The sequence below is a fragment of the Nostoc sp. JL34 genome (assembly GCF_017114945.1).
GTDB lineage: Bacteria > Cyanobacteriota > Cyanobacteriia > Cyanobacteriales > Nostocaceae > Nostoc.
This window is the reverse complement of record NZ_JABXKQ010000136.1, coordinates 1-57,671: the sequence shown is the minus strand read 5'-3', so window position 1 is coordinate 57,671 and position 57,671 is coordinate 1. Positions and strand designations below refer to the sequence as shown.

General features: G+C 42.8%; 49 protein-coding genes and 2 pseudogenes (1 of these 51 running past the window's edge). 26 read left to right on the top strand and 25 right to left on the bottom strand.

Features of this window, described 5'->3' with window-relative positions; translation table 11 throughout:
- The 3 genes from HWQ44_RS24865 to HWQ44_RS24855 form a co-directional block, all read right to left on the bottom strand.
- Positions 1-211: the beginning of a polysaccharide deacetylase family protein gene (locus tag HWQ44_RS24865; RefSeq protein WP_292724336.1), read on the bottom strand. Its footprint begins 773 nt before the window's first position; the window shows 211 of its 984 coding nt (coding positions 1-211); the start codon lies at positions 209-211; its stop codon lies beyond the left edge, outside the window.
- 510 nt (positions 212-721) lie between these two features.
- The gene (locus tag HWQ44_RS24860) at positions 722-1,606 is read right to left on the bottom strand and encodes an aspartoacylase (RefSeq protein ID WP_292724334.1); all 885 of its coding nucleotides are present in this window, start codon (positions 1,604-1,606) and stop codon (positions 722-724) included.
- A 52-nt stretch (positions 1,607-1,658) separates the two neighbouring features.
- Positions 1,659-2,714 carry a glutathione S-transferase family protein gene (locus tag HWQ44_RS24855; RefSeq protein ID WP_292724332.1) on the bottom strand — a complete coding sequence of 352 codons (1,056 nt, stop codon included), beginning with the start codon at positions 2,712-2,714 and terminating at the stop codon, positions 1,659-1,661.
- A 768-nt stretch (positions 2,715-3,482) separates the two neighbouring features.
- Here HWQ44_RS24855 and HWQ44_RS24850 point away from each other — a divergent pair.
- Positions 3,483-3,920 (top strand): NUDIX hydrolase, encoded by a 438-nt coding sequence (locus HWQ44_RS24850; protein WP_292724331.1) that lies wholly within the window; start codon positions 3,483-3,485, stop codon positions 3,918-3,920.
- A gap of 185 nt (positions 3,921-4,105) precedes the next feature.
- Here the strand turns inward: HWQ44_RS24850 and HWQ44_RS24845 are convergent, their stop codons facing one another.
- The 3 genes from HWQ44_RS24845 to HWQ44_RS24835 form a co-directional block, all read right to left on the bottom strand.
- Positions 4,106-4,897: a GH25 family lysozyme gene (locus HWQ44_RS24845; protein WP_292724330.1), complete on the bottom strand. Its 792-nt coding sequence runs from the start codon at positions 4,895-4,897 to the stop codon at positions 4,106-4,108.
- A gap of 101 nt (positions 4,898-4,998) precedes the next feature.
- A complete protein-coding gene (locus HWQ44_RS24840; protein WP_292724328.1) occupies positions 4,999-5,640 on the bottom strand; it encodes a DUF4232 domain-containing protein in 642 nt (213 codons plus the stop codon).
- Positions 5,641-5,921: 281 nt separating this feature from the next.
- Positions 5,922-6,854 (bottom strand): SDR family NAD(P)-dependent oxidoreductase, encoded by a 933-nt coding sequence (locus HWQ44_RS24835; protein ID WP_292724327.1) that lies wholly within the window; start codon positions 6,852-6,854, stop codon positions 5,922-5,924.
- A 55-nt stretch (positions 6,855-6,909) separates the two neighbouring features.
- On the opposite strand from HWQ44_RS24835, the gene HWQ44_RS24830 reads away from it, so the two are divergent.
- Positions 6,910-7,296 (top strand): MerR family transcriptional regulator, encoded by a 387-nt coding sequence (locus tag HWQ44_RS24830; RefSeq protein WP_292724325.1) that lies wholly within the window; start codon positions 6,910-6,912, stop codon positions 7,294-7,296.
- 313 nt (positions 7,297-7,609) lie between these two features.
- Here HWQ44_RS24830 and HWQ44_RS24825 read toward each other — a convergent pair whose 3' ends face one another.
- Both HWQ44_RS24825 and pip read right to left on the bottom strand, forming a co-directional pair.
- Positions 7,610-8,425 carry a bifunctional 2-polyprenyl-6-hydroxyphenol methylase/3-demethylubiquinol 3-O-methyltransferase UbiG gene (locus HWQ44_RS24825; RefSeq protein ID WP_292724323.1) on the bottom strand — a complete coding sequence of 272 codons (816 nt, stop codon included), beginning with the start codon at positions 8,423-8,425 and terminating at the stop codon, positions 7,610-7,612.
- Between the two features lie 49 nt (positions 8,426-8,474).
- Positions 8,475-9,413 (bottom strand): prolyl aminopeptidase, encoded by a 939-nt coding sequence (pip, locus tag HWQ44_RS24820; RefSeq protein WP_292724321.1) that lies wholly within the window; start codon positions 9,411-9,413, stop codon positions 8,475-8,477.
- 135 nt (positions 9,414-9,548) lie between these two features.
- On the opposite strand from pip, the gene HWQ44_RS24815 reads away from it, so the two are divergent.
- The 4 genes from HWQ44_RS24815 to HWQ44_RS24800 all read left to right on the top strand — a co-directional run bounded on the left by HWQ44_RS24815 (position 9,549) and on the right by HWQ44_RS24800 (position 15,912).
- Positions 9,549-11,744, top strand: a complete 2,196-nt coding sequence (locus HWQ44_RS24815) for a GUN4 domain-containing protein (protein ID WP_292724319.1) — start codon at positions 9,549-9,551, stop codon at positions 11,742-11,744.
- A gap of 11 nt (positions 11,745-11,755) precedes the next feature.
- Positions 11,756-12,880, top strand: coding sequence for an aromatic acid exporter family protein (locus tag HWQ44_RS24810; RefSeq protein WP_292724318.1), 1,125 nt, complete (start codon positions 11,756-11,758; stop codon positions 12,878-12,880).
- Between the two features lie 480 nt (positions 12,881-13,360).
- Positions 13,361-14,899, top strand: coding sequence for a DUF1565 domain-containing protein (locus HWQ44_RS24805; protein ID WP_292724351.1), 1,539 nt, complete (start codon positions 13,361-13,363; stop codon positions 14,897-14,899).
- Between the two features lie 251 nt (positions 14,900-15,150).
- Complete coding sequence (locus tag HWQ44_RS24800) at positions 15,151-15,912, top strand: hypothetical protein (RefSeq protein WP_292724316.1); 762 nt, start codon at positions 15,151-15,153, stop codon at positions 15,910-15,912.
- Between the two features lie 17 nt (positions 15,913-15,929).
- Here HWQ44_RS24800 and HWQ44_RS24795 read toward each other — a convergent pair whose 3' ends face one another.
- On the bottom strand, positions 15,930-17,999 hold the full coding sequence (locus HWQ44_RS24795) for a tetratricopeptide repeat protein (RefSeq protein ID WP_292724314.1): 2,070 nt from the start codon (positions 17,997-17,999) through the stop codon (positions 15,930-15,932).
- Positions 18,000-18,562: 563 nt separating this feature from the next.
- Here HWQ44_RS24795 and HWQ44_RS24790 point away from each other — a divergent pair.
- The 3 genes from HWQ44_RS24790 (at position 18,563) to HWQ44_RS24780 (ending at position 20,226) form a co-directional block, all read left to right on the top strand.
- A complete protein-coding gene (locus HWQ44_RS24790) occupies positions 18,563-18,823 on the top strand; it encodes a hypothetical protein (protein ID WP_292724313.1) in 261 nt (86 codons plus the stop codon).
- Between the two features lie 132 nt (positions 18,824-18,955).
- Positions 18,956-19,348 (top strand): VanZ family protein, encoded by a 393-nt coding sequence (locus HWQ44_RS24785; RefSeq protein WP_292724312.1) that lies wholly within the window; start codon positions 18,956-18,958, stop codon positions 19,346-19,348.
- 197 nt (positions 19,349-19,545) lie between these two features.
- The gene (locus HWQ44_RS24780) at positions 19,546-20,226 is read left to right on the top strand and encodes a class I SAM-dependent methyltransferase (RefSeq protein ID WP_292724311.1); all 681 of its coding nucleotides are present in this window, start codon (positions 19,546-19,548) and stop codon (positions 20,224-20,226) included.
- A 78-nt stretch (positions 20,227-20,304) separates the two neighbouring features.
- On the opposite strand, the gene HWQ44_RS24775 is transcribed toward HWQ44_RS24780, so the two are convergent.
- Positions 20,305-21,276 carry an aldo/keto reductase gene (locus tag HWQ44_RS24775; RefSeq protein ID WP_292724310.1) on the bottom strand — a complete coding sequence of 324 codons (972 nt, stop codon included), beginning with the start codon at positions 21,274-21,276 and terminating at the stop codon, positions 20,305-20,307.
- A gap of 179 nt (positions 21,277-21,455) precedes the next feature.
- Between HWQ44_RS24775 and HWQ44_RS24770 the strand changes: the two genes are divergently transcribed.
- The gene (locus HWQ44_RS24770) at positions 21,456-22,217 is read left to right on the top strand and encodes an SDR family oxidoreductase (RefSeq protein WP_292724309.1); all 762 of its coding nucleotides are present in this window, start codon (positions 21,456-21,458) and stop codon (positions 22,215-22,217) included.
- A gap of 155 nt (positions 22,218-22,372) precedes the next feature.
- Here HWQ44_RS24770 and HWQ44_RS24765 read toward each other — a convergent pair whose 3' ends face one another.
- From HWQ44_RS24765 to HWQ44_RS24755, 3 genes are all read right to left on the bottom strand, one after another.
- Complete coding sequence (locus HWQ44_RS24765) at positions 22,373-23,416, bottom strand: Type 1 glutamine amidotransferase-like domain-containing protein (RefSeq protein ID WP_292724308.1); 1,044 nt, start codon at positions 23,414-23,416, stop codon at positions 22,373-22,375.
- A 727-nt stretch (positions 23,417-24,143) separates the two neighbouring features.
- Positions 24,144-24,425 carry a hypothetical protein gene (locus tag HWQ44_RS24760; protein WP_292724349.1) on the bottom strand — a complete coding sequence of 94 codons (282 nt, stop codon included), beginning with the start codon at positions 24,423-24,425 and terminating at the stop codon, positions 24,144-24,146.
- A 42-nt stretch (positions 24,426-24,467) separates the two neighbouring features.
- Positions 24,468-24,935 (bottom strand): VOC family protein, encoded by a 468-nt coding sequence (locus HWQ44_RS24755; RefSeq protein ID WP_292724347.1) that lies wholly within the window; start codon positions 24,933-24,935, stop codon positions 24,468-24,470.
- Between the two features lie 77 nt (positions 24,936-25,012).
- On the opposite strand from HWQ44_RS24755, the gene HWQ44_RS24750 reads away from it, so the two are divergent.
- A complete protein-coding gene (locus tag HWQ44_RS24750; protein ID WP_292724306.1) occupies positions 25,013-25,486 on the top strand; it encodes a DUF4385 domain-containing protein in 474 nt (157 codons plus the stop codon).
- Positions 25,487-25,819: 333 nt separating this feature from the next.
- Entirely contained in the window at positions 25,820-27,532 is a 1,713-nt protein-coding gene (locus tag HWQ44_RS24745; protein WP_292724304.1) for a bifunctional diguanylate cyclase/phosphodiesterase, read from the top strand.
- Positions 27,533-27,652: 120 nt separating this feature from the next.
- Here the strand turns inward: HWQ44_RS24745 and HWQ44_RS24740 are convergent, their stop codons facing one another.
- Complete coding sequence (locus tag HWQ44_RS24740; RefSeq protein ID WP_292724302.1) at positions 27,653-28,315, bottom strand: LuxR C-terminal-related transcriptional regulator; 663 nt, start codon at positions 28,313-28,315, stop codon at positions 27,653-27,655.
- A 111-nt stretch (positions 28,316-28,426) separates the two neighbouring features.
- On the opposite strand from HWQ44_RS24740, the gene HWQ44_RS24735 reads away from it, so the two are divergent.
- The 3 genes from HWQ44_RS24735 (at position 28,427) to HWQ44_RS24725 (ending at position 31,012) form a co-directional block, all read left to right on the top strand.
- Positions 28,427-28,843 (top strand): DUF6220 domain-containing protein, encoded by a 417-nt coding sequence (locus tag HWQ44_RS24735; RefSeq protein WP_292724300.1) that lies wholly within the window; start codon positions 28,427-28,429, stop codon positions 28,841-28,843.
- 56 nt (positions 28,844-28,899) lie between these two features.
- Positions 28,900-29,733: a sulfurtransferase gene (locus HWQ44_RS24730; RefSeq protein ID WP_292724298.1), complete on the top strand. Its 834-nt coding sequence runs from the start codon at positions 28,900-28,902 to the stop codon at positions 29,731-29,733.
- Between the two features lie 154 nt (positions 29,734-29,887).
- On the top strand, positions 29,888-31,012 hold the full coding sequence (locus HWQ44_RS24725) for a site-2 protease family protein (protein WP_292724297.1): 1,125 nt from the start codon (positions 29,888-29,890) through the stop codon (positions 31,010-31,012).
- A 101-nt stretch (positions 31,013-31,113) separates the two neighbouring features.
- Here the strand turns inward: HWQ44_RS24725 and HWQ44_RS24720 are convergent, their stop codons facing one another.
- The 5 genes from HWQ44_RS24720 to HWQ44_RS24700 form a co-directional block, all read right to left on the bottom strand.
- Positions 31,114-33,327 (bottom strand): tetratricopeptide repeat protein, encoded by a 2,214-nt coding sequence (locus HWQ44_RS24720; RefSeq protein WP_292724295.1) that lies wholly within the window; start codon positions 33,325-33,327, stop codon positions 31,114-31,116.
- A gap of 275 nt (positions 33,328-33,602) precedes the next feature.
- Complete coding sequence (locus HWQ44_RS24715; RefSeq protein ID WP_292724293.1) at positions 33,603-33,782, bottom strand: ssl1498 family light-harvesting-like protein; 180 nt, start codon at positions 33,780-33,782, stop codon at positions 33,603-33,605.
- 264 nt (positions 33,783-34,046) lie between these two features.
- Complete coding sequence (thiO, locus tag HWQ44_RS24710) at positions 34,047-36,080, bottom strand: glycine oxidase ThiO (protein ID WP_292724291.1); 2,034 nt, start codon at positions 36,078-36,080, stop codon at positions 34,047-34,049.
- Between the two features lie 119 nt (positions 36,081-36,199).
- A complete protein-coding gene (locus tag HWQ44_RS24705) occupies positions 36,200-36,601 on the bottom strand; it encodes a hypothetical protein (RefSeq protein WP_292724289.1) in 402 nt (133 codons plus the stop codon).
- Between the two features lie 16 nt (positions 36,602-36,617).
- Positions 36,618-36,956, bottom strand: a complete 339-nt coding sequence (locus tag HWQ44_RS24700) for a 2Fe-2S iron-sulfur cluster-binding protein (RefSeq protein ID WP_292724287.1) — start codon at positions 36,954-36,956, stop codon at positions 36,618-36,620.
- 75 nt (positions 36,957-37,031) lie between these two features.
- On the opposite strand from HWQ44_RS24700, the gene cimA reads away from it, so the two are divergent.
- Positions 37,032-38,753 (top strand): citramalate synthase, encoded by a 1,722-nt coding sequence (gene cimA / locus HWQ44_RS24695; protein ID WP_292724285.1) that lies wholly within the window; start codon positions 37,032-37,034, stop codon positions 38,751-38,753.
- Positions 38,754-39,091: 338 nt separating this feature from the next.
- Here cimA and HWQ44_RS24690 read toward each other — a convergent pair whose 3' ends face one another.
- Positions 39,092-40,648, bottom strand: a complete 1,557-nt coding sequence (locus HWQ44_RS24690; protein WP_292724283.1) for a TonB family protein — start codon at positions 40,646-40,648, stop codon at positions 39,092-39,094.
- Positions 40,649-40,989: 341 nt separating this feature from the next.
- Here HWQ44_RS24690 and HWQ44_RS24685 point away from each other — a divergent pair, with 341 nt between their 5' ends.
- The 4 genes from HWQ44_RS24685 to HWQ44_RS24670 all read left to right on the top strand — a co-directional run bounded on the left by HWQ44_RS24685 (position 40,990) and on the right by HWQ44_RS24670 (position 43,369).
- Positions 40,990-41,658, top strand: a complete 669-nt coding sequence (locus HWQ44_RS24685; protein ID WP_292724281.1) for a MotA/TolQ/ExbB proton channel family protein — start codon at positions 40,990-40,992, stop codon at positions 41,656-41,658.
- Positions 41,645-42,049 (top strand): biopolymer transporter ExbD, encoded by a 405-nt coding sequence (locus tag HWQ44_RS24680; protein WP_292724279.1) that lies wholly within the window; start codon positions 41,645-41,647, stop codon positions 42,047-42,049. Before HWQ44_RS24685 ends, HWQ44_RS24680 begins: the two co-directional genes overlap by 14 nt.
- Positions 42,050-42,333: 284 nt before the next feature.
- The gene (locus HWQ44_RS24675) at positions 42,334-42,984 is read left to right on the top strand and encodes a MotA/TolQ/ExbB proton channel family protein (protein ID WP_292724277.1); all 651 of its coding nucleotides are present in this window, start codon (positions 42,334-42,336) and stop codon (positions 42,982-42,984) included.
- Entirely contained in the window at positions 42,968-43,369 is a 402-nt protein-coding gene (locus HWQ44_RS24670; RefSeq protein WP_292724276.1) for a biopolymer transporter ExbD, read from the top strand. Before HWQ44_RS24675 ends, HWQ44_RS24670 begins: the two co-directional genes overlap by 17 nt.
- A gap of 85 nt (positions 43,370-43,454) precedes the next feature.
- Here HWQ44_RS24670 and HWQ44_RS24665 read toward each other — a convergent pair whose 3' ends face one another.
- Positions 43,455-44,210, bottom strand: a complete 756-nt coding sequence (locus HWQ44_RS24665; protein ID WP_292724274.1) for a thioesterase II family protein — start codon at positions 44,208-44,210, stop codon at positions 43,455-43,457.
- A gap of 318 nt (positions 44,211-44,528) precedes the next feature.
- On the opposite strand from HWQ44_RS24665, the gene HWQ44_RS24660 reads away from it, so the two are divergent.
- From HWQ44_RS24660 to HWQ44_RS24650, 3 genes are all read left to right on the top strand, one after another.
- A complete protein-coding gene (locus tag HWQ44_RS24660) occupies positions 44,529-46,229 on the top strand; it encodes an ATP-binding protein (RefSeq protein WP_292724273.1) in 1,701 nt (566 codons plus the stop codon).
- Between the two features lie 140 nt (positions 46,230-46,369).
- On the top strand, positions 46,370-46,894 hold the full coding sequence (locus HWQ44_RS24655; protein WP_292724271.1) for a DUF937 domain-containing protein: 525 nt from the start codon (positions 46,370-46,372) through the stop codon (positions 46,892-46,894).
- 116 nt (positions 46,895-47,010) lie between these two features.
- Complete coding sequence (locus tag HWQ44_RS24650; protein ID WP_292724269.1) at positions 47,011-47,565, top strand: pyridoxamine 5'-phosphate oxidase family protein; 555 nt, start codon at positions 47,011-47,013, stop codon at positions 47,563-47,565.
- Positions 47,566-47,647: 82 nt separating this feature from the next.
- Here HWQ44_RS24650 and HWQ44_RS24645 read toward each other — a convergent pair whose 3' ends face one another.
- Together HWQ44_RS24645 and HWQ44_RS24640 are read right to left on the bottom strand one after the other, a co-directional pair.
- A complete protein-coding gene (locus tag HWQ44_RS24645; RefSeq protein WP_292724267.1) occupies positions 47,648-48,304 on the bottom strand; it encodes a glutathione S-transferase family protein in 657 nt (218 codons plus the stop codon).
- Between the two features lie 218 nt (positions 48,305-48,522).
- A complete protein-coding gene (locus HWQ44_RS24640) occupies positions 48,523-49,164 on the bottom strand; it encodes a transaldolase family protein (protein ID WP_292724265.1) in 642 nt (213 codons plus the stop codon).
- A 188-nt stretch (positions 49,165-49,352) separates the two neighbouring features.
- Between HWQ44_RS24640 and HWQ44_RS24635 the strand changes: the two genes are divergently transcribed.
- Both HWQ44_RS24635 and HWQ44_RS24630 read left to right on the top strand, forming a co-directional pair.
- On the top strand, positions 49,353-51,878 hold the full coding sequence (locus tag HWQ44_RS24635; RefSeq protein WP_292724263.1) for a sigma 54-interacting transcriptional regulator: 2,526 nt from the start codon (positions 49,353-49,355) through the stop codon (positions 51,876-51,878).
- A 141-nt stretch (positions 51,879-52,019) separates the two neighbouring features.
- Complete coding sequence (locus HWQ44_RS24630) at positions 52,020-52,358, top strand: hypothetical protein (RefSeq protein WP_292724261.1); 339 nt, start codon at positions 52,020-52,022, stop codon at positions 52,356-52,358.
- A 165-nt stretch (positions 52,359-52,523) separates the two neighbouring features.
- On the opposite strand, the pseudogene HWQ44_RS24625 reads toward HWQ44_RS24630, so the two are convergent.
- Both HWQ44_RS24625 and HWQ44_RS24620 read right to left on the bottom strand, forming a co-directional pair.
- A pseudogene (locus HWQ44_RS24625) lies at positions 52,524-52,829 on the bottom strand (DUF4351 domain-containing protein); the annotation flags it as partial.
- A gap of 39 nt (positions 52,830-52,868) precedes the next feature.
- Positions 52,869-53,720 (bottom strand): annotated as a pseudogene (locus HWQ44_RS24620) (Rpn family recombination-promoting nuclease/putative transposase).
- 365 nt (positions 53,721-54,085) lie between these two features.
- Here HWQ44_RS24620 and HWQ44_RS24615 point away from each other — a divergent pair.
- Positions 54,086-57,457: a HEAT repeat domain-containing protein gene (locus HWQ44_RS24615; RefSeq protein ID WP_292724260.1), complete on the top strand. Its 3,372-nt coding sequence runs from the start codon at positions 54,086-54,088 to the stop codon at positions 57,455-57,457.
- The last annotated feature ends 214 nt before the right edge of the window (positions 57,458-57,671 follow it).

Here is a 57,671-nt window from a genome sequence, read left to right as displayed (position 1 = left end):
TTTCCAGCGCTGCATCCTGACCCACAATAAATACTGTGATTGTCAAATCCCATTGCTGAAGAATATCTAAGAAACGAGGGACTGCGATATCCAAGTAAGAAGGGAAAGTCTCCCAACCCGGAGCGCCCTGATTTTTTAGATAAGACCAAATATTATCCAAGTCTAAAGAAAGACTGGCTATTGGTCTGTTTTCTTGTCGCTTGGTTTTCATTATGAGTTCAAGTATTTGGACAATTTTAAGCGTAAATTATAATGTTAGGTTTGGGCTTGATCGCTCAAGGTTCGTAGTTCGACTCAGGCAGGTTTTAGGGGAAAACTCAAGCCAGAAGGTTTGCGGATCTTCTTTTTCAAAATAAAGAGTGACTTTAAAAGCAGCATTGAGCAAGCGTAGCCCTTCATAGACATCGCCCAAATTAGTCTCCCATATTTATAAACAAATTCTGCTTCTCTAAAAATATTCTCGATGAATTTAGATAATGGGTTTTTAGCGCTCCTTTGATCTCGACTTTATCGGCATTTGAACAACTTTTTACCCTGATACTTAATTCTTGGTCATCAATATATCATAACCAAAACGCATTTAAATGTGTATAGGTAAGTCTTAGCGATTCGCACCAACTACAGAAATATAAATTAGGATTCAGCATATTTTATAGATGATGATCATCAATTTCTCTCATCATCTACCATAAAAAGGGATCATATAAAAAAATTTCCAATCCTATATATTGATTTCTTGCCTCTGAGTCAAACACATGGCAATTCCCTTTTCGTAGTAAGCTGCCTCATTAATAAAAATCGGCCAAACGGTAGATGCACCTTTATAAATAATTGTTTTATTATCTAAGGCTATAAAAATTGGATCTCCTGGATTTAAGGCTTGATAATCCTTGTTTTGAAGCTCTGGATGAATCATGCCAAAGATTGTTCCATCCGGTTTTTTTGGATAGTCCACAACTGATAAGTGGTGGTAGACAATCAACGTTTTGTTAGTTGATGGAATTTTACCCTGGTTAAACTGTTCCAGATAGTCGAGAACCGCGTGAACAAGTTCCTCTGTTTGTTGGAACAGCGTTGCTTGTAAGACACCTTGAGCAATAGGGCCAACTTCGATCGCAAAGCCTAATTCGCACAGAGAATTTACAAATGGGTTTTCTTCACTTGATTTAAAAGAGCAGCAATAAACCCTAACTAAAGGATTAATCTGGCTCAGATAAGCAGCTAATTTCAAGTTTAAGGGATGACTGTTTACCAAAATAATTGTCAGACCCATATTAGCTGTACTGCTATGCAAGTCTAAGATAAAATCTGCTTGTTTATAGCCCTTTGATGCTAGGGTACTCTGGATTGATTTAGCTTGCAATTCTTCGTAACTGTTGAGAGTTGGATCTTGTAAGTCTTGCTTGAGAAAACAGCGATTTAAATCCTTCTCTACATATCGTCTCCCTGCTGCAAAAGCATTAGGATTTGCTAACAGGGTGACTGTCTCAAAACTTGGTCTAGTAACTAAATCGGGAAACTGGGCAAATTTTCGGATCAGGTAGGCTCCTGTAAACTCATTGCCATGAGTTCCACCGACAATTGCAACTCGATTAATCTGGTTCACGATTACACCAACTCTAGAATGCAGTCATCGAGGTATTATTTCTCAATGTACCTTATGAAGCATTCACTTTGCCGATGCGATCGCGATCGTGTGGTTGATTGAGATATGACATTTCCGGACCATCGGGAATAATCCCGCCCGGATTGAGTGGAAACAGGTTACCGTAATAATCCCGCTTCACACTCTCTATGTCGCAAGTATCAGCAACACCTGGAAGCTGATATAAATCACGTAAGTAAGCTCCTAAGTTCTGATAGTCTCGAATTCGCCGCCGATTGCATTTAAATAAGCCGTAGTAGGCACTATCAAAACGAAATAAGGTCGTGAATAAACGAATATCTGCTAGTGTAAGACGATCGCCGCACAGATATCGATTAGTCTGCAATGCCATGTCAATCTCATCAAGAGTTACAAACAGTTCATTACAGGCTTGATTGTATGCTTCTTGAGTTTGGGCAAAACCGCAACGATACACGCCATTATTTACGGCATGATAAATTTTTTCATTCCACCAGTCAATCTTTTCTTTGAGTTCTCCTGGATAAAGATCCAGAGTGGGATTGTTGGCGAACTCGTTTAACTGAGAGTTGAGAATGACGATAATCTCTGCACTCTCATTGTTGACGATGGTTTTTGTTTGGTTGTCCCATAGGACTGGAACTGTAGAGCGTCCACTGTAGCCGGGTTCTGCCAGTTGATACAATTGGGCTAGTGTGCGACAACCTTGTTCTTCTTCGTTGAATATCCAACCGCCTTCAATGGGAGAAGGAGAGACAATACATACTGATATTACCGCTTCGAGTTTTTTGAGCGATCGCACAACCAAGGTTCGGTGCGCCCAAGGACAGCCCAGCCCAACATAGAGTTTGTAGCGCCCAACTGCTGGTGGGTGTGGATTCCCTGACTCTGTGCCGATGAACTTCCGAAACTGGCTATTAGGACGAATATATGCTCCTGACTGATTGGTAGGAGCAAGCTTGGACATCATTATTTGCCACATAGTCGTCCAGACAAATTTTCCCAGCCAGATAATCAGCTTTGGAGGGAGTGTCCTGCCCTTCTTCTTTGGGAGATTTTTATCGTCATCGATTGGAGTTGAGTTGGTCATGGCGACAATCTTGCTTTGGGAGCGATCGACCTTACCACTGTATGTACTGTTAAATTTATCGTGGCTAGGTTTTCCTACTTATATACACCTTGAGATTTATTACTTTACTCTACTACGCTTTGCTTGAACTATTGGATACTATAAGACAATTCATCAATCCCTATAGTAGATCATAGGCGCTTACCAACCGATCATCCTATTTATCCTAACGTGAATTTGACGCCTCAGTTGTCCGTCTAATTAGCCCAATTAAAAGACTTGTAATATCAAGTCCAGTTAATTACTTATGATTGCCGCATCCATGCAAAAGTCAGGAAAACCTCTTTCTCCCTGCTCCCTGCCCCCTGCACCCCTGCGGTCTAAATGATAAGTCTTTACCCGAACATGATATCAGAGGTTTGTTTTACTCAAATTATCTTAAATTGCATTTGTCAATCAACCATCAGGAATACAAATTTTACAGCAGTTAATTTTATATTTGTAAGATTACAAACCTAGTAATTATCATACCCTGCGAGTTTACAGATGTTCTCGTAGAGTACCCTTGACTTAACACTACGCATCTCATTGCAACACACGGTAGAGGCGCACAGATGTGCGCCCCCACTTTAACAATCAAAAACTTTGAATAATTAACTCTTAAGGTTAAAAACTATTTTTTTAACCTTTTCATAACCTAACGTTAACTAAAATTTATCCGGTATCAGCTCTCGACTTTCTGAAATAAACATTGTACAAAAAAGCTAGGCCCTACAGGATGCAAATTACATGAGTCGAAAAGTCAGCAAAGTGTTTAAACAGTCTGGGGTGATTCCTTATAGAGTGAACAATGGCAAAATTGAAATCTTGCTAATCACAACCCGTAACTTTCAACACTGGGTGATTCCGAAAGGAGATATTCCTAATGGCATGAGTCCGCCCGCTTCAGCAGCTAAAGAGGCGTGGGAAGAAGCAGGGGTGATTGGGCAAGTAGACGTTAATGAACTGGGCACTTACAAGTACCGTAAACGAGGCAAAATTTACCAAGTCAAGATGTATTTGTTACCAGTGGAGATGCTGAGTGAAGATTATCCAGAAGCAAGTAAAAGAAAACGACAGTGGGTAGAAGTGAATAAAGCTATCAGGCGGGTTAAGTTTAATTCACTCAAACGAATTCTTAAAGGTTTTTTCTATGTCAAATCTCACTTATGTGCATTTCGATGTTAGTCAGATATAGCAATACACATTTATTGCAAAGCCCTCGGAGCAAAGTGAGGGCTTTTTAGAAGTGGCTATCCTTAAAACAACTGCGATCGCTAATTAAAAAAAGTAAACTTAGAAGTGAAGGATCACCCAAATTTAGATTCCTTTGATGGTGAATATAGGTCTATTTATTGAGTGTACAATTCATTCTAAATCCACAATAAAGCTACCCAAGTTTTTATGCCAACAATTCCATCAGCTTGCAATTTTTTAGATGTTTGAAAACTAACAATTGCATTCTTAACTGACTCAGAAAAATGCCCATCGATAGCATCAGTATATAATCCAATATCTTTTAATTGCTGTTGTAATTGTTTTACTCTTAACCCAGAATCTCCTAGCTGCAATCCATTGAATCTATTCAAATCGGCTCGACCACTAACACCAGTTACACCCGATATATCACCTTCATATTGATGGATTAAGTATTGTCCCTGCCAAGCACCGGGAATAGTTGGGTTCCTAGTTCCGTAGTGGGCAATCCATAACGGATAACTAGCAAAATCAGATGGATTACCAAGTTCCGTCCAGAAACTGGGGAAGGTATAAATAATTGGTTTAATAGGTTTTTTTGTTTGTTGCAAAAGAGCTTGTTCCACCTCTGCCAACCACTGCTTTGCTGCATTAATTACTGCTTGGCTATTTACTTTGTCAGTTACCTCTATATCTATGACTGGTGGCAAGTCTCCCGGTTCTAATTTACCCAAAGTTTTTAAGAATTCCTTCGCTTGCTGAACCGGGTCAGATGTATGGGGGTGAAAGAAATGATAAGCACCCCGAATAATCCCAACAGCTTTCATGGTTTGCCAGTGATGAGCAAAGGCAGAATCTTTGATGCTTACTCCTTCTGTGGCTTTGACAAACGCAAAAGTTTTACCAGAGTTTTTTACTGCCGTCCAATCTACTCTGCCATCTTGATCGGCAACATCAATTCCTTCCATAAAATTTTTTAACCTTTTTGATTAGTACAATCCTGAACTTATCAGAGGCTTTGATTAAATTTATGCTTTTTCTGGGTCTTGGAGTAAATTACAGAAATTTACTAAGGTTGAGTGTTAACGGCTCGGACTGGAGTCACTCTAACTTTGCCTGTACAAGGCTTGATTTGTTCTGTAAGGGTAAAGTGCTCGTAAGCATTTGGAGGTGTGATTTGAATTTTACTAGACATTGGGCAGTTTTGATCTGGGGAACTAATGTGGTTATATGCTATCTGAAATGAGGCTTGTTTTCCAGGAGCTAGAGTTACTTGTTGTCGAGGTTGCTGACTCGAAAAGTAAGTATCCTTGGAGCGAATAACTTTAATTCCTTGCAAAGGTTGATCTTTTGCATCCAGTAGTGCCAATCCTGGATAACCGTAGAGGTTACAAAGAGATGAGGCGTTATTGGTGAAGGCGTAGGTAAGTGCAACATTCCCAACGCCAGCATCTTCGGAGACTCGACGCACTGACAATTGACTAGTTTCACAGCGCGGCGGATTCGTGGCAATAGTGGCTTCAGGGGTAGAATGCTCTATAGATTTTGCAGTTGGTGTAGGTGTTGAACTCAACACAGCTTCTTTCGTCGGTTGCTCAGTGCTTGCTGGCAAGGCTTGCGGCTGTTTTATAACAGAGGAAGAACCGACACAGCCAGTTGTCATTGCAGTTAGGAGCAACAACAGGCTGCCTTCCACAATTAGAATTCGCATATCATCTTTTTTTGTAGTGAACTACTTACACTGATGCTTTACATACAGTGTAAGTTTCCAAATTCACAAGGGTTAGCGTTGCTGTGTATATACCATCTTTAGTGTAGGTGTGAGTAGAGTTAAACACAAAGACAAACTAGAGCCGCCTTATCATCATCTAAATCTACAATTAAAAATCAGCTTGGTAAATCTATAAACAATCCAACGATGCGATGGGTATTTCAATGTTTTAAATCTATACATTCTCTCTTTTTTCGTTGATGTACCTTTTGTGTATCTTGTCAATGCGTAAGTCCTACACTCGTTTCCCACAGTTCGACTGCTTTGTGCTCATCGTAGGATTCATCAGACGATCGAATTTCCTTCAGTCCATCAAAATATCGACCTGTCACCTGATCTAGTGCGGGATCGAGAATGAGCCGAGCCAGCGCACTGCCCATCACTTGAGAGTCTCTTGATTGCCCTAGAGTCGATGCTGACAGAGTTGCTCTGAGCGCGGAGCGTTCTGATTCGCTATAGTCTCGACTCAACTTTGTATCGAGCATCAAGCCCGGATTAAACGCATTCACTGTCATCTTCGACTGCTGCTTTTGCAAACGGCGCGAAAGCTCATAAGTACAGAGCAGGTTGCAGAGTTTGGAAGTGGTATAGCGCACCCGCCCAACCGTTCTAATGTCCATCTGATTATCATCACCCGTCGGAAATGCTAGGGCGTTTGCATCCTGGTAGTTTGGGTGAGGCATTCCAGTATTTGTTTCTGGATTGTGGGTATCACTACTGACAAATACAATGCGGGAGCGATCGCTTAATTGTGGCAGCAGCAAATTGACAAGTAGAAAGTGTCCTAAATGGTTTACGCCAAAGGTCATCTCGAATCCATTTTCTGTGTAGCGTGTGCCTGAAACGATTTGAACTCCTGCATTACACACGATCGCATGTAAAGGGGCATGTTCTCTGGTCTGGAAATCTTGCACGAACTGACGCACAGATGCTAGAGATGCCAAATCAAGGGTCATCCCTTCAATAAAAGAATAGTTCGTTTCAGCAGTCAATTGTTGAACCGCTTCTTCAACTCTGGGCAGATTTCGACTGGCGATGATAATGTGCCAGTCTTGTTTAGATTGTGCGAGCGCTTGGGCGCAATAGTATCCCAGACCACTATTACCCCCTGTAATGATCACCGTTTTACTAGCTTTAATTGGAGTTTGCATCATGTTCAGCCTGTAAATTGAAAACCTATGTCAAACTTAAAGGATGGAGCATACTCCAATGTCAAGCAGAAATCTTCAATCTCCTCAGCGATCTATGTTGATTAGCGAACTCTCTCAGAAAGTAGGACTCTCGAAAGACACGATCCGTTTTTACGAGAAGGCTGGACTTTTAGACTCAAGCAGCAAGCGTTCAGAGAATAACTATCGGAATTACAGTGATGAAGCAGTCTCACGTTTAGAGTTCGTTCAGCATGGAAAAGCCCTTGGATTTACGCTCAGTGAAATAAGGAAAGCGCTTGATGAGTGGGACACCTCTTCAACTGAAGATAAACTGCGGAGCATTCGCAATAAGATTGTAGAAATGGATGAAAAGATTGGGCAGTTTCAAGCGTTTAAATCTCATCTCGTCGAGAAGCTCAAACGGATGGAAAGCACAGGCGCGTAGCTTTAACGATATTGTCAACTTAACTGTTTAGTCTTCCCAGTTTTATCTCTGTAATATCGATTTTAAATCTCTGTATACTGATTAACAAAGTGCAACTGCTCTCACACTCAAACCCCATCATCACAATCGGGCAATGAGGATGAGAGAGAATAATGGTTGCTTCAGAGTTATAATGTAACTCTCTAATTCTTAAAAATGAGTTTAACGACCAAATTGAGTGGCGATCGACTAACCGTAACGCTAGATGGAAAGACTTTGCACGTCCGCTCCAATGACTTGTTCTGCTGCGTCATTACGTAACGAATTCAACAGCTTATCCATCTTTTTGGGCAACGTGAACAGCAGAAAGAAACGAGAGGTGTACACTGTCTCCAAAGTTCCTCAGCTTTTCCCGCAATCCTGCAAATAGCAACTCCTTGGCCTTTGGCTCCAGTCTCCCAGTAGTACTTAATAGCTTAAGGTAGTTATCGATGCTGTACGTAACCTCACACGCGATTTGCTCAGTCACCAACTCCTTAAAATAACCAGAGTTTAGAATGTCTTGTTCAAACCCTCTTAAAATTTGGGCTTGAGTTTCCGCACCTTCATACCGAACAAGTGAGGGAGCATAGGCTTGATACACTTCCTCGATCGCTTGGTAAACTTGGTATTTTGGTTCAGGGGTCAGATTCCATAGCAGGATGAGAAACCCGTTGTCACGTAATGCCGTAGCTGCCTTGGCATACCGAATCTCTGACGGTATCCAGTGAAAGGCATTAGCAGATAGAACGGCATTGAACTGTTTTGCTTCCAGTTCCCACTCCTCAAATGAGGTGTTGTGGATTGCAACGTTTGGATAGGTTGCACAGTTGCCTTGTGCCAAATGACAAAAATCCTGGTTTGGCTCAATACACGTCATTGAAAAACCAAATTGAGCAAAAGCTACTGTCGCATTTCCTGGGCCACAACCGACCTCAAGAATCGATGCATCTGAGGCAAGTTGGGCTAAAATGACAGACCGTTCGATCAGTTGCTTTGGATATTTTGCTCTGGCGTTGTAATAAATATCAGCAACAGGAGAATACCAATTCCTTCGCTGTTCTAAATCTATAGAAGCTCTGGCATTTATTTCTTGTTTAGAGTCTTGCATAAGCTAGTTTTATCAGCTTTTGAGTCCAACTTCATTTTATTCAACCGAATTAAATATTATCTGTTGCTTCAATCAAAGCACTACAAATGCCTGGTTCACTCATCGAATGCCCTGCATCAGGAACCACAATAAATTCTGCTTCTGGCCAAGCTCGATGTAATTCCCAAGCTGATATCATTGGGCAGACTACATCATAGCGTCCCTGAACAATTACAGCCGGAATATGGCGGATGCAATCTACATTTAAGAGTAATTGATCTTCTGTTTCAAGAAATCCCTTATTCATAAAGTAATGGCATTCAATCCGAGCGAAAGCGGAAGCAAATTCACTCTCACCAAACTTTTGCATGAGTTCTGGGTCTAAGAACAGTCTACTAGTACTACCTTCCCAAATTGACCAAGCACGCGCTGCTGTTAATTGAATTTCTAAATCTGGATTGGTCAAGCGTTTGTAATATGCTGCGATCAGATTGTCACGTTCATCTACAGGAATTGGTTTGAGATATTCTTCCCAAGCATCAGGAAAAATATAGCTAGCACCCTCTTGGTAGAACCAGTGCAACTCTTTTTGCCTCAGCATGAAGATCCCACGCAGAATTAATCCCGTGCATCGAGAGGGATGGGTTTGACTGTAGGCTAATGATAAAGTGCTACCCCAACTACCACCGAAGACCGCCCACTTTTCTATACCTAAATGTTGGCGCAGTTTTTCGATATCACTGACTAAATCCCAAGTGGTGTTTTCTCGTAATTCAGCATGAGGAGTACTTTGACCACAACCGCGCTGGTCAAACATCACTAATCGCCATTTTTCTGGGTGGAAATATTGCCGATAAAAAGCTGGACATCCACCACCAGGGCCCCCATGCAGCAAAACGATGGGTTGACCTTGTGGATTCCCTGACTCTTCAAAATGAATGGTATGAAGGTCGGAAACCTGTAAGCTACCTTCTAAGTAAGGCTCGATCGCTGGGTAAAGTTCTCGCATTTTCGATATTTTATCAGTAATGTTGTCATGGCGATCGCTTGTCTTGGTGAAACAACTTCAGTCTCTTCACGTCGGTACAATCAGATACTATTGATATAAAAGCTGCGGACTATTCCTGTCAAGGAATTCTAACAGATGTGTCCAGTCGGTGTTCGTACTAGTCATTCAACTCATGCCTTAGAAACCGGCTTGGCAAAGCTTTGGCTCATATTGGTGGGAGTCAACCAATATCAGGATGAGCAAATACCCTGTTTGCATTACTCAGCATTGGATTGCCAAGGTTTAGGAGAAGCATTAAATGCCGCGACTCAGGGATTCCCGCAAAAGGATGTGAAGATTTACAACGATTTTGCTCACCAGCAGCCCCTATTAGAAAATGTCCGTACCAGTCTCAAAGAAGTAGCAGATGCTACTAAATCTATTGACACCGTTTTGTTTTATTTTTCTGGACATGGGATGCTAGAGCCATCGAATCAGCAGGTGGTATTGTGTCTCAAAGATACTCAAAAAGACAACTTAATAGAAACTGGTTTGAAGTTGCAAGAATTATTGCAATTATTGGAGAGTTGTGCAGCCCAGCAGCAACTGGTATGGCTGGATGCTTGTCATAGCGGTAGCATGACGTTATTGGGGGCTAGGGGAGAAACACTAATAGATTCGCAACTCAACCCCACACAAGAATTAGTGGAAGTTTTACGACAACGCACCGCGAAGAGAAAAGGATTTTATGCTTTACTATCTTGCGATCAAGGGCAACAATCTTGGGAATTTCCGCAATTAAAACATGGAGTATTCACTTATTATTTAATTCGGGGACTGCGGGGAGAAGCGGCTGACTCCCAAGGCATTATCGAAGCAGATGGACTTTATCGCTACGTTTATCATCAAACCCTCGCATATATAGATAAAGCTAATCAGCAATTGCGAGTGATTAATCAGTTAAAAAAAGGTCGCGGCGAAAACCAAATTCATCCAGAATATCCATCTCAAACGCCGAAGCGAATTGTGGAGGGAATCGGAGAAGTGATTTTAGGACTCAAACCAGAAAAAACAGTGTCCACACGACATCCCCGACAGGCATTAGTTATAGAGGGACTACCCAAGAGCAAGAGTGCTTTGGCTTTGAGTAAAATACTCAATACATCTGGTGGCTTTGAAGTAAATTATTGGACTATTAGCGAAAAAACCCCTTCTTCAGATGTCCATAAAGCAATTCAAAAGTGTTTGTTATCTGAATCTTTTTCTGAGTCACCCACTAGCAACAATTCTATAGAAGAAACCGCAACTGTATTTTTATACTTGCGAGGGCAGATTCAAGAAACTGAACAAGGAGAAGCAGTATTAGTACTTTCTAATAATGTTGTACTTAATCGTTCCTGGTTGAGAAAACAGCTGCGCCGATGTCGATCGCAACAAATTATCATCCTGGATTGCCCTATCGGAACGCACATATATACATCTCTACGCGATTGGGTGGAAGAATTGCAATTGGGACTCGACTCGGAACAATGTTTAATTGCTGCTGCTGCGCCACCTTCGGAGGGTGAAAGATTTGCTTCTTCTTTGATAGACACCCTCAATGTTGCTATTCAAGCATCTGGACTCACCGCAGCAGCTTGGATTACACAATTACAAGTAGAATTATCACGCACCGATATCGAATTATATTTCTGGTTATTCGGTTCTCAAGGTGTGATTGAAGTCTTACCAGGAAAAACTTTGTTTACGAGCGATCGCTCTGAACAAAAAACTGAAGATTTAGATGATTTGAGTTCAACGTTGGGGATAGATTACACTCAACTGCGTGATTTACTCAAAGCTGGGAGATGGTTAGAGGCGGATGAGGAAACTACAACTCTCATCTTGAAGATAGCTGGTAGAGAAGAAAAACGCTATCTTGATTTAGAAAGTGTCGAAAACTTTCCCTGCATCGACTTATGGACTATCGATACTCTCTGGGTTAAGTATAGTCATGGACGTTTCGGTTTCAGCGTCCAGAAGCGGATTTGGGAGAGGATTCGAGAGACTTCTGCTAGCGATCCTGTACTAGCTTTGATAATTGGTAATAGTAATGTTGCTGCTTCCCAAACTTGTATTGATTTTGGCAATCGCACTGGGTGGCGTTTAAAAGATTCCTGGATTGATTATAGTAACTTCATTGTGGAAGAAGATGCTCCCAATGGGCAACTACCATACTTTGGTTTTTTTGAGCAAGTTTGGCGCTTAAAGGTCTTAGGTGTTTGGGAATGGCATAGTGCGATCGCCACAGCTTCTTGGTGGCGATTATGTGTTGCTTTGTTCTCTCGCATCGAGACTTGTCAAATCAAATAAGCCTGATACCCATGACACAACCATCCAATGGTCTTCCAGCTAAACAGCGATCGCCTAAGCTGAGAATCATTACAGCATTGAAAACTTGGGCTGCTACTCCCGATGGCATATCAACGATTTTGCTAGCCAAGATGGCATTAAAAATGGCGATCGCATCGGCAATTTCTTTTGAAATTGCTCAGGCATTGCGATGGGAGTATCCTTTTTATGCAGCGATCGCAGCCATTATTGTGATGTCATCTACTCATGGCAGCACTTTATTATTAGGAATTCAGCGAATAATTGGCACCGTAATTGGTGCTATAAGTGGAGCCACCTTTGCGGTTGCACTGGGTAGCAATTTTTGGTCATTGGGAATAAGTGTATTTTTAACCATCTTTCTGACTTCTTACTGGAAATTCAATGAGGCGGCAAAATTGGCGGGGTATGTCTCAGCGATCGTGATTTTGAGTCACAGCCAATCGCCTTGGCTGTACGCTTGGGGCCGTTTTCTCGAAACCCTCTTAGGTATTGGTATGGCATTGTTGGTGAACAACTTTATTTTTCCAGCCTCAGCTGGAGTAGAACTGAGGCGTTGTTTGTCACAAACGCTAACTGATTTAGAACAGTTTTATGAGTTAGTCGTGGACTCTGCCTTTACAGGAAACTACGATCGCCCCCGTGTGGAGCAGTTAAAAACCAGTATCATTAGTTCACTGGTCAAGGGGCGATCGCTATGGCAGGAAGTCAGACGTGGGCAGACAAACGAACCGCCAGAAAAACGGGTAAATGAAGCTTGGGAGTTTCTCATCCGCAGGATTTGGGAACACATCTTGACAATGGAACATACCGTACTTGCTAGACAGCAAGATACTTTCTGGCAAATTCTTTCACCTCAAATTACCCAACTGGCACTAGAAACTGAAACTGCAATGCTCACCCTAGCAACCGCAGTCAAATCGCACCAGCCTAGTTTAGCTATGTCGGCAATGGAAGTTGCCCTCACTAATGCTACAGAGCAATTAAATCGATTGCAAGAGATTAAGCAGCAAGATTACCCAATGGATGAGCTACTCCGATTTTTCACATTCTTCTACACGATGGAAGAGGTGGGCAGAAAACTGCAAAAAATGTCAGCTACGCTGATTAACAATTGAATTGGGGATTGGGGATTGGGGATTGGGGACTGGGGACTGGGGATTGGGGAAGGTGGGGCCCCCTCTGGGGATAAGGGGTAATGGGGATTGGGGACTTGTACTGAGCATTAGCGTAGCGTCTCGTAGAGAAGCTGAAGTCTTGGAGACTGGGAAAATTTGAATAGAGATTAGAACCCTAACCAAATCTTACTTATATTTTCTTTCCCAGTACCCAGTCCCCAGTCCCCATTACCCCTTATCCCCAGAGGGGGCCCCACCTTCCCCAATTCCCAGTGACATCGCCCTCAAAACTTGGAACTTCGAGATGAGAACTTGGAATGTTGCATGAGAGTCTATAACTTGTGTGTACACACGATCCGCTTGCAAGAAAAAGTAACGTGGATATATTTTCTACACACAAGGATACTACTTTCAAAAAGTTTGCTACAAGTAGTGTTATTTATGATTGTCATAATTAAAACAATTGACTCTCAACTATCAATGGTGAACTCTACCCTCGTTGTCACACTCTATGTCAACCCTATGATAGGGAATGATACCAATACTGGTTCACGGTTGAGTCCGTTTAAAAGCCTCACTCGTGCCTTAAAAGTAACCAAAATCCCCACGATAATTCATCTAGAATCGGGGACTTACAACGCCGCTAGTGGTGAGGTATTCCCACTGATCATCCCTGGAGGGGCGAAAGTGGTGGGTAACGAAGCGAACAAAGGTGCAGGGATTGTAATTTCCGGGAGTGGTGAGTATCAAAGTCCCAGCTTTGGTATACAAAATATCACGCTGCTCTTGGTAGATAATGCTAGTCTTTTAGGTGTAACTATCACTAATCCCTCACCCAAAGGTACTGGTATCTGGGTTGAATCGGCTACACCTACTTTAGCTAACAATACTTTGAGTGACTGTGGGCGGGAAGGTATATTTACCACTGGTACTGCCAAACCTGCAATTTTAGATAACATATTTGTGCAAAATACTGCTAGCGGGTTAGTGATGGCAGGTCATAGCCAGGGAGAAGTACTAGGGAATGTATTTCAAAGAAACCCTTTAGGCATAGCAATTAGTGACTTTGCCACTCCGGCGATCGCAAATAACAAATTATCAGAAAATCGCACGGCGATCGCACTTTCTCGCAACGCCCAACCTGTGCTGCGTCAAAATCTCATTGCTAAAAATACTCAAGGTGGTCTATTAGTCAATGGCAATGCAGTCCCCGATTTAGGTAATACCCAAGATCCTGCTGATAATATTTTTCGTGATAATAGTAAATTTGATTTATATAATACCACTACCCAAAAGTTGGTTTCCGTAGGGAATCAATTAAATCCTTCTCTAGTCAAGGGCTTAGTCGAATTGCTTCCAAGCAATCAAGTAGCGGTTAGCACTAGTTCCTCTAACACCCCAACAAAATCCCCACCTCAAAAACTCCCCGCGTCTTCCCCTCTCCGCAGCCCCGTGTCTCCTCAACTAGATGGACATTGGGCAGAACCATTTATTCAGGCATTAGTAAGCATGGATTTAACTCATGCTTTTGCCGATGGTAGCTACCAGCCTGATAAACCTATGACTCGCGCCCAGTATGCAGTTCTGGTGGCGATCGCCTTTAACCCATTTCCCAAAATTTCAGCACCCGATTTTACCGACGTACCCAAGGATTTTTGGGCTTATAGCGCGATCCAAATTGCGGCTAGTGGTGGCTTTGTTGGCGGATTTAGCGATCGCACTTTCCGCCCCGATCAAAATGTGCAGCGCCTACAGGTGATTGTCTCTCTGGTAAACGGACTGGGACTACCAGCTGTTGATAGCGATGTTTTAGAAGTATATAGCGATCGCCATACCATTCCCGACTATGCCCGAAAAGCAGTTGCCACTGCAACACAACGGGGAATAGTTGTCAACCATCCAGATCCGCAAGTGCTTGCACCTTCACGTTCGGCAACACGTGCCGAAGTTGCAGCGATGGTTTATCAGGCATTAGTCGCTATTGGGCGAACACCTGCGATTACAGGGTTTTTCAAGTAATTGAACTATACTACTGCCCAATCCCCAATCCCCAATCCCCAGTCCCCAATCCCCATTCCTGGTGTAAATACTTGAAAATTGCTATAAATCAGTCTATGTAGGGTTGCATTCTAGAAGTTGACAAGTAGAATAGGAAACACTGCTTATCGGCTTGGTAACTATTGGAAAAAAAACCATGTAGTTAAAAGCACGTTAGGTTAATATGCGATGGGTGACAAATCTTAGACCTATTGCCTAAAGCTAATAGCCCCATGTTAACAACACTTCCAGACACCTCTGCCAACTTGGCGATCGCCTTATTAATTAACTATAGTTTTGATCTCAGTGGGTATAGTGCCAATGAGCTAGTTGAGCGTTGGCAAACACAATACCCGCTTAATTGGCTACACCTGGCAGTGATTGAGGCACTATATCAAGGTCGTTATAAAGCGGTTTCTGTGCAGCAAATCTTAGTATTTTGGCAGCGCCGGGATCAGGCTACATACCATTTCAATATGGAATTTGAACGGATGATTTGTAGCAAATTTCCCCAAAGCTTAACCTCATTGCCTGCACCAGCCCTACCGTTAGCCAAGAAAAACCCCACTGTAGAGAAAGTGATGAGTCCTCAATTACCACCAGCTAAGATTCGCAATGGCTATCAACATAGCAATACTGCAACTCTCCAACTGAAAAGTTCCGAACCAAAGACATCTTTGAGTAAAGAAGAGGAGAAGCACGAAGATAGAGACAATAAAACCGTCTTGAAGTCTCCGCTTTCTGGGAAATTTGCCTCTTCGGCAACCCTTCAGCTATCGTCTGCTGTCAGCCAAAGGCAAACTTCACAAGAAAGTCCAGCACCTTCCCCATCACCAAGCTATCATCAACGACAGCCAAAACTGCTGCCACCTCCTGCTATTCATGCTCCAATCGGGCAATTTACTCCAGAAAAAAGCGATCGCGCTGACTCTTTTACATCTAAACTCAAAGCGATGTCGGGGGAACAGAATCGAATTGTGGGAAGTGGAGAGTAGGGATTGAGGTAAGGTTTTTAGGCTATAACTAACTGTTTAAAGCGTTCATCATCAGCAATATCATCAAAATCTAGGTCAGTTGCCGCGTCTTCTTTATACCTGGGATTAAGTTCAATTGCTTGTTGGAGAGTTAGCAGAGATAGTTCAACTTGTCTTTGCAGCGCATAACAGGCTGCTTTGTTGTAATGGGCACTGGCATAATCGGGCTTAATTTCTAAAGCTTTGTTAAAACTAGCGATCGCTTCATCATCGCGTCCCAACCTTACCAAAGTATAACCGCGTTTATCCCAGATTTTGGGAGAATTGGGTTGAAATTCCAGGGCTTTATCCAAGGACAGCATCGCTTCTTCGTATTGTTCTAATGCTACTAGGGAAAGACCACGATTCAACCAAGCGACTGGATCATCAGGCTTGATTTGTGTAGCTTTGTCAAATGAAGCAAAAGCTTGCTGATGCTGTTGTAAGTTGCCAAAAGCAACACCGCGATCGCACCAAGCTTGATGATAATCTGGCTGAATCTGAATCGCTCTATCATAAGATGCGATCGCATCTTTGTAGCGTTTCAACCTTCCGAGAGTTAGACCTCGTTTTAACCAAACCACAGGTTCATCAGCTTGGATTTTAACCGCTTGGTTGTAAGCTGCGATCGCATCTTCATAGCGCCTTTTAGAAAATAGCGCATCTCCCTGTTTTACATACTCATCAGCAGTGAATTCCGGTTGTTGTGGCTGTTCCTGTATTTCTTCCCCAACTTCAGAATTTACCACCTCTAGGATGGATTCAGGTGTAATTTCAGTTAGTTCTTGAAGGATGAGATCCTTTCTTTCTTGGGCATCCAATTGTAACTCAGAGAGTTGAGAGACAAACTCAGTTTCTAATCTTTCTAACTTCTCCAATATCAGAATCTTTTGTTGTTGAGCATTCCATTGTAATTCTGAGAATTGTGAAGTAAACTCAGAACCAGATTTTTCTAAATTCTCAATGATTAACTCTTTAGACTTTTGAGCATCTATTTTTAATTCCGATAGTTGTTCGGCAAACTCTGACTGCAATGCTCCTAAACTCTCAACAATTTTATTTTTTTGCTCCTGAGCATCTAACTGTAATTCAGATAATTGCAACTTCCATTCTTTATCTAATATTCCTAAATTTTCAAGCGTGATCTCTTTTTGTTTTTGAGCATCAACCTGTAATTTTGATAACTGTTCGGCAAATTCTGACTGCAATTTTGTTAAACTTGCAATAGCTATATCCTTTTCTTTTTGAGCATCAGACTGCCATCCAGAAAGTTGAGATGTGAACTCAGACCTTGATACTTCTAAATCAGAGACAGCTAGTTCTTGCTGTTGTTGCACACCTAACTTTAAATTAGACAGTTCTGCTGCCATAACAGATGCTAATTTTCCTAGATTCTCCAGTGCAATATCTCTTTGTTGTTGAGCATCAATCTCTAACTTAGATAGCCCAGAAGCAAATTTTGACTCTAAAATTTTTATATTCTCTTGAGATTTTTTGAGTTCAGTTTCTAATCTACTTAATACCTGTGCTTTAGCTAAATCTAGCTCTGATGTCAGGATAGATACATTTTCTTGTTCATTTTTAATTTTTTGTTGTAAAGCAGTCGTTTCCTGTTCTAATTCATAATTGATTTTTTTAGCTTCTTGAATAATATTTTCAGCCTCTTGTTTAACGGTGGTTAGCTGATTTTGTAAATTTTCCATTCCCTGTACTTGTTGCATTGCTTTATCAACAATTTCACGGATGATCACCCGTCGCAGAAGCCATAATAAAGCAATGACTGCGATTGGAAATAGACTTAATATAACTAGCCAAACATCGAGTAAGATAGTTGTACGGCTAAAAGTACTCTTAAAATCAGATTGGACTTGCTGTTGAATTCGCTTTTCTGCTCGTAGTCGTGCTAATTCTTCCCGTTCTTGATTCGATAATACTGGAGCAGGAGTTATTACTGGTTTAGGTGATGGTGCAGATTGTCCAGTGGCAATTCCAACGGATAACAGTAAGGGTAAAAAGACAATAGTGCTTTTTACAATTAAAGCGAAAACAGCTTGATTTTTGCTCTTCATAACAACCATCTCAGTCTGTTGGCCAGTTTTTGAAGCGGCGTGCCTCTCTCCAATCTATAACAGAATTAAGTAATTAAATGTTGTAGAGGCAGTGAGAAATGCTGAACAATCCTTAACTAATCTGTTTCCTCGTTCCTTTGTGTACGTACAACTTCAGTAGTCAAGTGCAGTAAAATTTTTTACATTTTTTTTGCAATATACTATTATAACATTACTTAAGTTGTACTACTGCTAAAGATGGCGAAAATCAAGCAGCACAAATAAGCTAATCCGCCTTTAAGTTAAATAATCGTGGTTCTTCAGAAAGCCGCTCTTACGCAAAGAATGGGAGACGCAAGGATGCAATTTGAAGATTATTAGCTTAATAATTAATCAACCTGTGAAAGACAGATTGCAGGAGTATTGAACTAGGTTCAGACTTTGTTCCTATAGATAGCAGGTATTGAAACTGGAAATTCTACCTATATGCGAAGTGTCAGGTTTGGGTACTTCGTATTAACATTAGATCATCTAGAGTCAGCAGATTACTTGTCCTAAAATTAACTTAACAAAGGCGGTAAAAAATGGGTCGCATAAATCCTTATACACTACAATTGCAGATTACCCGAATGTTTGAGCAAGGGCAATCATTTTTTGCCACAACCAAGGTACAGGAATGGTTGAAAGAACACAAACACAATCCAGAAGATTATGAGATTATTTTCCATAAAAAACCAGCGCCTCCTGGTTCCAAAGAAGTGATGGTAGTAGAAATTGAATTACGCCGCAAAGATGGACAACCTGTAGATCCTTGGTTGCAGGAGCAAGCAAATCTCCATGCCTGATTTTAGCAACTAGCAATTTTTCATTTAAATTCATATTATCTTAACAGAATTTACCAAAATATAGCGTTCCCAATTGCGGAACGCTCTTTGTTATCTTTGTCTTGCTTGTAAATAACTTTTAAAATCATTACAATGAAATCTAATCAGCGCTGGGTTTTTGCCTTTTGGGTTTACTTTGGAATTTTAATGTCTATCTCCATATCAGCCTACCTGAAAATTATTCCAACGGAAATATCACAAATCCCGTATTACGATACAATTTTGCATTTCCTATTGCTAGGAATTGCTGCTTATTTGGGTCATTTAGCATTAAATAAACGGAATATTAAAATATTCAATATTTTTCTGCCGCTGGCATCACTGATTGTAATATTTTTTTGTATCGTTGATGAGATAATTCAATTATTTACACCCTATCGGAGCTTTGATTTAGTTGACTTAGCCGCTGATTTTTGCGGTATTGTGTTATTTACCTGGTTAGCAGAAAGAAGAAACTTAAATAAATCTGAAAATAATCAACTTTGAAAAGGCTACATAGGTATCTCTGCGCTTTTAACCTTTCTGTGGCAGGTTGCGGGAAGTTGCTATCGATGTATATTAATTAAAATCACCCTATCAGGTGAGCCTAATGGATGAGGTATAATAAACACAAAGTATCGTATCTTGAGGCTATAAATGTTTGCTTGGCACACCGAGTTATAGCCTCAAAAATTAGGAAGTGGATGATGACTGTAAACCAAATTATTGGAGATTCACAAAATCAGATTCATGACAACTTTGGGAAGCGTTTCTTTGCCTGGATGATGGCTCAAAGTAGCAGCACATATGATAAAATCGTAGGGGATGTCTACGACGGGCTACGCCAACGCAAACGTTCTCTTTTTGCAAATCTCCAAGGTAAAGTGTTAGAAATTTGCCCAGGAACAGGCCCTAACCTACCCTACTACCCTAAAGAGATCCACTGGATAGGAATTGAGCCAAATCCACACATGCATTCCTATCTCCAAAAACAAGCAGAAAAACTGAATTTAAACATCGACCTCCGCATTGGTAATGCTGAATGGTTAGATGCTGAAGATAACAGCATAGATACCGTTGTTAGTACCTTAGTTTTGCGTTCAGTGCCGAATATAAATTACACATTACAGGCAATTTTAAGAGTGCTTAAACCAGGTGGGCGCTTCTTATTTATTGAACACGTCGCCGCACCTCAAGGAAGTTTATTGCGACAACTCCAAAGCACAATTAGTCCAATTTGGAAAGCGATAGGTTATAGTTCTCATCTAGATAGACAAACTTGGATAGCCTTAGAAAATGCTGGTTTTGCTAGTGTGAATTACGAGCGATTTGATGCACAATTACCGATTGTTAGTCCTCATATTATCGGCATAGCAACAAAGTAAAAGAACTTTTTGGGATTGCTGAATAAAATTATGAATAAGCCCCCGGCTTCAGCCGTGGGGTTTTTGATATTAGAGATTTTATGGATTCTCGCGCAGGAAAGTGCCAATTTCATCTAGTTCCTGCTGATTGAGGCGAAATTCTCCAGCCCCGATGATTCCTTCCACCTGCTTTGAATTGCGTCCACCAACGATCGCAGCTGTCACCGCAGGATTATTTAAAGTCCAAGCGATCGCCACCTCACCTGGTGAGCGATCGTATTGTTGACCAATGCGTTGCAACACCTCAACTAGTTTCAGGTTACGAGATAGACGTGGCTCCTGAAACTCATCACTCTTCTTACGCCAATCATCATCTGGGAAATTAGCAACCCGCTCAGGTGTCATCTTTCCTGTAAGTAAGCCAGATTGCATAGGGGAATAGACAATCACACCTATATTATTTTCTTTACAAAAAGGTAGAATCTCCTTATCGACATCGCGCTTCACCAGTGAATAAGGCGGTTGCAATGAAGTTACTGGTGCAATCTCCTGGATACGTTTCAACTGTTCTACATTGAAGTTTGAAACCCCGATATAGCGAACTTTGCCCTCATCCTTGAGCTTGGCGAGAGTTGTCCAGCCTTCTTCAATGTCTGAATCAGGTTTGGGCCAGTGGATCTGGTAGAGATCAATAGTTTCAATTTCGAGTCGGCGCAGACTAGCTTCAACTTCCCCCCGCACCGAATCCGCCTTCAGGCTGTTACCAATTTTGCCCTTTTCATCCCAGATCAGTGAGCATTTAGTGAAAATATAGGGGCGATTAGATCGACCTTTAAGCGCTTTCGCAACAACCTCCTCCGAATGCCCCAGACCATAGACAGCTGCGGTGTCAATCCAATTAACGCCGAGGTCGAGAGCGCCATTAATCGCTGTGATCGATTCCTGGTCATCTTGCTCTCCCCAACCAAAAGCCCACCCACTTCCACCGATCGCCCAAGCACCAAAGCCGATTGGGGTAATGTGAAGTTCCGAATTGCCAAGCTGTTTGGTTTGCATATCTACTTTCTTCATAATTTTGAGTCAATTGCTAGTTTAAGCTGCAAACATTTTCTCAACTGCTATCTAAAGTATGAATTACTACTGATGTAAACATAACAGTTAAGCATTATCTATGTAGGATTACTAAATTCTGGACGTTGTGTTGATACACACTACTTATATACTAGACTTGCTCAAAATAGAGAAGTAATATGTCAGAAGATTTAAAAGGCAAAGTTGCGCTGATCACAGGTGCAAACAAAGGTATCGGCTATGAAATTGCACGTCAACTAGGTTCTAGAGGTGCTACTGTTCTTATTGCTTCAAGAGATATAGGACGTGGTGAAGAAGCGGCGAATAAACTTCGTTTAAATCAGATCGATGCTCGCTCAGTTCAACTTGATGTCATCGACCAAAAAACAATCAACTCTACTAGTGAACAAATCGAGAGCGAATTTGGTAAACTTGACATCCTTGTGAACAACGCTGGGATAATAAGTGAGGGCGATCGCCTTCCGCCTAGTCAAGTTGATATTGAAACACTGCGACACACTTATGAAACGAATGTATTTGGAGTGTTTGCAGTTACAAAAGCGCTGTTGCCACTTTTGAAGAAATCAAAAGCAGGGCGAATAGTCAATTTATCAAGTGGTTTAGGTTCTTTGACTCAGAACTCTGACCCAAATTATGAGTTCACTGATTTTAAGTATCTTGCTTATAACTCATCAAAGACAGCAGTGAATGCAATTACAGTTCTGTTGGCCGCTGATCTAAAAGATACCGCGATTAAAGTCAATGCTGCTGATCCTGGTTTCACAGCAACTGACATTAATCAATACCAAGGGTATCGCACTGTTGAACAGGCAGCGATCCCTACGGGGGGCTACGCCTACGCACCAGTGAGACTGGCAACTCTACCTGATGATGGTTCTAGCGGAGGGTTTTTTGATGAGAATGGTGTGGTTCCCTGGTAGAAAGTAGAAGGCATTGGGCATGGGGCATTGAAAAGAGGCAGAGGGGCGGGGTGCAGGGGGCGGAGGGGAAAACTCTTCTCCCTTGCTCCCTTGCTCCCTTGCTCCCTTGCTCCCTTGCTCCCTGCTCCCTGCTCCCTGCTCCCTTGTCCATTCATTCAATAAGGATTTGAATCAATCCGTCCCCTCTTGACACTCCTGAGATAGTATCCAGAGGTTGGTCTGTTTCTCAAGTTGAAGGTGTCGCCACTGCGAACTTTCCAAATTTTGTAATTGGAAAAGGTCAAAGGCGTTCGGGGTTCGCATACTTCTGGCAGATGATTGCCAAGTACAAAGTACGCCGCACCCCTACCCATAACTTTCACCAAACCGTTTTTATCCACAAGAACCGATGTACTTTCACTAACCGCTATACCTAAAACGCTGCTAGATACACCGTCCTTAATTTGACGGGCAATGAAAGTCATAATTCGACCCATTCTTTCCCGCCTGTCGAAGTGTGTATCTACGATAGTTCCCTTTAAATTACTCCAATTGAAAAAGTTGTAAGTAAAAGTAATGTCTCGGTAGGGATCTTCGAGTGCGTCTCTAGTCTCAATGCCTTTTTCGGAAGAAGCGCAAGCATCATAGATATAATCACTTTGGATCATTGCACCCGCACTGGTACCACCAACACCACCTCCCTTAAGGTAAACTGACTTAACGGCAGTTTCTAGCTTGGTATCTTTCCAGTTGCGGATGTATTGACATTGGTCGCCGCCAGCAAAGAAAACCACATCAGCATTTCTGACTTTTTCAAAAATCTCAGCTTTGTTTGCCTCTTGCCTATTGCTAATCACAAGAGTTTCCACAGAATTTACGCCCTTCATGGCATAAATTAGCCGATTGTAATCGTGATTACCATTAGTGCGGAGAACTACAACATTAACTTTGGTAGCGGAGTTACTACTTCCCCGAACTTGGTTAATCATCCATTGGATAGCATCATCGACATCGGGGCCTCCCCCACCTAAGCTAAGGACTGGGCCCGCTAAGGAAGGACGGACATCAAAGGAGGGGGAGGGACGGACATCAACGGTGTCACCCAGGAAGTAGCGTTTCCAGTTTGCGATAAAACGGGTTATGAGGAAGCTTCCCATTTTCAACAACTGGATTGCTGTACTCTTCAAGCGCCATGCTATGTTTGGGAATGCCTTTGTCATACTAAGCTTCTGGAGCAAACTGCAATTATTGCTGGGCTGTGACGCATTTGAATTGCTTATTTATTCGTGAAATTTGCCCTTTGTCATTAGTCATTTATCAGTTGTCCAATGACCCATGCTCAATGACAAATGACAGTCTTAACGAAAAATGTGCAATTTAGACGCGCGTTAGCTTAACTGTGGCACTAGAGAGGGTAAAATTTCCAGCGTACAGGGCTTGTACTGTTTTTTAACGCCAAATAACCCAGAGTAATCATTAATTATCTGCGCTACTGTGCGAAAATCTCCAGATTCCTTGTGTCTTTTATAGCATTTCTCCTTTGAATACAATACATCACGATACACGGTAAGGGCACAGCAATGCTGTGTCCTCCGATCGCTTCAAGCGATAACCGCGATAATTTCGGACAGATGAAATTCAACCCACATTCGGCAGGTGCATAGGCGTAGCCCGCCGCAGGCATCGCAAAATATTGTATTTTGAAACATGACGCCTTATTTGCAAGAACCGTGAATTTCACGGTTTTATCTCAGTAATAAACCGCAGTTTGATCGCAGGGAATAAATAATAATTCTCTATCAATACCTTCGCCAAAACCTGAGCCTATTTGATTGGATAAGATTTTTCGTAAGCTCGCAGGTTTAGGTCGTATTCACTCTATTCAACCACATTCCCAAGCCTTGTAAATTGGCCAAGGTATTGCTCGGTTCAAGCAATTTTTTGGCATCAGTCTATTTTTTGGGGAATGAGACTGGCGCTTTTTGTTGCACTATCCCAAACAATCCAGCTAAGAGAATTATCTAAATCATCGGGGCTATTTGAAACTTTAAAATATAGCTTTTCTGCGCCTTTAGTTTCAATGGCAAAGTCGGCATTTTGAGCATAAACGACTATAAAACCTTTGTCTCGCAAACAATACATTGCCCAGGCTTTCAATGATTGCTTGTATGGTTCGTGGGGAATTGGCGGTTTTGTAATTGTGTCTTCAATTACTTTAAATCTTTGTATGAGTTTCGCGGTCATAGTAAATACTTTGTGATTACCCCTAAGTTAACTAGCTTCTGGATCGCAACGAATTTCAATCATAAAGCCATCTGGATCGTAAAAATATACTCCTCTACCAGTAGGACGAATGACTGGACCATGTGCGATCGCTATTTTATTTTCTCTGATCACTGTCACCGCGCGATCAAATAACTGTGGATCTATGTCAAAGGCTAGATGGTAGGCTCTGGTGAAAGTCTTTTCTGGGTCTGGATTTGGTGGTGATAATTCTGGTTCCCCAAATAAATCCAGAATTGTACCATCTGGGGTGATGAAGTTGGCTACTTTCCCAGATGCGACAAGTTCCACCAGAGTTGCGGGTACTTCGTCTCCTGTAAGTTCATGCAAACCCAAGATTGTGCCATAAAAGTAGCGCGAGGCTTGCATATCCTGGACGTTGAGGGCAATGTGATGCACTTTACGCAGATTGCCCGGAGCAAGGACACAGTTCACAGATTGGGTGCTAGATAGCATCATAAAACAAAATTTCCCTACAGAGATAGAAGCTCAACTTCTTTCTTAAAGTTTATTATTCATAATAAACACTTAGCATGGCTTTTGATTATTCTTTAGACTTTAAAAATATCAATTTTCGCCAACATCCTGAACTCTATCGTGTTGGCAAGGGTGAGCAGGGTGTACTTTTGGTTGAACCATACAAATCAGAAATTCTTCCCTACTGGCGGTTCAAAACTCCTGAGATTGCTAGAGAGTCGAGTGAAAAAATCTATGGGATTTTTCTTGATTATTTAGAAAAAGATGATTTCGTCGGCGCAGATATGGCACGGAAGTTTATCCAAATGGGTTATACTCGATCTCGCCGTTATGCTAATCATAAAAGCGGCAGGAAATATAAACAAAATTCGGAAGCTTCCGGTTCCAAAAAAGAAATTCTTCCTTATGAAGTAGATCCAGTTAAAGCAGAATCAGCGGCAATATTTAAAGCCAAGTGGGTAGAAGCAAAGACAAACGATAAATATCAAGAGCTTTTAGCCAAGCATAAACAGATGTATGAATTAGACTAGTACCGCAAGGCGGAATTAAAAATTAAAAATTAAAAATTAAAAATGAATACAGCGTAAGCATTTCATTGATTTGGAATGGGTGGTTTATTTCCGCCGTGTTGTACTAGCTGTCTGTCAAGTTGAATTTCAGTATTAATTGGGAAATTGCTGATGGATAAGTTTTACAGAAACTTTATCGTTATCCATATCAAGTATAAACCTAGATTGGGAAACATAATATATGACCTGATCAGGGTTGGGTTCCATAAGAGCTAATTCCACTGGAATATGAATCCAAAATACTCTTTTGTCTGAATAGCTCGGAACTAATTTGCCAACTATGGAACAGAATTTATGAAGATCAATCACAATCTCTACCTCTACTCGTTCCTAGCTCATTTCAGATGGCTCAAAAAAAGTTACACCGCTAAAATTATGTTGGTGGCATTTTTGGGCACTCACGTACCACTTTTGACCTTACTTTTGAGTTTTGTCATCTCAAACTCCTATTCGTTGGAGATGGCGGCACAAATTATGATCATTGCTCTGTTGGCGACGTTAGCAGGTACAGCCGCCACCCTCTACGCACTACACCACCTCCTCAAACCGGTTATTTTGACATCTGCTGCATTGCAAAACTATCTGAACACCAAAACCTTACCTGAATTGCCCACAGAATTTGCTGATGAAGCGGGTACATTGATGGCACATACCTCACAAACTCTTCACAAATTAGATGAGTTAATTCACTACATCAGTAATTATGATGACCTTACTGGATTGCCCAATCGTGATTTATTCTGCGATCGCCTCCATCAGACTCTATCCAAACCTGAGAATAACCAGCGCCTTGTAGCTGTCTTTTTGCTGGGTATTGATGATTTCACTGCTATGAGTCATGGGTTGGAGCATCAGACAACAAATTTATTGTTAAGAGCAGTTGCCCAGAGATTATCATCCTGCATAGCACAAACAGATATTCTTGCCCATTTGAGTGGAGATGAATTTGCCATTGCCCGCATAGAAATTGTTTCTTTTGAAAGTGTGGTTAAGCTATCTCAGCTGCTGTTAAGTACCCTGAGCAAACCCTTTTCGCTAGAAGGGAACTTGATTCATATCACCGCCAGCATCGGCATCACAATTAATGGACTAAATGATCGTAAGAGCGTAGATCAACTCTTGCAACAGGCTCACATAGCACTGTATGAAGCGAAGCAGCAAGGGCGTAGCCAATACCAATACTATTCATTAGAAATTAATGCTCAGTTGCAAGAGCGACTGACTTTAGAAAATGAATTACATGGGGCGCTTGGGCGCAACGAAATGCTGGTTTATTATCAACCTCTGGTTGATTTACACAGCGGACAAATTACAGCTATGGAAGCATTGGTTCGCTGGCAGCATCCTACATTAGGTTTGGTTTCTCCAGCAAAGTTTATTCCCATTGCAGAAGCCAATGGTTTGATCGTACCTATTGGTGAATGGGTTTTGCGGACTGCTTGTACCCAAAACCGTGCTTGGCAGCAAGCTGGATTTACCTCAATTCGGATATCTGTAAATCTGTCAGCTCGACAGTTTGAACAGCCGTATCTAGTTGAGATCGTCTGCCAAATTCTTGAGGAGACTGGACTCCAAGCATCTTGCCTGGAACTGGAAGTGACAGAAAGCTTCTTGATGGCTGATATGGAGCGATCGGTTAAAACCTTAAAACAATTACGACAACTGGGTATATGGTTAGCTCTAGACGACTTCGGTACCGGTTATTCCTCCCTCAACTACTTGAAGCGCTTTCCCGTGAATATGCTCAAGATTGATCAGTCATTTGTACAGGATGTCATGTCCAATCCTGATAGCGCTGCCGTCACTGATGCCATTATTGCCCTCGCAAAGAGCTTGCGATTGAAGATCACGGCAGAGGGTGTGGAAACTCAAGAACAGCTTGACTACCTGAAAATGCAGGGATGTCATGAAGGTCAGGGTTACTACTTCAGTTGTCCTATGCCCGCTGATATAATTGCTCAGATGTTGCAGAAAAGTTCTCAGCAGATGGAGACAATTACAGCATAAGTGAATGCCTAAGCCAGAAAATTCCCCCCTGATAGCGTTTCACTTTAATTTTCATAGAAATGGTTATCAGGGGAAGATGAGAAGAGAAATTCGGGATTAATCAGGCGAATAAAAGGTGATTTATTTTGAAATGGTGGAAAGCTTTGCAACCATGTGAGCGCGAGATGAAACCTCAAGCTTGCGAAACATCCTTTTTAAGGCTTGCTTGACAGAGTTTTCAGTAATCCAAAGTTCAGCACTAATTTCTGCGTTAGTTTGTCCTTGAGCCACCAAGGAAGCAATTTGCATTTCACGAGGCGTTAAACGCTTTGTCTGTAATAGTGGTTGTTGCAATTGCGCCATTGCCACCCAAGTAGAAATGTGCAGACAAAGCGCACTCAAATCTGTAAGATTTTGTGAATCAAATGCAGGCATTCCTTGCTGACGCGTCAAACCTACCACACCCACTAACTCACCATTGCTGACAATTGGCCCTGCCATCACGTGCCAGTGATCGGCACGAGGACAAATCAATTTCCATGTTTTAGGTTCTACTACCAAAGCTTCATGAACAGGGGCATGGCGTTCTAGCAAGTAGCGTGCAACTGGATTGTGTTGAGGTGATAAGCCAATTTGCAGTGCTTTTTGAATCTTGCTGTCAACTAAAGAAATTTGGGCAAAGAAAAATAGCCCACATCGTGTAGCTGAAAAATACTCACTCATTTCTGCGGATATGTGCGATCGCAAAGTCTGTTCATCTTGAGCTTGAGCAATTCCATGAAATAGAGCTTGTAAGGCAACCATGATTTGCAAAGTGTACTCGTTCGAGGTCTAGCCGCAGTATCGCAACCAGACCTATCTTAGCTTTAGTCACACCAACTCAAATCCTTTGTTTGGTTTTTGGGATTACTTTACATGACTGTAAATTCTGGCATTGATGACACACAGATATCCAGGCGCTGGATTCAAATCAGTTTTTTTATCGCCGCAGTGCTTTTCAATCTCTGTTTAATAATCCAAATATTCAGTGTTGGACTAGCTTACTTTTACAACTCTGATTGGTGGAACCTACATATTTGGCTCGTGCGAGGATATGGCGGACTCTCACTAATTTTGTTGGTATGGGTGTTTTTAATTCCGTTTCCTCGAAGAGTCCGAAACCTTACAGCAAGTATGCCAGTCCTGCTAGGACTGCAATTTCTCACAATTCACTTGCATTTTTTGCCTTTAGCAGTATTCCACCCACTCATCGGCTTTTCTTTATTCTCTATTTCCACAACCTTAGTGCATCGAACATCGCACATCGTATTTCCCAACTACAACCAAGACTAAATCGTTGAGAAAACACAAGTTTCAATTCTTTTCGCGCTATTACAGGAGAAATAAAAGTGTCTCAATACGCTGATCCATCTGTTCTCGTTGATACCCAGTGGCTTACAAATCATCTTAACGATCCAAACATCCGCATTATTGAAGTGGATATGAGTCCAGAGCCGTACAAAAATGCTCACATACCTGGTGCTGTCTTCTGGAACATATTTACAGACTTACTCTTGCCCGATTTGAAGATGAATTTGGATGCGATCGCTTTTGAAAAGCTGATGGCATGTTCAGGCATCACCAATGACACCACAGTGATTGCTTATGGCAGTTATCCGGGAACGGGAGCCTGGATTTTCTGGTTGTTGAAAGTCTTTGGACATGAGAATGTACGAGTTCTCAATGGCGGCTACCAAAAATGGAAATCAGAAGGTTGTCCACTAGCAACTGAATTATCTACGTTTGCTTCTACTGATTACCGTGCTACAGGTATTGATGCTCATCTGCGAGTATTACAAAATGAAGTTCAGGCATCAATAGGTCGAAGCGATAGGGTGTTGTTGGATGTCCGAACACTGCAAGAATACTGCGGTGAGTGGTTTTTCGATCAGCCACCAAAAGCAGACCAACGGACTGGACATATTCCCGGTGCAGTGCATCTTGAGCATATTTTAACTTTTAACGAGGATGGGACTTTTAAATCATTCAACGATTTGAAAAATCTTTATGAGAGTAAGGGCATTACGGTTGAAAAAGAAGTGTTTCCCTACTGTGCCATCGGTGGGCGTTCTGGATATACCTGGTTTGTCTTGAAGTATTTATTGGGCTATCCGAATGTTCGGAATTATGATGGCTCTTGGAATGAATGGAGTCGGCTGCCTGATGTAGCAATCGAAAGGTAGTGAGAGTTATTGGACAATATTACCAATAACCACACCTTTGCGGACGGACACCACTACCGCCATCAAGATTAAAATCTCTTAACCTTTCGTTACACTGGAGACATCGAGAAGGAAGAAAGCAAACTTCTCGAAGCTGAAATCAAAGGTGAACGACATGAATGGCACAATTCGCGTTGGTAATCTCTTCGGAATTCCCTTCTATATCCATCCGTCATGGTTTTTAGTTCTGGGTTTAGTAACTTGGAGCTATAGCAGTGGACTGGCGGCGCAATTTCCCCAATTGTCTGCGGGATTAGCTTTGCTCCTAGGATTGATGACAGCGCTGATGTTATTTGCCTCTGTCGTCGCCCATGAATTAGGCCACAGTTTTGTTGCGATTGGTCAGGGAATTGATGTCAAATCCATCACGCTGTTTATATTTGGCGGTTTAGCGAGCTTAGAAAAAGAGTCGAAAACTCCAGGTGAGGCTTTCTGGGTAGCGATCGCCGGGCCTTTAGTTAGTTTACTCTTGTGCGGTATCGTTACAGCGATTGGTGTTACTACTACTGCATCGGGGCCGTTAGCTGCAATTCTTGGTGTTCTAGCTTCTGTTAACTTGGCATTAGCCCTGTTTAACCTGATTCCTGGCTTGCCCTTAGATGGTGGAAATATACTGAAAGCTATCGTTTGGAAGATTACAGGTAATCCTTATAAAGGTGTAACCTTTGCGAGTCGAGTTGGGCAAATCTTTGGTTGGGTAGCAATTCTTTCTGGTGTAGTTCCCCTACTATTATTTGGCAACGCCGGTAACTTCTGGAATTTGTTAGTTGGCTTCTTCTTATTGCAAAATGCTGGTAATTCGGCTCAATTTGCCAGAGTCCAAGAAAAACTCACAGGTTTGACAGCCGAGGATGCTGTAACTCATGACAGCCCGATTGTATCTGCTAATCTTACCCTGAGAGAGTTTGCCGATGAGCGAGTCATCAGTGGGCAAAACTGGCATCGGTTCTTAGTGACTGATGATGATGGACAATTAGTAGGTGCGATCGCTGTTGATAATTTACGAACCATCCCAACAGCACTATGGTCAGAAACTCAAGTTAAAGAAGTTATGCGACCAATTACCGAATCTACCACAGTCCAATCCGATCAACCTCTGCTGGAAGTCATGCAGTTACTCGAACAACAAAGACTATCTGTGCTTCCCGTGATTCGTGAGAATGGCGTCCTAGTTGGAATCTTAGAAAAAGCTGCAATTATCCAGCTACTTCAAAGCCGAACTCAACCTAACCCTGCATAGTTGGCTTAAAAAACGACAATCCCTTGTAGAGATGCAATTATCGCATCTCTACATTTTTATTTGTTTGAAGTCCATGACTGCAAGGGTTTTCGGTATATGCTTTATAACTTTGACAAAATTTCTGGCAACAACTGACTAGGAACTTTAGATAAAGCTAGATTTTGTCCCTGTATCCCTAATTCATTATGAAAAGCACGAATAGTTTTCACCACATAAGTGAAGGTTGTTTGATAAGCCTCTGGTTGTTTACTTAATCCGTTTAAGGCTTGTAAATGGTTATCTAATGCTACTTCTAAGTGTTGAGAACGTGTAGCTTTATCTCCATTAAAAGACTTATCTATTACTAGCTGATAATGTGCTAGTCCCAGATTATTATAAGAAGCAAGCAAATCAAAACTTAAAGAAGTCCCGCTCAGTGAGTGAGCCAAAGCTATAGCTTCTTCGTAAGCGCTGATACATAGTTGCAGATACTTTTGCCGGGCCTCTTTAGTTGTCTGCGATAGGTTTGCTAGATGGCAGTAAGCAGTACCTAGATTATTTTGTGTAGCGGCGCAGGCACTGGGAACATTAGCTGGGGTGCGATACTTGAGAGCTTCCCTGTAGACATCTATAGCTAACTGGAGATTTTGGGCAGGTTGTTCGTATTGTGCCAGATTCCAGCAAGCAGTACCGATATTATTTTGAATCATGCCATACTTGAGCGGTTCCTCTTGTGGGTTGTAGTGTAAAAGTGCTTCGTTGTAAGCTGCGATCGCTTTCTTTAAATGCACAATTGGTTGGTTGTATTGCCCCAGATGCCAGTAAGCAGTACCCAAATTGTTCTGACAAGCCGCATACTTTAATGAGTCCATATCAGCTGTACGGTAGCTGAGTGCTTCACTATAAGCTAAAATTGCTTGCTGCCAATTTTCAGATGGGTGAGAAAAACGAGCTAAATCACCATAGGCTGTCCCCAAATTATTTTGCACACGAGCATAAGTTTCCAAATGTGTCTGAGGAGAAATCATCTTTAACGCCAACTGATAAAATTCTATTGCCTGCTCTATATAAGTTTGTCCTTCCTCAGAATTGGGTGGTGTGCGGTATAGCATCCAGTAGAGTGTACCCAAATCATTCAAGATATCTGGGAGTTGCGGCGAGTTTTCGTCATAGCTAATTGCCTCCTGATAGGCAATAATTGCTACCATCAGATTTTCTAGAGTTGACTCTCCTTGCTCAATACGAACACGGTATAAAGTGCCCAAGCGATGATAAGCTTCCGCCAGTATCTCCCCTGAAACTTGCTTTTCGTGTAATTCTTCAATCTCTAACAAAATCTGCTGCGGTTGTAATAAATCCTCAGTATTTTGAGCAGTATTTGTGTTGATTGTGGCTATTACTAGCTCCGTTAACTCACTGCTAATATAAGATAAAGACGACAGCGATTGATTCTTACTGCTACTACCAGACCTATTAATAGCTTCCTGCTGTTGTGGCGCAGCCTTCAATAAATCCGCTGTAGACAACGAAACTTCCTGGGTTTTATGTACACCATTCCCTTGTATCTCTACTGGGAAATCGGAATTGTTGTCAAAGTTTAACTCAGTGGTTGCAGTTGTGAGTTCTGCTTGGTTAACAGATTCATCTAGAATCGACTGCTCAATATTCCCTAAATCCAAGCTTCGAGAACTAGAAAAACGTTCTGGATAGCCGGAATTTTGAGTTGCTGGTGTGGGTTCTCCAGCAAACACAAATACGCCAGTCCGGGAACGCCAAAACTGTGGTGCTGATTGCTTGATAGCAGACAACCAAGGACGCGGTATCCACAACAGCAAGTTAGATTCTAGAAATCGGCTGGATTCTTGTGGAGAGAAATATTGTTCGCTTAAGCGGAGATAGTGCAAAAATAAACGTTGTATCGCGACTGGTTGCTTGGTGAGATGCTCCACGCCGACAATCTGAAATGCTGGTACTGGAAAAGGTCTTCCAGGGGTATCTTTTGATGCTCCCACAATTGGCGGTGGATAATTAGCCAACCATTGATTAATCTGAACTATGGGATTGGGATCGTTTAAATTTAAACGCAACGTGACTAATCGCGGATAAGCTGGAGTGCTATTTTCCTGAACATTTGATGACTGATATAGCAACTGTCCAAGAGGATAAGCCAATGTAGAATGCAAACGGGCTGCTACCTGATTTCTTAAGTGTAAATCATCACATACTGCTAAAAAAAGTTGCCGTCGTAAGCCAAGACTTAGGGCAAGTTTCAGGCGGTGGTATACTTGCCGATTCCAAGTAGAATTATTGTTGTGTGCAGTATCATTCACGCTCATAGCGGCTAAAGAGCCAAAACACAGTATATATCACCTTTCTGGATGCATCTAAGTGGGCTAAACTCATAATAAAAATGATTTTTAACGACTAGATGTTGTGCTGTTCAGGATATATTGAACTTTCAGGTCTAGTAGAAAGAAGAAAGTGTATAATTATACTTTAATTGCTAACTCAATTTTAACAAAAAACAAAAAAGCAGGCCCCTTTTAAAATCGGAACCTGAAAAACTATAAAGATGAAATTTTATTAAAATGTTTTACGCCCAACGGAAAGATCAACTGGCATTGGAAACAAAGAAGGCTACTAAAATCAGGCCACCAACCAAAGCTGTAGCTGCGATTCCCAAGAAAATATAGGTTCGCTTTTGCCCTTCTGTGGCAGGTTCTGCTTGATAGATTTTTGGTTCGCGGGCAAAATTATTTAGAAGACCACCTTCTTCATTTGTATAGGGCATGAATGAATTCCTTTATGTTTATCGTTCATTTAATGTTACATAAATGCTAAATCCGCTCTTAAACTGATAGACAAATCGTTACATTGGGGATTGGGAATTGGAGATTGGGGAGTTGAGAGGAAAGATTATTATTTCAGCTTCATAACTCGAAACTTTAAGCTCATAATTCTCAACTCATCATTTTAAACTTCAACTTCAGAACTCAAAGCGTTATCTTAATTCCCCAGTCCCCAGTCCCCAGTCCCCAGTCCCCAGTCCCCAGTCCTAACTAGTAATCGTCCCAGTTAAAGGTGAACTAGGACTGGCGTAATCTTTGATGGGCATTCTGCCAGCAAGGTATGCTAGACGACCGGCAACTGTCGCTAAATTCATCGCGCGAGCCATTGCTGGTGGGTTTGGAGAAAGAGCGATCGCACTATTAATCAACAAAACATCTGCTCCCAATTCCATTGCCTGGGCGGCTTCTGAGGGTGAACCAATACCAGCATCTACCACCACTGGCACACCTGCATTTTCGATGATGATTTGGATATTGGCGGTTGTTTTTAGCCCTTGTCCAGAACCAATCGGCGATGCCAAAGGCATTACTGTAACACAGCCTACCTCTTCTAAACGCTTGGCTAACATGGGGTCAGCATTGATATAAGGCAATACTGCAAAGCCTTCTTTGACTAGTTGTTCTGCGGCTTGCAGTGTTCCAATCGGATCTGGGAGTAAATACTTAAGGTCAGGTATTACTTCTAACTTGACAAAATTATTATCTTCCTGCCCTAACAATTTCGCCATTTCTCGCCCTAAACGCGCCACCCGAATCGCCTCTTCAGCAGTTTGGCAACCTGCGGTATTGGGCAACATCCAAATTTTTGTCCAATCTAAGGCTTCTGCTAAACCTTCATGGCCGGGGGCTTTGGTTTGTACCCGTCGGACTGCCACAGTGACAATCTGGCAATCGCTGGCGGCGACGCTTTGCTGCATTTCTTCGATGCTGCGATATTTACCAGTTCCCGTCATCAAGCGAGATTGGAAGATTTTGCCAGCAATAATTAGTGGTGAGTCTTGAATCGCAAGTGGTGGCTGCTGTGGCGATATGGCAGGGTGGTGTCCGTTGGAGAAATTGGCAGAGTGAGTCAGCATTGCAGTGGAGGTAGATGGCTTGGACTGGAAGCGCGAATAGTGAAAATCAGCAAGTAAGGGGTCAGACTTTTGTTCCAAGATTAAATCGGCAATCAAAGCGGCAGTTATGGGCGCAAGTAAAATCCCGTTGCGGTAATGACCAGTAGCAAGGGTTAAATTTTGACAGTGGCTAGTGCCAAGGATGGGCAACTCATCAGGGGTAGCTGGGCGAAATCCCCACCAAAATTCCTGGATGGGATAATGCTTTAATTGGGGATACAGCCGGATGGCAGCTTGTAGTAATTTTTGAATACCTTCTGGGGTGTTGTCGGCAATGAAGCCAACATCTTCGCTTGTTGCCCCAAGAACCAGGCGATCGCGCCTTGGTACGATATAAATATCCTGCCCAAACAAAACCCGCTTTAAGGGCAATTCTGGCACAAATTGCGGTATCCGCACACTCAGCATTTGTCCTTTTCTGGGTAGCACAGGTAGGGGTAACAATTCATTTGACCAAGCACCTGAAGCTAAAACATAGTGCGTGGCGCGAATTATTCCAGCATTGGTTTGCACGCCAATCACTTGTCCCTGCTGCTGTAAAAATGCTTCTACTGTAATGCCATCTTTGAGTTCAACACCAACAGACTCAGCTGCTGTCCACAATACGTGAGCTAGAGCCTTATTATCAACTTGTGCGTCTTCAGGATACCACCAGCCACCAACTACCTCTGCTCCCAATCCTGGCTGATATTGATGAATTGCCTCTTTGTTTAACCAGTAAGCCGGGGACTCTTCGCTAGCAGAGGGGCGGAGGGGCAGAGGGGCAGAGGAGAGAAGTTTTCCCTGCTCCCCTGCTCCCCTGCTCCCCTGCTCCCCTGCTCCCCTGCTTTCTTCAAAGAGGGGTGCGAGAATACCGCAGGGCCAGTAACCAGTATTTAAGCCGGTCAGTTCTTCTAATTTGCGCGTCCAGTCGGGATATAAAGCACGCGATCGCCAACACAATGAACGCATTGCCTCATTTGAGATGTTTTCCGCATCTGGCGCCAACATCCCAGCGGCGGCGTGGGTAGCGGCAGCCTGGAAGTCACGACAAAGCACGGTGACCTGTGCCCCGCGCAGTTTTAGTTCAATGGCGATCGCTAAACCAATAACGCCGCCACCAATAATTACAGTCTCACTAGTCATTAGTCATTAGTCATTAGTCATTTATCATTAGCCATTTATCATTAGTACATAACTAATAACTCATAACTAATAACTCATAACTTATAACTTATAACTTGTAACTAAAGACGGATCTATCGTTACCACAAGGCGCGAATCGGTTCGTTGCCTTGATTTGTATTGCTGGATGGCGTGCTTGTTTCTGAAGAATCTGTACTGCCGTCTGTTGTACTGTCAGCAGGTGATGTTGAGTCATCAGAGGGATTCTGGGCAACGTTACTCCGGTTGTCAGGTCTTGGGGCTACAATAGTGCGTCTGTTTTCGTTTGTTTCAGTTGTTGTTTCATTTCCTTCTGTTGCAGTTTCTTCATTCTTGCTGCCAGCACTGCTATTAACATTGATATTAGCTGGCAGGACTTTTGCTGCTTTGCCACCGGGAGCGTTAGCGCTTTGTACGCCCATAGGAAAGTTGATGCCTAGTAACGTACCAAGCAGAATGGCTAAACCTCCAGCCATCAAAATTAAGGGTGTCCATCTACCCATCTTGTTTTACTCCTTTTTAACCTTTTGGTGTCCACACTATTCGAGAACCTTGTCCCCAAAATCCATCAAACTTTGTCACTTTCACATCGCCTAAAACCTGAGTTTGACAGGCTAAACGTAAGTCTGTTGTAGGAGAATGGGGAGGAAGCGAACGCCGTGCTCGATCACGCCAATTCGCTGCTGATACTTTGCCCTCTACCTTAACCGTACAGGTACCGCAACTGCCAATTCCCCGACAGTTTATTACCTTAGCACCGTCATTGTAGAGATCAATACTATTTTGCAGCAAAATTTTTCGGAGATTGCTTCCCTGCTCGCAATCAATTGTTTTACCTTCAGCTAGTACTTTAGGCATTTTTAAATTGCCAAACTGGCTTTTTGTTGTATATTGACACATTGCCTCGAAAGTTGTCTCGTCGGTCCCAGTTTTATGACCCCAAATTCCTCACCTCAACTTTGGCTCTATGACACTACATTACGGGATGGCACTCAGCGCGAGGGACTATCAGTATCGATAGAAGATAAGTTACGCATTGCCCGTAGACTCGATCAACTGGGAATTCCCTTCATTGAAGGCGGTTGGCCTGGTGCCAATCCCAAGGATGTACAATTTTTCTGGCAACTCCAAGAAGATCCGCTCAAACAGGCTGAAATTGTTGCTTTTTGTTCGACTCGCCGCCCCAACTCCATTGCCGCAACAGAACCGATGCTACAGGATATTTTGGCTGCGGGAACTCGCTGGGTAACAATTTTTGGCAAGTCTTGGGATTTACACGTGACAACGGGCCTCAAGACGACATTAGAAGAAAATTTGGCGATGATTCGCGACACAATTGAGTACCTCCGTTCTCAAGGACGTCGCATTATCTACGATGCCGAACATTGGTTTGATGGCTATAAGCACAATCGAGATTATGCTTTACAGACATTAGAGGCTGCGATCGCATCTGGTGCTGAATGGCTAGTCCTTTGTGATACCAATGGCGGCACTTTACCCCACGAAATTAGCCAAATTGTTCAAGATGTGGTAAGAGTGACTGGGGAATTGGGGACTGGGGACTGGGGACTGGGGGCTAGGAAAGACTCTTCCCAGTCCCCAATCTCTAATCCCCATTACCCCTTATCCCCAGAGGGGGCCCCACCTTCCCCAATCCCTCAAATTGGAATTCACACTCATAATGATTCGGAAATGGCGGTTGCTAACGCCATAGCCGCCGTCATGGCAGGGGCAAAGATGGTACAGGGCACAATTAATGGTTACGGTGAACGTTGCGGTAATGCTAACCTCTGTTCGTTAATTCCCAATTTACAACTGAAGGCGGGTTACAGTTGTATCACAGAAGACCAGCTCACACAACTTACAGAAGCTAGTCGTTTTGTGAGTGAGGTGGTCAACCTCGCGCCAGATGAACACGCTCCCTTTGTGGGACGTTCGGCTTTTGCCCATAAGGGCGGTATTCATGTATCAGCTGTGGAACGTAATCCCCTCACTTACGAACACATTCAACCGGAACAAGTCGGGAATCGTCGCCGCATTGTGATTTCGGAACAGTCTGGACTGAGCAATGTTTTAGCCAAAGCCCGCAGTTTTGGGATTGAATTGGATCAGCAAAAGGCAGAAGCTAGGGAAATTCTTCAGCGCCTCAAAGATTTAGAGAGTGAAGGATTTCAATTTGAAGCAGCAGAGGCCAGTTTTGTACTGTTGATGCACGAAGCTTTGGGAGGTCGCCAGAAGTTTTTTGAAGTCAAAGGTTTTCAAGTCCATTGTGACTTGATTGAGGGGAAAGAAACTAGCAATGCCCTAGCTACAGTCAAAGTCGCTGTTGATGGGAAAAATATTCTCGAGGCGGCCGAAGGAAACGGGCCCGTGGCAGCTTTGGATGCAGCTTTACGCAAGGCTTTGGTGAACTTTTATCCCCAAATCGCGACCTTTGATTTGACAGATTACAAAGTGCGGATTCTCAACGGACATACGGGCACTGCGGCAAAAACCCGTGTGTTTGTAGAATCAGGCAATGGTCGTCAACGCTGGACGACAGTAGGGGTTTCCACCAATATTTTGGCGGCTTCCTATCAAGCGGTGGTGGAGGGCTTAGAGTACGGTTTGTTGTTGCACTCCCAAGCGGAAGCGGCCTTAAAAGCTTCTAGTTGACAAAAAGCGGATGTAGTGTATCCACATTTTACGTTTTTTGATCAGAAGGGGAGGCGATCGCACTTTGGCGATTATCGGGCAACATTGTTGCACTTTGCATTAGTGTATTAGTCTTTTCGCACACTCACTCGGCACTAATAACCAAGACGGCGAGCGGCGATTCATCCCATTCTTAAAATGAATGAATAAGCTTTCTCGCCGTCTTTGTGTAAGGAGCGATCGCTGACGATCCCCCTATACCAAAATCCTATTCTCTAGTTGCCTGTTATCGTTTTGCTGGGTTTAAAATTCTTTGCGTCTTTGTGTCAGTCCTGACCCATCAATTTTAACTTTACAGACTACTGCTGACTGGGAGCAGCAGGTTGCGATTGAGGTTGTTGGCGTAAACGGCGCAAAGACTCCCGCAACTTGTTCTGGCTAGTATTATCTCTTCGCCGCCGATTTGTGGTTGCTTGTGGCTTTTGTGATGAATCAGTAACCGTTCGCTCACGCCGAATGCGGCGTAAGGAATCTCTTGCACTTTCTTGAGTACGAGTTGTTCTAGCTTCAGATGATGAGTTTCTAGAAGGACTTTCCCTTCTTTGAGGTTCCAGTCGCCGACTAAATCCAGATATTGCTGGTTTTGTGGCTCTAGCTTCATTAGATGAGGGTGGCAACTCTCTGCGCCTGCGTCTTGGAGATTCTTCTGTAGAGTTGGCAGCCGTTGTCTGCTGGGTTCTCTCTTGTGCTTCTCTTTGTGCTTGCCGTTCTTGAACTTGGCGCGATCGCTGTGAACCTTTTATAGCAAATTCAGTGGCGATAGATACTCCTTGTCTGCCTCCTTCTGCGGGTTTTAATTTCCACTCACGCGCTTGTCTGGCGGTTTCTTCATCTAAGTCGCGGTTTCCACTAGAGCGAGCAATCCTCACATTGGTAACATTACCTTGTGCGTCAGTATCTACAGCTACTTCTACTCTGCCTTCGACTCCTCGCCGTCTTGCTGCTTCTGGATACTTGGCATTACATTCGCGGCAAGCTGCACGACCGTTTCCTGGACTGTTTATTTTTGGAGGTGTTGCCGCTGTTGGCGCTGTTGCTACTGTTGGACGGTTTCCTACTCCATTACCTATACCACTGCCAGAGCCAGAGCCAATGCCACTACCAGTGCCGCTACCAATGCCACTACCAGAGCCAGAGCCAATTCCACTACCGGTGCCACTGCCAATTCCACTACCGGTGCCACTGCCAATTCCACTACCGGTGCCGCTACCAATGCCACTACCGGTGCCACTACCAATGCCACCGCCAGTGCCAGTACCAGTTCCTCCACCAGGGCCAGTACCGCTGCTTGTACCTACAGCAATACCACTACCTGATCCTAAACCAACGCCAGAGCCGCCGCCACCACCCCCACCGCCACCACCACCTGCCGAACTTGCTTTGGAATCTCCAGATAGAAGCGATCGTGGAATGGATGCAGATTTCACAGGAACTTCTGGAGCCGATCGTGGAATGGGTGCAGATTTCACAGGAACTTCTGGCTTGGTAGCAATTGCTTTTGGCGGCGTATTTGTCGGCTGTAGCTTCTGAGCGATCGCTGTAATCTGTTCTTGCTGCTGAATTTTTTCTACTGGTAGAGTTTCTATAGGCTGTTTTTGGACAACTTCTGGTTCTTTTTTGATTTCTTCTGGAATATCTGCGATTGGTTTTTCTGGTTCCGCAGTTGGAGAGTCAACGATCGCTACCTCGATTGGTTCTTCTTCTCCTGTGGGTACTCTGGTCAAATAATTACTTATGCCTGAGGACAGTACGCCGATATGCAGCGCCAGTGAACCTATCAGACTGTAAGTCAGAAAAGACTTGAGAGCCTCAACTTCTTTGGAACGTTGCTCGACAGTAATGCCAGAAAAGCTCATAGCTATTGCTACCTATTCTCACTAACTTAGTTATCTTAGAATGCAAGGTTACAAATATCAAGTAAAAAATTAAAATTACTTGGATAGCATTACGGAACCCTGGACTAGCAAAAACATCTTTCCAAATCACCAATATTATGATTCTTGGACAAAATTAATTTTTGTTTTACATAAATTAAATTAATTTATGTAAAACAAACTAACAAGTAAATAAAAATCATAATTATTAGATTTGAAAAAATTCTCATTATATTTTATATTTTATTGAGAATAACTTTCAGTATTTCTCTAGATTCTGGTAGTCTGATTTTGTATTGTGGATGACGTTATAGAGGCACTACATGGGAATTCAAGATTTGTTTGCAGCAGGCGGTGTGGTCATGTTGCCCTTGCTGGCGTTTTCGGTGTTGGCAGGGGCACTAATGATTGAGCGGGCGAAGTTTTGGATACAGATTGGTAAGCGTCAAAACCGTGTGGTGCGAGAGGTTTTAAATCTTTATCGACTTGATAATGTCGTTAGTGCTGTAGATAAGCTGCAAAAAAATGTAGATTTACCCATAGCACGCATTTTTCTGGCTGGACTACAGCTAGAAAGACCGACTCCAGAAAAATTTCGTTTGGCTTTGAAAAGCGAGGCACAAGCAGAAATCCCTATGCTCAAGCGGTTTCAAGCTGTATTTGACACCATTATCGGTTTAGCGCCTCTGTTGGGACTTCTCGGCACAATTTTAGGATTAATTCGCTCATTTGCTGGACTGAATATTGGTGATGTCGGAGGTACTAAAACTGGTGCAGTCACTGGTGGTATTAGTGAAGCTTTAGTTGCTACCGCCTCAGGATTGGTTGTGGCTATCTTCGTGCTTTTAGGAGCCAGCATCTTCCGGGGACTATACCAGCGGCAGATAACAATGATTCAAGAGTACGGCGGACAGCTAGAAATATTGTTCCTCGATCGCTATGACCAGCTTGATCACTACGAAAAACAGGAGAAGTCCTATGGATCTAGATGATAATGAACCAGATTTACAACCATTTATAAATGTAGTACCTCTGATTGATGTAATGTTTGCCCTTTTGACATTTTTTATTATGTCAACTCTGTTTTTAACACGATCAGAAGGGTTACCAGTAAATCTACCGAAGGCAGCCACGGCGAAGGAACAGCGAATTCCCACTAAAATTACCATTACGGTAGATGAAAAAGGTCTGATAAGCCTAAACCGTAATCCCATAGCAGTTAATGATTTAGCAGTGCAGGTGCGAACTTTAGTTGGTTCTAACCCAGATGCATTGGTGATTATTAATGCTGATCAAAAAGTCTTGCACGGTGAGATAGTGGGGATAATGGATCAAGTCCGTCAGGTTCCGGGAGCAAGGCTAGCGATCGCTACCCAAAGATAAAAGTATAAATACTACTTATCTCACTCAATACTCCCAGATGTTTTAAACCAGGTTAACATCTATCCATCAAGTAAAATCGCCTGCTTCAAATCCACCGTCTTAACAACAGTAGCAGCCAGAATTAATGGAAACTTTATATTCTGGCTCTTAACTCCAAACTCCTTATTTATGATGATTCTATTTGAAAAAATAATCATTATATTCTAAACTCTATTGAGAAAAAGTTTCAGCTTTCTCTAGATTCTGGTAGTCTTACTGTGTATTGTTGATCACGTTAAAATAACATGGGAATTCAGAATTTGTTTGCAGCAGGCGGTGTGGTCATGTGGCCCCTGTTGGCGTTTTCGGTATTGGGTGTGGCACTGATCATCGAGCGGATCAGGTTTTGGGTAAGGATCAATCAGCGTCAAAGCCGTGTGGTGCGAGATGTTTTGAATCTCTACCGTCTTGATAATGTTGTCGGTGCAATGGATAAACTTCACAAAAACGCAGATTTGCCACTAGCCCGGATTTTTCTCGCGGCTTTAGAACTAGAGCAGCCAAATCCCGAGGAATTTCGTTTGGCGTTAGAAAGTGAATCGCAGGCTGAGATACCTGTGTTAAAACGTTTCCAAAACCTTTTCGAGACAATTATTAGTTTAGCGCCACTGTTGGGTCTTCTGGGTACAGTGTTAGGATTGATAGCTTCCTTTGCTTCGCTAAATCTTGGTGACGTGGGAGGTAGCAAAACGGCAAGTGTTACGGCTGGGATTAGTGAGGCTCTAGTATCAACAGCATCAGGATTGATAGTTGCCATATTCATACTCATGTTTGCCAATACCTTTCGAGGACTATACCAACGCCAAATCGCCCTAATTCAGGAATATGGAGGACAGCTAGAATTACTTTACCGTCGTCGTTATGAAGGAGAAAAAACGTATGCGTCTACCAGATGAACCAGAACTTCCGCTACAGATCAACATCGTGCCGATGATTGACGTGATTTTTGCAATTTTGACATTTTTCATCATGTCAACTTTGTTTTTAACACGATCAGAAGGGTTGCCAGTAAATTTACCGAAGGCTAGCACAGCCAAACAACAACAGGTTCCCACTAGAATTACCATTACGGTAGATGAAAAAGAACAGGTTAGCCTGAACCGAAAACCAATTGCAGTTGATGATTTGACAGCGCAAGTGCGGACTTTAATTGGTTCTAATCCAGAAGTGTTAGTGATTATTAATGCTGATGAAAAAGTTGATTATGGTCGGGTAGTAGCGGTAATGGATCGGGTTCGTCAGGTTCCGGGGGCAAAGTTAGCGATCGCTACCCAAAGATAAAAACTAGAAATCTTGTGCATCAGAAGTTCAGAGAGTCAGAAAAATTCTATATTCTGACTCCTAGCTCCTTTTTGTGTAATGACTACTACGAGCTACGCTTACGCATTTGCAACTCTTGAGATATAAGTTTAAATAATAATTCTTGGTGTGAATGGATAAAAAAGTGGTCACCGTTAAACTCATGGAATGAGAAATTAGCGATCGTCTGCTCTCGCCATGCTTGCAAATTATCATGACTAACTTCTTGGTCTTGCAAACCACCAAAAACAGTAATAGGACACTCTAGGGGCTGTTTTTGAGTGTAAGTATAAGTTTCCAGGACAGCAAAATCTGCCCGCAAAATAGGGAGAAACATCTGCATCAGTTCCGGGCTTTCTAGTACTGCTTTGGGTGTACCGTTAAGACTGCGTAGCTCACTCTGCAAATCATGGTCTGAAAGGATGTGGAGGGGTGGTTTTGTGAGCGGGATTTGTGGGGCGCGACGAGCAGATATGAAAAGGTGAAAGGGAGTAAGACTATACTGAGAGCGGAGGAGACGGATTAACTCGAAGCTAACTAATCCGCCCATACTGTGACCGAAGAAGGCGAATGGTTTGTCTAAATATGGGATGAGAATTGGAGCGATCGCTTCAACAAGAGGTTCTAATTGCGTAAAGGGTGCTGACTTAATCTGTCTTCCCCGTCCGGGATATTCCACAGCACAGACCTCAACGTTACTAGGTAGATTATTGGGCCATGTGCGAAAAATTGCCGAGCTACCACCAGCGTAGGGGAAGCAGAATAAACGCAAGTTGGCTTGAGGATTTGGTTGGGGACAGATAACCCAGGAATTTGAGGTCATTTTTTTTACTAGCAATTTATTTCTCTACTATATAAATTCAACTTGATTATTGAAAATATTTGACAGCAGTTTTCATTTACTTAGATTGTGTATTTGTCAGTCCCTAATTAGAAAACTGAGTGGGAACTGAGCGGGTATTCAGTGGGCAGATACTTCTAATCTTCATAATTTCAGTATTTTTTCCTAGGGTAGAAAAAAGCAACTTTTGGTAAACTGAGAGCGCATTTTGTATAAAATGTGTTCTTATTCACTTGCGGCTGGATTTCTTGTTTTTGATGAAAAAACACCTAGTAAAAAAATTCAACAGCGAGTTGTACCATGATTGCAACACCTAAATTAAGATACTTAAACTGGGTTCAACAAGGATTCCACCAGCTTAGTATTCGGCAAAAAATTTTTTGTGGGTACGGTCTGGCTTTGGGAATTGCAGTTTTGGGAACAACAGCGGGGTTGGTAATAGGCGATCGCTATTTCCAACAAGCTAGACAACAGATGATCTTGGTAGATGAAGAAGGAAGCTTATTAAGTAGTTTGCAAGGCGAACTGTTGGAAATACAGATCCGCCAGCAAGAAATAGTGCCTTTGTTACAGCAACAGCAAGCGTTGCAAAGGGAAATTTCTGATTTCAAAAGCCATCTGGCGGATGCCGAAACGTTGCTTTCTCAAGTGCAGGAATTTAGTCAAACTAGTTCGCAAGAAGATTTACAAGCTCTGCTGACAAAGTATAACAGCACAATAGCCGGATATTTTGAACAATTCAGGGCGCTGATTCGGCAAATTTTGCCATTAAGTTCACAGCCAGAGGGAGCTATAAAAGCGCAGCAATTAATCTCGAAATTCAGTCAAAGTCAGGATGCTCTCAAGTTTTATAGATTTGCCCATGAGTTAACCGACTTTGCTAAAACGCTGCAAAAACATCAAGAGGAGGCTCATCTAGCTCAAGAAAAGGCTGCGTTCATCCAAGCTCAGATTATTATTGCTAGTATGCTGCTGTCAGTGGCGATCGCAGCTATACTCGCTTTCTACACAAGTAAAATCATCGCCTATCCCATTAACGCGGTGACGAATATTGCCCAAAGAGTTACCCAAGAAGCTAATTTTGACTTGCAAGCAGATGTAATTACACAGGATGAAGTGGGAGCATTAACTATCTCTCTGAATCAACTTATCCAACAGGTGAAGCATCTTTTAGAAGAACAACAAGCCGAGGGCCAAGTCCGACTGATTCAAAGTGAGAAAATGTCTAGTTTAGGACGAATGCTGGCTGGTGTCGCCCACGAAATTAATAATCCGATAAATTTCATTTCTGGCAACCTCGTACACGCGAAAACCTATACTGAAGACCTATTAGCGCTACTGCAAACATACAAAGCCGAAGTTCCTCACCCTTCCGTAGCGGTGCAAACACTAGCAGAAGAAATTGATTTGGAATTTTTGGAAGGAGATTTGCCCAAACTCTTCAATTCAATGACAGTTGGGGCTGACCGCACGCGAGAAATTGTGCGGAGTTTGAAAGATTTCTCTCGTTTAGATGAGGGAGAAGTACAGTTAGTAGAGGTACACGCTTGTCTAGATAGTACACTGCTGATTCTAAACAATCGCCTGAAAAATGGGATTAGCCTTGTTCGCAATTATGGAGATATTCCACCGATTCCAGGCTATACAGGTTTACTTTATCAGGTATTTATGAATCTTCTCAGCAATGCCATTGATGCATTAGAGGAAAAATTGACTGAGAATCCAGATTTTTTAGCTGAAATTACCATTATCACAGAATGTTGGCAGAATGATTTAGTCATAGTGCGAATTGCAGACAACGGCTCTGGTATTTCACCAGAAAATCAGCAAAAGATATTTGAGACATTTTTCACAACCAAACCACGAGGCATTGGTACTGGTTTGGGGCTAGCGATCGCATATCAGATTGTGGTAGAAAAACATCAGGGGAAGATTACTTGCCAATCTGAGTTAAATCAAGGAACAGAGTTTGCAATCGCTTTACCGATTACTCATCCTTAAGTTAGTAGCTTTGGAAATTTTATTAGTTCATTATGAATCACGTGTTCTAATCTTTTAGTAGACTGACGGAAGTCTGTGTACATAAAAGACTTCAAGCCAGTTTTGGCAAGCTTTTTGAGAACAAAGAGAGAATCAAACTTATGGGACTTTTCGATCAAATTCTTGGTGCTGTCGCTAATCCCAATCAGCAGGGCAGCTTAGGTCAACTGGGAAGTATTATCAATACTGTACAGCAGTTGAGCGATCGCACAGGCGCAGATCCTTCTACCATCCAATCAGTTTTGTCAATTGTGGGTGGTCAAGTGCGTTCTGCTCTACAAGACAAGCAAGCCACTGATGGGAATGAAGCCGCACAAACACTAGTAAATCAATATGCTGGGACTTCTCCTAACCCCCAAGCCGTCAATTCGCTGTTTTCTCCTGCGATACAACAGCAAGTAGCTCAGGTTGCAGCCCAACGCACTGGGTTAGATGCTGGTATAGTTCAACAATTGCTGCCTTTAGCAGTACCTTTGGTACTAAATTTTTTGCAATCAGGTGCCAATGCCCAGAATCCCCAAGCTGGCGGAAATCCCGTACTGAATTCCTTCTTAGATGCTGACGGCGATGGCGATGTCGATATCGCTGATGCCATCCAAATGGCTAGTCGATATATGAGACAGTAACACTTTTCCCTACTCCCTTGGAATCAGCCAGACATCGGTAATTAGGCCTTGCTAGATTCTTAGCTAAGACATAGGCTGAAAACAGGGGAAATTTGCAAATATAAATCAGACAGTCTATGTCTAAACTTTTTGACTGTATTAATGAGGAACTGCAAGACTTTATTGCTGCCCAACACCTTTTCTTCGTTGGCTCTGCACCTTTGAGTCCTACAGGCCATGTTAACCTGTCTCCTAAAGGTCTGGACTGCTTTCGCATCCTCTCTCCCAAGCGAGTAGGTTACGTAGACCTCACAGGTAGTGGTAACGAAACATCAGCCCATTTGCAAGAGAATGGGCGGATAACCTTTATGTTTTGTGCCTTTGAAGAACCCGCGTCTATCCTGCGTCTTTACGGTCAGGGAAGCACGATTTTACCGAGTTCTCCAGACTGGGACTCCCTATACTCACTGTTTTCACCCATCCCTGGAACTCGTCAAATTATCGTCGCTGACATTGAAAAAATCCAGATATCTTGTGGTTTTGGCGTACCACTCTATGAATATCGAGGTCAGCGCCAGACTCTAGTAAACTGGGCTAGTAAAAAAGGCGAAGAGGGGGTTCGAGAATATCAACAACAAAAAAATCTCGTCAGCATTGACGGTTTAGCAACACCACTAAGTAAATTATCCTGAAAGTTTGTCGTTTGGAGGGTAGGCGCTACAATGCCTACTCTACTGTAATACCTAACCATCTAAACAACATAATGCTATTTCCCTAAAACTCGTATTGAGAGATAATTTCTGTCTCCCTCTTCGCTGCATTTATCCACTCTTGCATTACTGGAAGCGCCAAAACTGACTCAACATAATCTCTAGAAACAGTATCTAACTGCACATCATAGGTTACAAACCGCAGAACAACTGGAGCAAAGAACGCATCAGCAATTGTGAACTTGCCAAACAACAAATTGCCACCAGCCCCAAATTTTTGACGTGATTCTTGCCAGATACTCGTGATGCGGTCAATGTCTTGTTGGACGCCGGATGCTAAACCTTTTCCAGGATATTTTATCCGGCAGTTCATCGGCATATTCTGACGCAAATTTTGAAACCCTGAGTGCATTTCCGCACTGATTGAACGGGCTAATGCCCTTGCAGCCTTATCCTCTGGCCACCATTGCAGAGTTGGAAACGTTTCAGCCAGATATTCACAAATAGCGAGAGAATCCCACACTGTTTGCGTATCGTGCAATAACACAGGTACTTTTCCTGATGATGAGTATTGCTGAATTTTCGCTGAAAAATCTTGGCTTTTGGAGAGAGGAATCCGAATCTCATTGAATTCTAAACCAAATTGCTTCATCGCTAACCAAGGACGAAGTGACCAAGATGAATAATTTTTATTGCCAATTACCAAAGTGAGTTGTGTCATATTTTTAATCCCTATGTGGACTTGTTAACGTAATTCCAGACCACTAATAAGTATCTAGGCATAAATAAATTTAAAGTTTGTAGTCAGGACTTTAGTCCTGATAATCCTTGCTCTGAGCGATAAATCGCTCACTACAAACTAGGAGTTTATTTTATATTTAATTATGTCTACCTACTTAAAGACAATTTAGTGGGAGACTTCAACCCAATAATGACGAATTAGTAATTAGTTAAACCGATGCCTCCTTTAGCAAATTCTTCAACAGTTTTTTGTGAAAATTCATGAGTTGCGATCGCCTGCAACATTGCCAGTGGTAAAGTCAAATGATCCGCCCCAGCTTGTAACGACGCAGCTGCTTCTTCGGGAGATTTGATACTAGCTGCCAAGATTTTCGTATCACTGCCTTTGAGGACGCTAGCCATATCCCGCACCAAGGCAATACCGTCACCTAACAACCTAGTGGCGCGATTTACATAAGCTATGGCAATTTTAGCTCCTGCTTCTCGTGCTACTGCTGCCTGTGCTGCACTATAAATCGCTGTCACTGAACAAGTAATTTCTGGTGAGAGACTCGCCACTACTTCAAAACCTAGCGGTGTTGCCGGAATCTTTAAAATTGTTTGTGAACCAATAATCTCGAAAGCTTTTCTACCTTCAGCTAGCATCCCAGCTTGATCGGATGCCAGAAGTTGATAGTATAACGGCCCAGAAGTCAAGGCAACCAATTTTTTGAGCGTGGTTTCTGGTGGCGTATTGCTTTGAGACAACAGCGTGGGATTTGTGGTAATGCCTTTCACCCATCCCCAAAGCTTAACAACTTCAGCTTCCGATGCGATCGCTGAGTCTAGATAAATTGCCATAATTTGTCCCCTTAACTCGCTATAACTCTGCATTCATCTCTCGTGCGCTGTAAATGTAAAGCACACGAAGCTGCAAGAATAAACATTGCACATTGTGTATTAATGCACAACAGCTGAACACAGATATTTTGACATACCCTTTCAAGAGATAATTCCTCTTATACAGCAGCCTACACGGAGAATTTAAGATGACATCTCCAGAAACGGTTATATGGCTACAAGAACGTACGTCTTTAGGAATTCTCTCACATGAGGTGTTAAATGCGATCGCTCAAGTAATTGAAGAACAAGTAGTAAGTGCCGAAACTGACTTAGTTAGCGAAGGCACTCCTCCAGAAGCCCTTTATATTCTTGTAGAAGGTCAACTCGAAAGCAATAGCACCAATGAAACTAACCCAGCCTTAGCTTGTGGATTCCTCCCCGGAGCAGTGATTGAACTCAAAGAATTGCTGTTGGATGAATTAAGTCCATTCACAATTACTACGGTAACCGAATGTCACTTGTGGGTTGTGCCTGCGGCTAAATTTCGGGAATTAGCCACCCAACACCCCGAAATTGCTCAGGCTTTTTCCCGCCAATTGGCTCAAGAATTAGCTCAGGTTACATCTGCACTTGGCTATGAACAAGAACGTTCTCTCGCTTTGCGACCATATTTAGTCACCAAGGCGCAACGCGGAATTGTCGGTACAAGTCGCTATGCTGTGCGCCTACGGGAGCAAATTCGTGAAGCGGCTGCTGACCGCAAATCAGTGGATATTTTCGGAGAACCAGGGTTAGAAAAAGACAATATAGCAGCCCTAATCCACTTTGGTTCTCCCAAACGGCGAGAACCAATTGTGAAAGTAAATTGTGGTATTCTCCAAACGAGCGGTGCAGATTTATTCGGTCGCGCTGGCGGTAAACCAGGACTGTTGGAATGGTTGGGAGAAGGCACTCTAGTTCTCAACAACATCCAAGAATTGCCGGAAGAATTATTATCTCCCGTGACGCAGTTGCTCAAAACTGGCACATATACCCCCGTGGCTCGTTCTGGAGAACCAGCACCGGAACCTCGCCCCAGTAGAGCCAGAATTCTGATTGTTTCAGAAAAAACTCAGCCGACAATTGAACGCTCTGTTGGTCACATTATTAAAGTACCACCGCTACGGGTGCGGAAAGCGGATATTCAAACGCAGGTTGAATATTATACTAGTCTCTACATTCGGGCTAGAGGCGTTCCGAAACCGCACATCACCCCAGAAGCTTTGCGTCGCCTCCAGTCCTATGATTTTCCTGGGAACCTCAAGGAATTGAAAAATCTGGTAGAAAGAGCGATCGTGCAAGCGGAGGGTGCTAATGAATTAACAGAAGAAATTTTCTGGCCAGCCGAAACTAAGAAAAAACGCTTTCGGGTAAATCTCTTAAATGCCTATCCTTCTTTACGGCGGTTTTTACGTAGTGACTGGTGGCCCGATCGCATTAATTATGGTTTTACTGCAACGGCTTTTGCGATGATTGTGGCAGTATTATTCATTGGGCCGCAAACCCGCGATCGCAATTTCGTCTTAAATCTATTTTGGGCTTGGTGGTGGCCGTTCTTCTTATTTCTCTTTCCCTTTTTGGGACGTATCTGGTGTTCTGTTTGTCCCTTCATGATTTACGGGGAAATTACTCAAAAGCTCTCCCTCTGGCTGTGGCCGCGAAAACTCAAACGCTGGCCGAGAGAACAAGCTGAGAAATGGGGCGGATGGTTCATGTTTGGGTTATTTACCCTAATTTTCTTATGGGAAGAACTCTGGCATTTAGAAAATACAGCTTACCTCAGCGCTTGTTTGCTGCTGTTAATTACTGCTGGGGCGATGATTTTCTCCGCTCTTTTTGAGCGACGGTTTTGGTGTCGTTATCTCTGTCCCATCGGCGGGATGAATGGTTTATTTGCCAAACTCTCAATGACGGAACTCCGGGCACAGCAAGGTATTTGTTCTGCCAGTTGCACCACGTATCAGTGTTATAAAGGTGGGCCGCAAAAGGGCGAAGGGTTGGAAACCAATGGATGTCCTTTATACTCACATCCAGCCCAGTTAGAAGATAACCGAGATTGCGTACTGTGCATGACTTGCCTGAAAGCCTGTCCCCATCGTTCCGTTGAATTTAACTTACGTCCCCCTGGTATTGAACTGTGGACAACCCATGTACCCCGTAGCTATGAAGTAGCATTGTTATTTTTGCTGTTGGGGGGGATATATCTGCATCGCTTGCCAGAATTGCAATCTTGGTTGGGGTTACAACTGGATTTAACTCAGTTTTGGCAGCACTTGGGATTATCCCTGCTAGTGTTAATTATTCCAGCGATTTTTACCTTCGCGGCTTATGGCTTGCTCCAAGTGTTCAACTTTAACCGTAAGCCTCGAAAATTTGTAGAACTTGCATATAGCTACCTACCATTAGTTTTGGGGGGAAACTTGGCTCACTATCTACGTTTGGGCTTAGGCGAAGGTGGGCGGATTTTACCCGTGACTTTTGCTACTCTTGGTTTGAGTGGTGAACAATTGCCAATATTGGTTGCTCACCCGGCTGTGATTGCCTTTTTGCAAGGTGCAACGATAATTTTCTCAGTGTTGCTGACTATGTTATTAACGCAAAAAATTGCCAAGCAACCAGTGCGATCGCTCATGCCGCAACACCTAGCAGCTATTGGGTTGGGAATTAGTATGTGGGCAATTATCGTCTTTTAAGCTTCACATCCTCCACCAGGCGGTTTCTAATCGCCTGGGCTAGGTGCAAAATGTGAGTTAAGAACATTCTTCCCTACGAACGTGATAGAAAATACTTATATGATTTATGATTTTTGACTCATAGTGTAAGGATTACAGATAATGCACGTTCTAAAAAGATCCATCAAACCTGCAACTTATATATCATTCCTCCACATTTACCAAACGACTTGGGGGACTGCTGGTGATATTTGTTTAATCCGTGAATCTGTAGCGAATGATAGTACAGCGAAGTTTATCGGGCACAAAATCGAACTAGCAATTCCAAGAGGGTTGGAGCGCGATCGCATTGCCAATTGTCCGATAATTAAAGTTGCAGGTAATGTCGGCGACGGACATCCCAAAGAGCATCCGTTGGAATGGGAGGCTTATGAGGGTGTAAATGAAGAAGTAGCTTTAGCAGCTCTCAAACCTTGGGGCTTCAAGTTAATTGAGCTTTAATGTGGCAATCTGACAAGCTCAACTCACTTTCGTTCTTCTGAAACTATTTTTCCCCTAGCGCCATTAGACATTGGCTCAAATGGAAAAATTCATCTAATAGACATAGGAGTGAAATTAATTATGCGTTGCCCGAAGTCCTTGGTAGGCATAATTCATGAATTGTGCTTACGTTATTTTCACTCCTACGTCTAATGTACCAAACCAGGTTTTTAAATCCGCGTAGTTTACCGCCGTAGGCATCGCCTGAAAATCCAACAATGCTTCACCGAGATTTTCTAATTGTTCTAAAGAGAGAGTTTCAATCCGGTTAAGCACCTCTTGGGGTAATTCTCCCACCCGTCGAGTAAGTTGACGGAGAATCAGCGCTCGTTCTCGTTGTTCTCCTCGTTGTTCGCCTTCAGCAAGAATTTCTTGATAAATCACTGACTCGCGCATTATACGCTCCCGAAATAATTGTCGAATCAAATCTTGATTTTGACGAGCGACATAGAGAGTAGATTTAATTAGTTGCTACTCTAATGTACTAAACCAGGTTTCTAAATCCGCGATCGCCTGAAAATCCAACAATGCTTCACCGAGATTTTCTAATTGTTCTAAAGAGAGAGTTTCAATACGGTTAAGCACCTCTTGGGGTAATTCTCCCACCCGTCGAGTCAGCAGACGGAGAATCAGCAATTGCCCTTCTGCTTTTCGTCCTTCTTCCCGTCCGCGTTGTTCGCCGCGTTGTTCACCTTCAGCGAGAATTTCTTGATAAATCACTGACTCGCGCATCATACCCTCCCGAAATAATTGTCGAATCAAGTCTTGATTGTATTTTAACCCCGCTAAGATTTGGGTATACGCGGAAATTTATGGTCGTTGTCTTGGCTCAAGTTGATTAACTTTGACCACAACTTGTTGCAACAAAGCTTGGGGTTGCGTAGTTGCCGCCAGTGGTGCTAATGGTAACAAAGCTGGGTCATTGAGGAATGGTTCAGGATTTTCTTCCCATAAGCGAATCACGCGATATTCGTGACGGGTAGTTTCCACACAGAAGACAGTTTCAATTACTGTTTCTGCTGCGGGGGGAAGCAATAATACGACAACTTGCGTTATTGGTAGACGATACAAACGATATAAGCGTACCCAATAATCTAGCATCCGCAGGGGTAGGGGTGGCGTAGATTCTAGTTTGGTTTGAAATTCCAGATGGAGAATGCGTCCTTGTAATTGTAAGAATGTGACATAATCAGCGCGAATTGGTTCAATGCTCAATTCGGTTTTGAGGACTTTGACAGAAGTTTGTGGTGTTCCTAATACCCAACTGGCAAAGGTAGCAGGATGTTTTTCGGACAGTAGTTTGCAGAGGTTATCAAAGGACATTAGCGATCGCTAACAATTGAACGAGGTATTGTTATTATCTCGTGCAGTGGTTTGAGTAGGCGATGTCTACGACGGTCACTGACTTGTACTGAGCGCAGCCGAAGTAGCTTGTCGAAGTGCGGGCTACGCCTACGCACCATCGCTCAAGGAAGCTCATTATTATACTTTTGGTGTATCTTTTTAAATTCCTGTACCTGTAATAATTACATTAATATTCCATTTCTAGCTAGGTTGAGTTATCAGCCGATAAAAAGATAACTGTAGCGGTTCCTGATTTACTAGTAAAAAACCTAACCCCTTCTCTTTCCCTACCGAGGAAAGGGCAGAAACAGCCTTCATTACTAAATAAATTACGAATTATAGTAATGCATTTGCACATAATTAAAAAGCGATCGTCGCCCTTTTTCCTTTTTCCCTTTATCCTGCTGTTGACTCTCCTCCTCGCGCTACCTTGGGTAAGCGCGAAAGAACCGCTTAAGCCCAAGCCGGAAGCTTGGCAGATTAACGGTATCGTTGCTGCCCTTGATGATGGATATGACGAAGTAAAGAAACTCGCTTTTGAAAAACTCAATGAATATGATCTAAAAAATTTGAAATCGGTGGTTCAAAAACCAGAGGATATTGCTCAAAAAGCTGCCAAAATCCTTAAGGATAAAACCGTTGATACATACTTTCGTTCTGTTGTAGCATTAGCATTAGAAAATATTGGGGAGGTAGCCAAACTCTACATCAAAGATATCTTTGATTTCCTCAAGGATAAAACTGTTGACTCATTTGATCGTTACCGTGTAGCAGAGGCATTGGGAAATCTGGAAGAGGCAGCCAAACCCTATGTCAAAGATATCTTTGACTTCCTCAAGGATGACATCCTACTTCACGAAAACATTTATGGCTCCTCTGCTCCTGCCAGTGCAGCGGAGGCATTGAGCAAAATGGGAGAGGTTGCAAAACCCTACGTCAAAGACATCGCTGACTTCCTCAAGGATAAAACCGTTGATCCAAGTGTTCGTTCTAGGGCGGCAGAGGCATTGGGCAAAATGGGGGAAGCTGCTAAACCCTACGTCAAAGATATCGTTGACTTCCTCAAGGATAAAACCGTTGATCCAAGTGTTCGTTCTAGGGCGGCACAGGCATTGGGAAATCTCGGTGAAGTTGCCAAACCTTACGTCAAAGACATCGCTGACATCCTCAAGGATAAAACCGTTGATCCAATTGTTCGTTCTAGTGCAGCAGAGGCATTGGGAAATCTCGGTGAAGTTGCCAAACCTTACGTCAAAGACATCGCTGACATCCTCAAGGATAAAACCGTTGATCCAATTGTTCGTTCTAGTGCAGCAGAGGCATTAGCAAATCTCGGTGAAGTTGCCAAACCTCACGTCAAAGACATTGCTGACTTCCTCAAAGCTAATATCCTCGAAGAGAACACCCATATCTTTCTTAGCCTTACCTTTAATCGCTCCTCTATTCTTTTTAGCGCTGCAAATGCATTGGGCGAAATGGGGGATGCAGCCAAACCCTACGTCAAAGACATCGCTGACATCTTCAAAGATAAAACCCTTGATCCAAGTGTTCGTTTTAATGCAGCAGAAATATTGGTAAATCTAGGGGATGCAGCCAAACCCTACGTCAAAGACATTGGTGATATCCTCAAGGATAAAACCTTTAGCTCAAGCTTACGTTCCGGTGCAGCACAGACATTGGGAAAATTGGGGGAGGTAGCCAAACCCTACATCAAAGACATCCTCGACTTCCTCAAGCAAAAAACCGTTGACACAAGGGATCGTAGCGATGCAGTTTTTGCATTGGTAAATTTGGGGGAGGTAGCCAAACCCTACGTTAAAGACATCGCTGACATCCTCAAGGATAAAACTTTTGAGAACTATTTTCGTTCTGATGTAGCAAATGCATTGGGTAAGATAGAACAACTAAACCTGAATAATATTGTTGTAATTCTAGATAGCATCTATTACGCAGGTCAATCAGAATTTGAACAGTGGCGATTTTTAACCTATTTCCTGGGTGGCGGCACTGATGAAGTCAAAACAATGCTTACATGGCTGGGTTTCCCTGAGACTAAAACAATTCCTGCTTCATTAAGCCACGATCGCGGTGATAAAACTCTCAAAATATTTGCCCAAGCCTGGGAACCGAGTCGAGATTTTGCACGATTACGCGAAGACTTAGCAAAGCAAATTGCTGTAGTTGCAAGAAAAGTCCATTGGAAACCGCAAGATATTGGTATTCTAGAAACTCACTACAACAACCTCAAAAACGCCGGATACAACGAAGCTGATTCGCTGCAATCAGTAATAGTTCATCTCAAAACTTGGCAGTGGTTGTTCAACGCCAGAACTACTATTTTGATTCATGCTGCCTTTTGGCTTGTCCTCATCTTCGCTTATCCCAAATTTCCCCAAGTTCAAGCCATCTTCTTCTGGAACCCTTGGGTAAGGCGCATTCTCGGTGTCGGCTACGTTGGCTTAATTCTCACCTGGGTTCCATTTTTCCGCGAAAAGTTATTTGAACCTTTCAAGCCTTCCCTACTAGCCGATGCCGGGTTAGATAATTTTAACCCCGAAGCTTACTTCCCAAATTCTAAAGTGAAAATTCCCGGTGTAGATGAACCCGTACCAATTACCCAAGTGCTACCTAACATCAAAGGACAAGTCATCTTGGAAGGTGATTCTGGCCTGGGTAAGTCAATGTATCTGCGCTACTTGGTAAAAACTTCTGGGCGGCTTGTGGTTTATCTACCTGCCCAGAAGTGTGACAAAGGAGTAATTGAGGCAATTCAAGCCAAGCTGCACGGACAAGCACAAGATGCTGATTTTCTCAAGAATTTAATTTACAGTGGCGCATTAGATATTTGCATTGACGGACTCAATGAAGTTACCGCCGACACCAGGGCAAAAATCTGTCAGTTTGCCGAAAGCTATTTCCGGGGTAACATCATCATGACCACCCAACCCCTAGAGTGGACACCACCCTCAACAGCCAAAATATATAAATTGCTCCCCCTTGAGGAACCACAAATTCAGCAATTTCTGATTTCCCGTCAGCCACGACTGCCCAAAAATGCCAAAGTTCAAGGTACTGATTATGAGCAAGCCACTGCTAGTTTTTTAACTAAAGCCCTAACTAATCAGCAATCACCACAAGAATTAACTGCCATTGAGAAGGTTCTCTCTAATCCAATGGATTTAACTGTGGTAGCCTTGATGCTATCCCAAGGCGAATACCCCGATTTGTTTCACTTGCAACAACATCAATATCAATTGATGGCAGCAGAATATTTGCAAGAGTGGAACCAGGAATTTCCGCTAAAAAAATTCTCCGATGCTGTCTATCAAATGCGGCTGAAAGATGAGCAAGCATTACCTGCGGATGAATTTTACCAGGTATTACAGTCATTGGAAGACGATAAATATAAAATGGTTGTCAGCCGTCAGTGGCAAGACGAAAAAGGCGAAGCCAAGAGAGAATGGTACTTTCGCCACGATAAGATTATGGATTTCTTTTTGGTGCAGAATTTTCTCGGCGAGAGTGAGGAAGCTAAAAACCGTCTCATTGACCACATGGACGACCCTCGTTTTCGTGGTGTCTACTTTTTGCTAGCAACTTTACTCCCGTTAGATGCAGCCAAAGAACTGAAGGAAAAATTAGTTCAATACGCCGCCGATACCAAAGACCATACTGTGAGTGATACCTTTGTGCAATTGTTGCGGCCAAGGTCGTGATATTAATTCGTAATTAATAAAGAGAGTTATAGGCTGAGGGCAAATTCTTGATTCAATTGAAATGAGTCTTTGATACTCGTGAATGAGTATTTGAACCGGATGAATCCACCTCTGAACTCCGTTAACGAGTATTTGAACCGGATGAATCCACCTCTGAACTCCGTTAACGAGTATTTGAACTGGATGAATCCACCTCTGAACTCCGTTAACGAGT

Excerpts from the sequence above, each read along its gene's own strand:
- HWQ44_RS24855 (WP_292724332.1), bottom strand. The coding sequence starts at position 2,714 with ATGACCAACTCAACTCCAATCGATGACGATAAAAATCTCCCAAAGAAG.
- HWQ44_RS24850 (WP_292724331.1), top strand. The coding sequence starts at position 3,483 with ATGAGTCGAAAAGTCAGCAAAGTGTTTAAACAGTCTGGGGTGATTCCT.
- HWQ44_RS24845 (WP_292724330.1), bottom strand. The coding sequence starts at position 4,897 with ATGGAAGGAATTGATGTTGCCGATCAAGATGGCAGAGTAGATTGGACG.
- HWQ44_RS24840 (WP_292724328.1), bottom strand. The coding sequence starts at position 5,640 with ATGCGAATTCTAATTGTGGAAGGCAGCCTGTTGTTGCTCCTAACTGCA.
- HWQ44_RS24835 (WP_292724327.1), bottom strand. The coding sequence starts at position 6,854 with ATGATGCAAACTCCAATTAAAGCTAGTAAAACGGTGATCATTACAGGG.
- HWQ44_RS24830 (WP_292724325.1), top strand. The coding sequence starts at position 6,910 with ATGTCAAGCAGAAATCTTCAATCTCCTCAGCGATCTATGTTGATTAGC.
- HWQ44_RS24825 (WP_292724323.1), bottom strand. The coding sequence starts at position 8,425 with ATGCAAGACTCTAAACAAGAAATAAATGCCAGAGCTTCTATAGATTTA.
- pip (WP_292724321.1), bottom strand. The coding sequence starts at position 9,413 with ATGCGAGAACTTTACCCAGCGATCGAGCCTTACTTAGAAGGTAGCTTA.
- HWQ44_RS24815 (WP_292724319.1), top strand. The coding sequence starts at position 9,549 with ATGTGTCCAGTCGGTGTTCGTACTAGTCATTCAACTCATGCCTTAGAA.
- HWQ44_RS24810 (WP_292724318.1), top strand. The coding sequence starts at position 11,756 with ATGACACAACCATCCAATGGTCTTCCAGCTAAACAGCGATCGCCTAAG.
- HWQ44_RS24805 (WP_292724351.1), top strand. The coding sequence starts at position 13,361 with ATGGTGAACTCTACCCTCGTTGTCACACTCTATGTCAACCCTATGATA.
- HWQ44_RS24800 (WP_292724316.1), top strand. The coding sequence starts at position 15,151 with ATGTTAACAACACTTCCAGACACCTCTGCCAACTTGGCGATCGCCTTA.
- HWQ44_RS24795 (WP_292724314.1), bottom strand. The coding sequence starts at position 17,999 with ATGAAGAGCAAAAATCAAGCTGTTTTCGCTTTAATTGTAAAAAGCACT.
- HWQ44_RS24790 (WP_292724313.1), top strand. The coding sequence starts at position 18,563 with ATGGGTCGCATAAATCCTTATACACTACAATTGCAGATTACCCGAATG.
- HWQ44_RS24785 (WP_292724312.1), top strand. The coding sequence starts at position 18,956 with ATGAAATCTAATCAGCGCTGGGTTTTTGCCTTTTGGGTTTACTTTGGA.
- HWQ44_RS24780 (WP_292724311.1), top strand. The coding sequence starts at position 19,546 with ATGATGACTGTAAACCAAATTATTGGAGATTCACAAAATCAGATTCAT.
- HWQ44_RS24775 (WP_292724310.1), bottom strand. The coding sequence starts at position 21,276 with ATGAAGAAAGTAGATATGCAAACCAAACAGCTTGGCAATTCGGAACTT.
- HWQ44_RS24770 (WP_292724309.1), top strand. The coding sequence starts at position 21,456 with ATGTCAGAAGATTTAAAAGGCAAAGTTGCGCTGATCACAGGTGCAAAC.
- HWQ44_RS24765 (WP_292724308.1), bottom strand. The coding sequence starts at position 23,416 with ATGACAAAGGCATTCCCAAACATAGCATGGCGCTTGAAGAGTACAGCA.
- HWQ44_RS24755 (WP_292724347.1), bottom strand. The coding sequence starts at position 24,935 with ATGCTATCTAGCACCCAATCTGTGAACTGTGTCCTTGCTCCGGGCAAT.
- HWQ44_RS24750 (WP_292724306.1), top strand. The coding sequence starts at position 25,013 with ATGGCTTTTGATTATTCTTTAGACTTTAAAAATATCAATTTTCGCCAA.
- HWQ44_RS24745 (WP_292724304.1), top strand. The coding sequence starts at position 25,820 with ATGAAGATCAATCACAATCTCTACCTCTACTCGTTCCTAGCTCATTTC.
- HWQ44_RS24740 (WP_292724302.1), bottom strand. The coding sequence starts at position 28,315 with ATGGTTGCCTTACAAGCTCTATTTCATGGAATTGCTCAAGCTCAAGAT.
- HWQ44_RS24735 (WP_292724300.1), top strand. The coding sequence starts at position 28,427 with ATGACTGTAAATTCTGGCATTGATGACACACAGATATCCAGGCGCTGG.
- HWQ44_RS24725 (WP_292724297.1), top strand. The coding sequence starts at position 29,888 with ATGAATGGCACAATTCGCGTTGGTAATCTCTTCGGAATTCCCTTCTAT.
- HWQ44_RS24720 (WP_292724295.1), bottom strand. The coding sequence starts at position 33,327 with ATGAGCGTGAATGATACTGCACACAACAATAATTCTACTTGGAATCGG.
- HWQ44_RS24715 (WP_292724293.1), bottom strand. The coding sequence starts at position 33,782 with ATGCCCTATACAAATGAAGAAGGTGGTCTTCTAAATAATTTTGCCCGC.
- thiO (WP_292724291.1), bottom strand. The coding sequence starts at position 36,080 with ATGACTAGTGAGACTGTAATTATTGGTGGCGGCGTTATTGGTTTAGCG.
- HWQ44_RS24705 (WP_292724289.1), bottom strand. The coding sequence starts at position 36,601 with ATGGGTAGATGGACACCCTTAATTTTGATGGCTGGAGGTTTAGCCATT.
- HWQ44_RS24700 (WP_292724287.1), bottom strand. The coding sequence starts at position 36,956 with ATGCCTAAAGTACTAGCTGAAGGTAAAACAATTGATTGCGAGCAGGGA.
- cimA (WP_292724285.1), top strand. The coding sequence starts at position 37,032 with ATGACCCCAAATTCCTCACCTCAACTTTGGCTCTATGACACTACATTA.
- HWQ44_RS24690 (WP_292724283.1), bottom strand. The coding sequence starts at position 40,648 with ATGAGCTTTTCTGGCATTACTGTCGAGCAACGTTCCAAAGAAGTTGAG.
- HWQ44_RS24685 (WP_292724281.1), top strand. The coding sequence starts at position 40,990 with ATGGGAATTCAAGATTTGTTTGCAGCAGGCGGTGTGGTCATGTTGCCC.
- HWQ44_RS24680 (WP_292724279.1), top strand. The coding sequence starts at position 41,645 with ATGGATCTAGATGATAATGAACCAGATTTACAACCATTTATAAATGTA.
- HWQ44_RS24675 (WP_292724277.1), top strand. The coding sequence starts at position 42,334 with ATGGGAATTCAGAATTTGTTTGCAGCAGGCGGTGTGGTCATGTGGCCC.
- HWQ44_RS24670 (WP_292724276.1), top strand. The coding sequence starts at position 42,968 with ATGCGTCTACCAGATGAACCAGAACTTCCGCTACAGATCAACATCGTG.
- HWQ44_RS24665 (WP_292724274.1), bottom strand. The coding sequence starts at position 44,210 with ATGACCTCAAATTCCTGGGTTATCTGTCCCCAACCAAATCCTCAAGCC.
- HWQ44_RS24660 (WP_292724273.1), top strand. The coding sequence starts at position 44,529 with ATGATTGCAACACCTAAATTAAGATACTTAAACTGGGTTCAACAAGGA.
- HWQ44_RS24655 (WP_292724271.1), top strand. The coding sequence starts at position 46,370 with ATGGGACTTTTCGATCAAATTCTTGGTGCTGTCGCTAATCCCAATCAG.
- HWQ44_RS24650 (WP_292724269.1), top strand. The coding sequence starts at position 47,011 with ATGTCTAAACTTTTTGACTGTATTAATGAGGAACTGCAAGACTTTATT.
- HWQ44_RS24645 (WP_292724267.1), bottom strand. The coding sequence starts at position 48,304 with ATGACACAACTCACTTTGGTAATTGGCAATAAAAATTATTCATCTTGG.
- HWQ44_RS24640 (WP_292724265.1), bottom strand. The coding sequence starts at position 49,164 with ATGGCAATTTATCTAGACTCAGCGATCGCATCGGAAGCTGAAGTTGTT.
- HWQ44_RS24635 (WP_292724263.1), top strand. The coding sequence starts at position 49,353 with ATGACATCTCCAGAAACGGTTATATGGCTACAAGAACGTACGTCTTTA.
- HWQ44_RS24630 (WP_292724261.1), top strand. The coding sequence starts at position 52,020 with ATGCACGTTCTAAAAAGATCCATCAAACCTGCAACTTATATATCATTC.
- HWQ44_RS24615 (WP_292724260.1), top strand. The coding sequence starts at position 54,086 with ATGCATTTGCACATAATTAAAAAGCGATCGTCGCCCTTTTTCCTTTTT.